The sequence below is a fragment of the Ruegeria sp. D7 genome, from assembly GCF_056534355.1.
Genome location: NZ_JBQFPG010000001.1, coordinates 505,793 through 560,945 on the forward strand (window position 1 = coordinate 505,793; position 55,153 = coordinate 560,945).

Consider the following 55,153-nt stretch of genomic DNA (forward strand, 5'->3'; position numbering starts at 1 on the left):
CTTCGCGCGCGCGTTCCGAACCGCCCACGGCCTCACGGCTCGCGACCTCAGGCAAGACCGTGCGCAACCCACCCATCACTGACGCGATCCAACTTCATCTGGCCTAAAATACCTCGGGGGAGTCGCCAAAAGCGACGGGGGCAGAGCCCCCATCCCTTCAATATGGCATCGGAAACGCCCGGTGCGCCGCACTGATCTCGGCCATCACTTCGGACGACAGCTTCAAATCCTTACCCGCCAGAATATGTTCTAGCTGCGCTACATTTGTCGCGCCAAAGATGGTTGAGGCCATGAAAGGACGGCTGCAACACCACGCCAGTGACATGTGGATCGGGTCCAGCCCATGCCGCGCGGCAACATCCAGATAAGCAGCCACGGCATCAAAAACGCGATCTGTTTTACGCCCGCCCATATTCGGCACCAGCGCCATGCGTGATCCTTCTGGAACAACACCCCCTTGATATTTCCCAGTCAGGAAACCTGCCGCCAACGGTGAGAATGATAGTAACCCGACATCTTCCAGAAGACACAATTCAGCCAGGTCGGTATCGAATAACCGGCAGAGCAAAGAATATTCGTTCTGGATCGACGCGACCCGAGGTCCACTAACCTCATCTGATGCCCGCAACCACTGAGCGGTACCCCAAGCGCTTTCATTCGACAGACCAAAGGCGCGGATATTGCCCTTGTCCACCTGCGCCTGCAGAGCGATCAGGCTTTCGCGCATCTCGTCCATAATCTCGTCCCGGTTGTGACCCGAGGGTGCATAGTCCCAGTTCTGTCGGAACATGTAGCTGCCACGATTTGGCCAGTGGAACTGATAGAGATCTATACAGTCAGTCTGTAGACGACGCAGTGAACCCTCTATCGCCTCAGGTATGGTCTCTTTCGAGATTGGGGCGCCATTGCGCGCATGCACGAACCCTTCACCAGAGTGTTTCGTGGCCAGCACATAGTCACCGCGCCGCGAAGGATTGGCGGCATTCCAATTGCCAAGAATCTCTTCGGTCCGCCCGACCGTCTCTGCCGAGATCGGGTTCACCGGATACATCTCAGCCGCGTCGACAAAGTTGATCCCACCCGCAAGCGCCATGTCCATCTGGCGGTGCGCCTCAGTTTCCGAGGTCTGAGTACCAAAGGTCATTGTCCCAAGACATAAATCCGACACCATGATCCCGGTGCGGCCCAAAGGCTTCATATCCATTTGAAATCTCCTAAAATATATTTGTGGCCGATCAAGCCTCGGCCTTTTTCTCCCATCGCCCGGATTCCTCGGACCAATATTGTGCCGAACATCCCGCCCCGGTCAGAGCCTTCCACTGCCCGCGCGCATGTTGAACCGCCTCCGGATCATTCCCGTCGAACAGAATGCAGACACGCTCCATGGTCGAAACTTCCTCCGCCTCAACCGTTGCCCCATCGACAGCCATCACACAGGTCACGCCATTTGCGGCCCCTTGGCCGGTCGTCAGCAGAACGGGCTGTGCCGCGTCGTGCGGGCCACCTTCGCGGCCATGCGGCAGGAACCCGTCCTCAGGTCCCAGCCACAATTTCTCATCCAGCCAGTCCATCCGCACAGGGTCGATACCCCGCACGGCAATCCGCCACCCGGCCTGTCGTGCCTTGTCGAGCAGCACAGGCAATGTGTGCTCTAACGGCTGGCGGGTCAGGTGATAGAAATAGACGGCACCCATGCGCTTACTCGAAATTGTCCCGCACGAACCGGCTTAGCGCGCGGACGCCCCAGCCCGTGGCCCCTTTCGGCGCATAAGAGGTCTCGGAAGAGACAGAGGCCACACCTGCGATATCCAAGTGAATCCATGGCGTCTCTTCCTTGACGAAACGCTGCAGGAACTGCGCTGCGGTGATCGAACCTGCGGGCCGCCCGCCCACGTTCTTCATATCCGCAATGCGCGATTTAAGTTGTTTGTCATAGCCTTCACCCAAGGGCAGCCGCCATGCGCCCTCGTCCTCGGCCTTGGCCGACTTCAAGAAGGCGTCGCAGAAGGTGTCGTTGTTTGAAAACACACCGGCATTCTCATGCCCAAGACCAATGATGACCGCGCCCGTCAGAGTGGCCAGATCGATCATGCCCACCGGCTGGAACCGATCCTGCGCGTACCACATGACGTCACACAGAACCAAACGACCCTCGGCATCGGTGTTGATGATCTCGACAGTGTCGCCTTTCATCGAAGTGACCACATCGCCCGGCCGAGAGGCATTGCCCGAGGGCATGTTTTCGACCAACCCGACCAGCCCCACGACATTGGCTTTGGCGTTGCGCTTGGCCAACGCTCGCATGGTTCCGGCAACAACTCCCGCGCCGCCCATGTCCATGGTCATGTCTTCCATGCCTCCGGCCGGCTTCAGCGAGATACCGCCGGTATCGAACACGACCCCCTTTCCGACCAAGGCCAGCGGCGCGTCATCCTTGTCGCCGCCGTCCCATTGCATCACCACAACTTTCGAGGGGCTGACCGAGCCCTGCCCGACGCTCAGCAGCGTACGCATGCCCAGTTCGGCCAGCTTGTCCTCTTCCAGAACCTCCACCTTCAGGCCCAGCGATTCCATCTCGACCAACCTGTCCGCGAACTCAGTTGTCGTCAGCACATTCGCGGGTTCATTTGTCAGATCTCGTGTCATGCGCACACCGTCTGCGACGGCATAGAGCGGCGCAAAGTCAGCTTCGGCCTCCTCCGGCTTGGAGTGACCGATGGTGATCTCGCCTGCCGGATCGGCCTCCTTGGTCTTGTGGACATCAAAATCATAGGTCCGCAGCACCATGCCCAAGGCCAGTTCTTCGATACGCGCGTGATTGGCAGCCATGACCAGCACGGGTTTGCCCGCTGCAGCTTTCGCCAGATTGGCCCCGGCCTTGCGTGCCTCGTCCGCGTCGGGACGGCGCGGCAACACCAGAATATCCAGCGCCTCGGCCACCATTCCGGCAGGCCAGGCCAGCGAAATAACATTACCCGATTTGACCTTGCTGAACCGCTCGCTTTCGACCAGTCGCGCAACCGCGCCTTTGGTCAGGCGATTGGCTCGACGCGCGGCGGGGCTCATCTTACCATCGGCGGGAATGAGAATGGCCAGGCGCCCTTCGGTTTGCGCTATCGCATCAAGGTCAAAGGGGGTGAATCGGACGGGCACAAGACTGCTCATATCATTCTCCTGAAAAATGCGTTGCCCAAGACCTAGCCCGCGCAGCCACCGTTGACCAGATAGCAGTTTTCCCCGCCGGGCAATTGCATTATGGTCGCGCGAAAATAACGGCAGGCTCGGGGGAGAGAACGTGACACCAATCGGCAGTTACAGGCCGTCGCGCATGATTCCATGCCCGATTGTGATTCTTGGATGCCGGGGTTTGACGGGGATGCCCAAGTGATCCTCGACCGCTATTTTGCCCGCCGCTTTATTCAAAGCTTTCTTGTAATCGGCGGTATTTTTCTGACCTTGATGATCCTGATCGATCTGATTGAACAGGTGCGGCGGTTCGATGGTGTTGACCTATCCTTTGGCCAATTGCTGCAACTGACGTTGCTGAACACACCAGCCGCGATCAGCGAGATGTTGCCTCTGCTGATGATCCTGGCCACGATCGCGCTGTTTGTCGGCCTCGCCCGCAGCTCCGAACTGGTCGTGACCCGCGCAATCGGGCGATCCGGTATCCGAGCCCTGCTAGCGCCCGTGTTGCTTGCGCTGACCATCGGCGCACTTGCTGTGACTTTGCTGAATCCCATCGCGGCCGCGACATCGGAAGAGTTCCAACGCTTGTCCGATGGCTATCGCAACCAGGGTGGCTCAGCCCTGTCCATCAGCCGCGAGGGGTTGTGGCTGCGCCAGAGCTCAGCCAACGGTCAGTCGGTGATTCACGCAACCGGCACTGTCAACGGCGACCGGTTCGCCCTGCAGAACGTGACCATCACAACGTTCTCATCCGACGGCAAGCCGAACCAGCAAATCTCGGCCCAGCAAGCTGATCTGGAGGATGGTTTCTGGACCTTGCATCAGGCCAAAATCTGGCCCATTCAGGACGATCTCAATCCCGAAGCAAATGCCACCAGCCATGAGATCCTGAACCTACCCACAACGCTGACCAGAGACCGGATTCTGGACACTCTCGGGCAAAAGGATTCAGTTTCGGTCTATGATCTGCCGCAGTTGATTCGTGATCTGGGCGAGGCGGGATTTTCAACCAAGCAATATGAGGTCTGGCTGCAAGTACAACTTGCGCGACCCCTGTTTCTGGTTTCGATGGTTCTGATCGGGGCCGCCTTCACAATGCGCCATGTCCGGTTCGGCGGCACCGGAGTTGCCGTGCTGACCGCTGTATTGCTGGGGTTCGGTATCTACTTCATCCGGAATTTCGCCCAAATTCTTGGCGAAAACGGGCAATTACCTATTCTGGTCTCGGCTTGGGCCCCACCCTTTGCGGGCATTCTACTGTCTCTGGGACTGTTGCTCCATGCGGAGGATGGCTGATGCGCTCCGTCCTGTCTTTGTTGCTGTCGAGCGCACTGATCCTCTCGCTGCCAGCAGCAGTTGCCGCACAGTCCGAACCAGAAGGTGCCGCCAGCGAGGCTGACGCGACTGAACAGAATCAACCCGCGCTACTGGTGGCCGATGAGATATTCATTACCCCGGATCGCAAACTGGTCGCAGAGGGGAATGTCGAGGCCTTCCAAGGCGACGTCAAACTGACAGCGCAAAGCGTCACCTATGATCGCGAAACCGGCGAGCTGACCCTGACCGGCCCAATCCGGATCGATCAAGGCGGGAACAGCACATTGCTGGCCGATTCCGCGCAGTTGGACAGCGGGATACAAAATGGCCTTTTGATGGGCGCGCGCATGGTCTTTGACCAGCAAGTGCAGATCGCCTCAGTCCAGGCCACCCGTGCGGCAGGTCGCTACACGCAATTCAGCAAGGTCGCCGCAACCTCATGTCATGTCTGCGCGAATGGCAGACCCCCGATCTGGCAAATTCGCGCCCGTAAAGTGACCCATGACCAGCTTGAACGGCAGCTCTATTTCGAAGGCGCACAGTTCCGAATACTTGATGTCCCGGTCTTCTACTTTCCCACGCTGCGCCTACCCGACCCGACACTTGAGCGGGCGACCGGCTTTCTCGTGCCGTCGATCCGCACCACTTCGCAACTGGGCACTGGCGTTCAGGTGCCGTATTTCTTCAAGATCGGAGATCACAAGGACCTGACTCTGACGCCGTATCTGTCGTCCAAGACCCGCACACTTGGGTTTCGTTACCGACAGGCATTCAAACGCGGGCGCATTCGGCTGCGGGGCTCTTATACACGCGACGACCTGCAGCCCGGTCAGGATCGGGGGTATTTCTTCGCCGATGGCCGGTTCGGTCTTGGAAATGACTACCGGCTGACATTCGATATCAAAACAACTTCGGATGACTCGTATCTGGCAGATTACGGCTTGCCCGATTTTGACCGCTTGCGTAGCGAAATTGCACTTGAGCGGATCAAGCGTGATACCGCATTCAGAACCAGCTTCATCCACTACAAGTCCCTTCGGGATAGCGAAAATCAGGATGAAATCCCATCGCGTGTCTTCGACATCAACTATCGAAAGCGATTCTTCCCCAGCACCTTAGGGGGTGAAGTTGAACTAAGCCTCGATGGTCACACCCACACGCGAACCAGTGACGAAGATATTATTGGTCGCGACGTCGCCAGGGCAACATTCGATGCGGAATGGTTGCGCAACTGGACCTTTGCGACCGGATTACGTGCAGAAGCATTGGTGGGCGCGTCAGTGGATACCTTCAATATCCGCAATGACAGCGAGTTTCCGAACAATGTAACCCGCTCGACCCCGCGTGCAGCTTTTACCCTGCGCTACCCCATGCTGCGCCGCGAGCAGTCCGGTGCAACACAAATCCTTGAGCCAATCGCGCAAATTGGTTGGACGCATGTTTCGAACAATGACGTTCCCAACGATGAAAGTACCTTTCAGGAACTCGATCAGGGCAATCTTTTGTCCCTTTCGCGCTTTCCGGCCCCCGACCGCCGCGAAGACGGTGCAACAGCCGTTGTGGGCCTGAACTGGTCTCGGTACAACGCTGACGGCTGGCGGGCGCTGGCGACAATCGGACAGGTCTTCCGGTCCGATGCGGATCCGGATTTCACGCTCACATCGGGGCTGCAGGGTACCAAGTCCGACATTCTGCTTGCCGGGCAATTGAATAACGGCAAGGGGCTGACATTGGCCGCGCGTGGGCTTTTAAACAGCGATTTCAGTTTTACCAAAGCTGAAATTCGTGCAGGCTGGTCTAATGGAGATACGGCAATCTCCGGCGGGTACATCTGGCTCGAACCTGATCCTGCTGAAGCAAATAATGATGAAATCTCGGAACTACGGGTCGGTGGCCGCTACCGCGTAGACCAAAATTGGCTAACCCTTGCTAGCGCACGCTATGATTTCAGCGAATCCGAACCACTCCGCCTTGGGTTCGGCGTGACCTACGAAAATGAGTGTGTGCAGGTAAATGTGAACGTCAACAGACGCTTTACCTCCACATCAAGTATTGAGCCTTCGACAGAATTCGGCTTTACCGTTGCCCTGACAGGGTATTCCGTCGAAGGCGATGGACAGAAGTTTAAGAGAAGATGCAGTTGATCTCAGGTTTCACAAAATCTCTCCGCTCTGGCTGCCGTAGATCGGTGCTGCCGGTGCTGGCTGCCGCGCTTGTTGCAATGGCCACACCACAGGTCCAGGCTCAAAGCCTGTTCTCGCCTGCAATCCGGGTCAATCAGGACATTGTCACCTGGTATGAACTTCAACAACGTCAGCAGTTTCTCGAACTGCTCGGTGTTCCGGGCAGTTCCGAGCGCGAAGTCCGCGAAGCCCTGATCGAGGATCGGCTGCGCAAACAGGCGATGCGCGATGCCGGCATCGAAGCCGCACCCGAAGATATCCAGACCGGGATTGATGAATTCGCCTCGCGCGGCAACCTTAGCAGCGAAGAGTTTCTGCAGCTGCTCAACGATGCGGGCGTATCAAAGGAAACCGTCCGGGATTTTGTTGCCGATCAACTGTCCTGGCGCGACTTTGTCAGTACCCGCTTTCTGTCGCAGGCTCGCCCCTCGGAAGATGAGATCAACCGCGCACTGGGTCAGGGTGGCGGCGGCGGCCTGCAGGTTCTGTTGTCCGAAATTATCATTCCGGTAACACCGCAGACCCTGGCGCAGGCTGAAGCCCTGGCCGATGAAATCTCACAACTTCCCGATCAAGACAGCTTTTCTTCGGCTGCTACGCAATACTCTGCCGCTGCCACACGCGAGAATGGCGGGCGACTGGATTGGCTGTCGCTCAACAACCTGCCTCCGGCCCTGCAACCCGTCATTCTGGGCTTGAAAAACGGTGAGATCACCGACCCACTTTCGCTCCCGAACGCCGTGGCTCTGTTCCAGATGCGCGGCATCCGCGAAGTTGCCGCAGGTGCCCCAACCTATTCCGAGATCGACTACGCGATCTACTACCTTCCCGGTGGCCGCAGCGCCGAAACGCTTGCGAAAGCCGAAAAGCTCAAGGAAGAGATCGACACCTGCGATGACCTCTACGGCATCGCCAAAGATCAATCGCCCGACGTGCTGGAACGCCTTACCCAAAGCCCCTCGGCGATTCCACGCGACGTAGCGCTTGAGCTGGCCAAGCTTGATCCAAATGAGGCATCGGCCACGCTGACGCGCAACAACGGGCAGACGCTGATGTTCCTGATGCTGTGCAATCGCACCCGCAACCTGGGCGAAGATACCACCCGTGTGGACGTGGCAAACGCACTGACCCAGCAACGGTTACAGGCCCTTGCAAACAGCCTGCTGGAACAGCTCAGGGCCGACGCTGTCATCATCGAACAATGATCGCCCCAATCGCGCTAAGCTGCGGTGAGCCCGCCGGGATCGGGGCCGAAATCGCAGCCAAAGCTTGGGCAGCCCTGCGCGAAACCTGTCCATTCTTCTATATCGGCGACGCATCGCATCTGCCCGAAGAAACACCCATTGCCCGGATCGCCGACCCGACTGAGGCAATATCGGCCAGCGCCTCGGCCCTCCCGGTTCTGCATTTCGACTTCCCCGCCCCGAACACGCCCGGCTATCCTGATCCGGCAAACGCCCTTTCGGTCATCGACTCGATCGAAAAAGGTGTTGAACTGGTGAAATCCGGCGCGGCGTCTGCACTCTGTACCGCGCCGATCCACAAAAAGGCGCTGATCGACGGTGCGGGCTTTGCCTTCCCCGGCCATACCGAATTTCTTGCTACTTTGGCAGGCCGGTCACGCGTGGTGATGATGCTGGCCAGCGAACAGCTCCGCGTGGTTCCGGCCACCATCCACATCCCGCTCTCCCAGGTCCCAAGCGCACTCACCCCAGAAGTGCTGCAAGAAACCATCGAGATCACCGCCCAAGGCCTGCGCACCCAATTCGGCATCCCCCACCCTCGCATCGCCATCGCGGGGCTGAACCCCCATGCGGGCGAAGGCGGGAAAATGGGTACGGAAGAGCTTGACTGGATCGCGCCACTGATCGCAGACCTCAATCCAGTCGATTGCACCGTGACCGGACCCCACCCGGCAGACACCATGTTCCACGCCGCGGCGCGCACGCGATATGATGCCGCGATTGCAATGTATCACGACCAAGCCCTGATCCCGATCAAGACACTGGATTTCGACCGCGGTGTGAACGTAACCTTGGGCCTGCCCTTCGTCCGGACCTCGCCGGATCACGGCACCGCTCTGGACATCGCGGGCCAAAGCAGCGCGACCCCCAACAGCCTGATCGAGGCCCTGAAGCTCGCCCAGCGAATGGCGCAGTCCCGCTAATGCTTCATCTGGCCCCAAATACCTCCGCCGGAGGCAAAAAATCTCTGGCGCTCCCCCTCCATTCCGAACAACGCTAAAGTCATGAGCGCCATCGACTCCCTCCCCCCGCTGCGCGAGGTTATCGCAACTCACCAGCTTTCGGCCCGCAAGTCGCTGGGCCAGAACTTCCTGCTCGACCTCAACTTGACCGCCAAGATCGCGCGGCAGGCGGGTGATCTGACTCAATGCGATGTCCTTGAAATCGGCCCCGGCCCCGGTGGTCTGACTCGCGGGCTTCTGTCCGAAGGCGCGCGCAAGGTCGTGGCCGTGGAAAAGGACACCCGCTGCATCGCCGCCCTGAACGACATCGCCACCGCCTATCCGGGCCAGCTGGAAGTGATCAACGGCGACGCGCTGGAAATCGACCCGCTGGCCCACCTGACACCTCCGATCCGGGTGGCCGCGAACCTTCCCTACAATGTCGGGACCGAGCTTCTGATCCGCTGGCTCACCCCGCCCGAATGGCCGCCCTTCTGGCAGAGCCTGACCCTTATGTTTCAACGTGAAGTGGCCGAGCGGATCGTCGCCCAACCCGGCAGCAAGGCCTATGGCCGCCTCGCCATCCTTGCCCAATGGCGGGCCGAAGCGCGCATTGCAATGTCCCTGCCACCCGGAGCCTTCACTCCACCGCCCAAGGTCTCAAGCGCCGTGGTTCACCTGACTGCCCTGCCCGAACCCCGCTATCCCGCTGACGCCGCAACCCTGTCGCGCGTGGTTGCCACAGCCTTCAATCAGCGCCGCAAAATGCTGCGGGCCTCACTCAAAGGGGCAGCGCCAGATATCGAGGACCGCCTGATCGCAGCCGGAATCAAACCCACCGACCGGGCCGAGCAGATCCCGCTCGAAGCCTTCTGCGCGCTCGCGCGCGAAATTCGCAAACCCTGAACGAAAAAACCCCAGGCCTTTGCCCGGGGTTTTCATTCAATTCATGATCGAAAAGCGCTTATTCAGCTGCCTCGGGTGCGTCGCCCTTGTCAGCGGGTGCATCCTCAGCCGCAGGGGTGGCAGCCTTTGGCTTCCGGGTGCGCGGGCGGCGCGGCTTTTCCTTACGCTCGGTCGCTTCGGGTTGCTCGGCATCCTTGCTTTCCGGCGTCTCGACCAGCCCTGTATCGGGCGCAGCCGCCTCATTCCCGAAATCCACAACGTCCGGCTGCGGAGCCTCGGCCGGATCGGCCTGACGGGCTGCTTCGCGTTCCTGACGCTCCGCGCGTTCACGATCACGCTCGGCCTGTCGTTCGCGGTTCTGACGCTCTTGCTCTTCGCGGCGCGCTTCGATCTCGCGCTGCGCTTCGCTTAGCATGCGCAGATAGTGCTCGGCGTGTTGCTGAAAGTTCTCAGCTGCCACGCGGTCATTCGACAGCTGAGCGTCGCGCGCCAATTGGTTGTATTTGTCAATGATCTGCTGCGGTGTGCCACGCACCTTGCCTTCGGGGCCCGAGCTGTCAAAAACCCGGTTTACGACGTTTCCGCCAGAAGGACGATTGCGGTTGTTCTTGGCCCGCGAGCGGGATTTGGAAGATCTCATCTTACTTTACGTCAGCCTTATCAATTCACTGTCGATCAACCCGTATCTAACGCTGCTCAGTGGCTTGTGCCGTTACGCGCTATCGACTTTTTGGGCTTGGCGTCAGGGGTGCGCTGAAACAGCGTCAACCTCGCCGACTAATCCTGAGTAAACATGTCCTGAGCGTTCAGACAAGGGGATTCTCGAAAATGTCGCAGCTTTTTTACATCAATCGGCATTTTTCGGCCTCAGTTTCGCTTAGAAGGCGGCATTCTGGCCCCCACAACACGATCACGCCTGTCCAGATCGGGGATCACCTTTACGCCGGTCAAACCAGCGGCATCAAAAAGGGCAGAAACATAAGCGCCCTGTGTCGGGCCAATTTCAACCAGGATACGCCCGCCGGGCATCAGATAATCCGGGGCCGACGCCGCAATACGGCGATAGGCATCCAGACCGTCGCCCTCATCCGTCAGCGCCATGCGCGGCTCATGCTCGCGCACTTCAGGGGAAAGCGCGTGCATCTCGTCCGCTGAAATATAGGGCGGATTCGAAACAATCAGATCGAACTGACCTTCAATGTTTTCGAACCAGTCAGATTGCCGAATCTCGACGCGCGCCTGCACCTGATGCTGTACTGCATTGGCGCTGGCCTGCAGACAGGCAGCTTCGCTGAGGTCGGCGCCGACGCCCGAGGCACTCGCCCGCTCGGCCAGCAAGGTGATCAGGATACAGCCCGAGCCCACACCCAAATCGAGTACATGATCAAACGGCTCGCTCAGCGCCGCCTCGATCAATGCTTCGGTCTCCGGGCGCGGGTCCAGCACATCGCGACTGACCCGAAACCGCCGACCATAGAATTCACGCTCGCCCAGCAGATGCGATACCGGCACTCGGATGGCCCTTAGCGAGATCAATTGATCGTAGCGTTCCGCGATATCCTCCGGCAGTTCCTCGGGCGCGATCAGCGTCACCCGACTGGCCTCGATCCGCGCCGCATGCGCCAGCAGCACCCGCGCATCCCGCGCTGGATCAGGCACACCGGCTGCGCGCAAACGTGCGGTTGCAGCGACCATGGCCTGCGCGGCTGTCAGCGCAGCAATCATTGCGCCATTTCGGCCAGAAGCCGAGCCTGATCATCTGCGGTCAGCGCGTCGATCACCTCATCCAGATCGCCCTGCATCACCTGATCCAGCTTATAAAGCGTCAGGTTAATGCGGTGATCCGTCATGCGGCCTTGCGGGAAGTTATACGTCCTAATCCGTTCCGACCGGTCACCTGAACCGACCTGACTGGCGCGATCCGCCGAGCGTTCGCTGTCGATCCGCTGCCGTTCAAGATCATAAAGGCGCGTTTTCAGCACCTGCATCGCTATCTCACGGTTTCGGTGCTGGGATTTCTCGGAACTGGTCACCACGATTCCGCTGGGCAAGTGAGTAATCCGCACAGCCGAATCCGTCGTGTTCACGTGCTGCCCCCCCGCGCCCGAGCTGCGCATCGTGTCAATTCGGATGTCATTGGCATCGATCTGAATGTCCACATCCTCGGCCTCTGGCAAAACCGCCACCGTCGCCGCCGAGGTATGAATGCGCCCACCGCTTTCGGTTTCGGGCACGCGCTGCACGCGATGCACGCCGGATTCGTACTTCATCCGCGCAAAGACATTGTCGCCCTTGATATGTGCCACCACCTCTTTGATCCCACCAAGATCAGACGCTTGTTCCTCGATGATCTCGAACTGCCAGCCCCGCGCTTCGGCATAGCGTTGATACATGCGCAGCAAGTCTCCGGCAAACAGCGCGGCCTCATCCCCGCCGGTGCCGGGGCGTATTTCCAGCATTGCCGGGCGCGCATCAGCCGCGTCTTTGGGCAACAGCGCCAGCTGCAAGGCATGCTCCGCCTCGGGGATACGCGCCTGCAGTTCTGGAATTTCCTCTTCGGCCAGCTCTTTCATGTCCGGATCGGCCAACATCGCCTCGGCCTCGGCCAGATCAGAAACCAGCTGACGCCACGCCATGATCTGATCGACCACCGGCTTGAGGTCGGAATATTCCTTTGCCAAAGCTGCAATATCCCCGCCCGAGGCACCATCCGCCATGGCCGCTTCGAGGTATTGGAATCGCTGAGTTATCTGTTCAAGGCGTTCTTCGGGGATCATCCGCGCGGTGTCTATCATCCAGAGGCTTTGGTCAAGGCCCTGCCTTGTGCTAGGCTTGGGCCATGAAGCGACTGATCTTAGCCCTGACACTCATTGCGACGCCCGGAATGGCCGATGTTGTTGGCCCCGGAGGCAAAGTGCAAGACTGCTATTGCACCGACAAATCCGGCACCCGCATCGAGTTGGGAGAGATGATATGCCTGCAGGTCGACGGCCGCATGTTCATGGCCCAATGCCAGATGTCGCTGAACGTGCCCATGTGGCGCGAGGTGCAAGAGGGCTGTTTGTCGTCAGGGTTGCAGCAAAGCAAGCCATTGGGTGACCCGGTCCCGATTAACGCCGAAATCTTTCCGGCCAAATCTTAATCTGGCATAGATACGCAGCGTATCGCCGTCTTGCTGCACGGTGGTGTAGTCGGGAAACCCGAACACCTTGGTACGGGTGATATAGGTGATCATGCCCTCTTCTAGAGATCCGGCCAGCACACTGGTGCGTGGTGTTGCGCGCGCAATTTTGTCGAGACGCGCCAGCCCATCAGGACCGGTTTCGACGACCCGAACGACACCACCCTTCAGGTCTCGTTCCGCGTCTTCAGGGGCCACATGCCAGCGCACAGGATCTGAAGGCGCAAGTCTGATATAGGCACCCATTGCAAGGCCCACCGCAATCAACAGCCACAGCACCATTTTCATCTGCCCATTCATTCCCGCTATGCCCTGCTTACTCGGTCAGAGGATGGCGTCGCACCCCTATCGTGACGTCACTCCGGGCAGAATGCACAGCATCTCGAACAGTAGATTGGCTGCGGTCAGTGCCGTATTGCCCGACGGATCATAGGGTGGAGTTACTTCGACCAGATCGCAGCCCACCACGTTCATGTCCGCCAGCGCATGGATTAACTGCAGCGCCTGCGGAGTGGTCAGACCTGCGATCTCGGGCGTGCCCGTTCCGGGTGCATAAGCCGGGTCAAGGCTGTCGATATCGTAGGTGATATAGACCGGGTGATCGTCAACCGTTTTACGGATCAAAGAGCCGATTTCGGTCAGGTTCTGTTGCCACAGCTCCCACGCCGGGTACTGACGGAACCCCCAACCCTGTGCCTCGGTAAAGTCGCTGGCGGCGTAACCCGAACCTCGAATGCCGATCTGAAAGGTCTTGTCAGGGACAATCAGCCCTTCCTCATAGGCGCGGCGGAAGACAGTGCCGTGGGTTTCCTTTTCACCGAACATCTCATCATTCACGTCGGCATGGGCGTCCACGTGCACCAGAGCCACAGGCCCGTGCTTGGCTGCCATCGCCCGCAGGATCGGCAAAGTGATCGAGTGATCCCCACCCATCGCCACCGGGATGACACCTTGCGCCAGAATGCCGTCATAGCTTTCCTTGATGACCCTAAGACTATCGGCAAGCGAGAAAGTGTTGATCGCCAGATCGCCGATATCTGCGATCTGCAAATGGTCGAACGGTGCCGCGCCATTGGCCATGTTATAGGGCCGGATCATCGCACTTTCGCTGCGAATCTGCTTGGGTCCGAACCGTGTGCCCGACCGCCACGAAGTGCCGATATCCATCGGAACCCCCAGGATCGCCACATCCAGCCCGTCCAGCGACGACGCCTGTGGCAACCGCATAAACGTGTTCGGCCCCGAAAACCGTGCCAGATCATTGCCGCCAATCGGTTGGTTGTATTGGGTCATGTAATGTCTCCGATCCGGTGCCTCACCAAGCAGATACCGGGATTATGCCTAACCAAAGGTTAAGGCTTCACCAGCTTGTTCCACCCCAAAAGGCAAATGATCTGTGTTGCCACATGAGCCCCCGCAATCGCCGTCGCACCAGAGGTGTCATACGGCGGAGAAACCTCGACCACGTCGCCACCTTTGAGGTTGATCCCGGCAATGTCGCGCAGGATGATTTGCGCCTGAATCGAACTCAGCCCACCCCAGACCGGCGTACCAGTACCGGGCGCAAAAGCAGGATCCAGACCGTCGATGTCGAAGCTCAGGTACACGGGGCTGTCGCCCAGAATACCCCTGATCTTCTGCGCCACGGCGGCTGGGCCGGATTCGTAAACCTCGCGCGCGTCGATGATGTTGACGCCCAACGTGTCTTCGTTTGTAGTGCGAATGCCCACCTGAACCGAGCGTTTCGGATCAACCAACCCCGATTTCACTGCCTTGTAGAACATCGTCCCGTGATCCACGCGGGACATGTCGTCATCGGCCCAGGTGTCCGTATGCGCATCAAATTGCAGCAGCGACATCGGCCCATATTTCTCGGCATAAGCTTTGAGGATCGGGAAGCTGATATAATGATCCCCGCCCAGCGTGACCGAAGCGACATCGGCCTTCAGAATGGTCCGAATGTGGTCGGTCAGCGTGTCGGGAAAGGCCGGGATATTGGCGTAGTCATAGGCCATGTCGCCATAATCCACGATGGCCAGCTCACTCAGAGCATCAAAAGGCCAGCCATAAGGCGCATCCGGCGATTGCAGCGCGCTCGCCTCACGGATCGCGCGAGGGCCAAGCCGGGTTCCGGGGCGGTTTGTCACCGCCTGATCGAAAGGCACGCCGGTTACAGCAATATCCGCACCAGTCAGGTCTTTGGTATAAAGCCGCCGCAGGAATGAAGTCGCGCCGCCAAAGGTGTTTTCATAGGACAGCCCCTTAAGATCGGGGTTGGTGAATGCCTCATCCACCTGGTTCTTTGCATCTTCCAGTGCCATGTCTTTTCCCTGTCAGCCCAACGGCTGTGCCTTTTCGACGATCCGTGCGAAGAAGGACGCTCCGATCGGCGCGACGTCGTCATTGAAGTTGTATTTCGGATGGTGCAGCCCCGCGCCATCTCCTTGCCCCATGAACAGGTAAGCACCGGGTCGGGCCTGCAGCATGTAGGAAAAATCCTCTGCCCCCATCTCACGCCCAGCATCATCTTTCACGCGTTCCGCGCCGGATACATCCCGCGCCACTTCAGCCGCGAATGCCGCCTTGTCGGCGTCGTTGATAGTGGCGGGATAACCCTCCTGATAGTCCAGTTTGGCTTCAACACCGTACGAGGCCGCCTGCCCCGCCACGATCTGCGCCATTCTCTCTTTGACCATCCTTTGCACGGCCGGATCAAAGGTGCGAACGGTGCCGTTCAGATAAGCGGTATCAGGTATCACGTTATTCACTGTTCCGGTGTGTATCTGCGTCACCGACACCACCAGATCGTCCAGCGCATAGTGGTTGCGGCTGACGATAGTTTGGATCGCCTGCGCCATCCCGCAAGCTGCCATCACTGGGTCGCGCGTCTCATGCGGCATTGCCCCGTGGCCGCCCACGCCCTGAATATGGATCTCAAACGTATCTACTGCGGCCATCAGCGGCCCCGGCGTGGTTTCGAACAGCCCTTCGGGCCGACCCGGAGTGTTATGGATGCCGTAAACCTGAGAGATATTGAACCGATCCATGATGCCTTCTTCAACCATCACGCCCGCGCCGCCGCCCTCTTCCTCGGCAGGCTGAAAGATCAGCGCAACGCGGCCCGCGAAATTCCGCGTTTCGGCCAGATAGCGCGCAGCACCCAGCAGCATGGTTGTGTGCCCGTCATGACCGCAGGCATGCATCTTACCGGGGTTCTTCGAGGCGTAGTCCACGCCCGTTTCCTCGGTAATCGGCAATGCATCCATGTCAGCGCGCAGACCAATAGTCGGTCCCTCGCCCTGCCCGTTGATGATCGCGACCATGCCGGTTTTGGCGATTCCCTCATGCAGTTCATCCACCCCAAACTCGCGCAGACGCTCGGCCACAAAGGCGGCGGTCTCATAGCATTCGAACTCCAATTCGGGGATGGTGTGAAGGTGCTGGCGCCACTTGGCCATATCAGCGGCGTAATCGGCAATTCGGTTGACGACGGGCATCTGGGGTGGACTCCTGATCCTGACTGCGGGATGGATGCATCTGACACCGGAACGAAAGGGTTCGCAATGGCCGAAAATCCTCTGATCCACGACACGGACGCAGGTATCGAGCGTTTGCTGGAAATCATGCGCCGCCTACGCGACCCTCAATCCGGTTGCCCGTGGGATATCGAACAGGATTTTTCGACCATCGCGCCCTATACGATCGAAGAAGCCTATGAAGTCGCCGATGCCATCGAACGCGAGGCTTATGACGAATTGAAGGGAGAGCTGGGCGACCTGCTGTTCCAATCCGTCTTCCACGCGCAAATGGCTGAAGAGGCTGGGCATTTTACCTTTCAGGACGTGGTGCGCACCATGTCGGACAAGATGGTTACCCGTCACCCACATGTCTTCGGTGATGAGTCCCGAGACAAGTCGGCGGATCAACAGACAAAGGACTGGGAAACCATCAAAGCCGCCGAACGTGCGGGCAAAGAACAAAAAGGTGCACTAGACGGTGTCGCCGCCAACCTGCCCGCCCTGCTACGCGCACATAAGCTGCAGAAACGTGCCGCGCGCGTAGGGTTCGACTGGCCTGACGCCAGCCATGTGCTCGCCAAGATCACCGAGGAAGCCGCTGAGCTGGAAGAGGCGCGCGACAGCATGGATGCCGACGCGCTTGAGGATGAATTCGGCGATCTGCTGTTCGTGATTGTCAACCTCGGCCGCCACTTAGGCATCGAACCCGAGGCCGCCCTGCGCCGCACAAACGCCAAGTTTACTCGTCGTTTTGAGAAGGTCGAAGCCCGGCTGGCCGAACGCGGAAAAACGCCCACCCAAAGTGATCTGGCCGAAATGGACGCACTGTGGGACGAGGTGAAAATCGAGGAACACCGCGCCAACGGCAAACTCCCGCCGGTGGATGCTCCGGCAGGCACGTAATTCGGCTAGACAAGTCCCGCGACACTTGCGAGTGTCCGACCTTCACCGCCCCCGGAGACCCCTATGCCCCGCAAGATCATAATCGACACCGATCCCGGACAGGACGACGCCGTCGCCATTCTTCTGGCGCTTGCCAGCCCCGAAGAGATCGAGGTTCTGGGTATCACCGCCGTCGCTGGAAACGTGCCTTTGGAGCTGACCGCCAAAAACGCCCGCGTCGTGTGCGAGTTGGCGGGGCACACCGATATCCCCGTCTACGCCGGATGCGATCGCCCCCTGAAACGCCCGCTCGTCACCGCCGAGCATGTGCATGGTAAAACAGGGCTCGACGGCCCTGTTTTGCCAGATCCTGAAATGCCTCTGGCCGAAGGTCACGCGGTCGATTTTATCATCGATACCCTACGCGCACATGAGCCCGGCACTGTGACGCTCTGCCCTCTGGGGCCGCTGACCAACATCGCAACAGCGTTCAAAAAAGCTCCCGATATTATTGACCGGGTGCAGGAAATCGTGCTGATGGGTGGTGCGTATTTTGAGGTTGGAAACATCACACCAGCAGCCGAATTCAACATTTATGTCGACCCAGAAGCCGCTGATATTGTGTTTAAATCCGGCGTTCATATCGTCGTAATGCCATTGGATGTCACACATGATGCGCTTGTCACGCCCCATCGCAACGATGCATTCCGGGCATTGGACAGCAAGGTTGGTCATGCAGTGGCAGAGATGACCGATTTCTTCGAACGTTTCGACAAGGAAAAATACGGTTCGGAGGGCGCACCGCTGCACGACCCCTGCGTCACCGCCTATCTGATCCGGCCCGATCTGTTCTCGGGCCGCCACATCAATGTTGAGATCGAAACCCAATCAGAATTGACGTTGGGTATGACAGTGGCCGACTGGTGGCGGGTCACTGATCGCGCACCAAACGCCATGTTCATGGGTGACGTGGATGCCCAAGGTTTCTTCGACCTTCTCACAGAAAGACTTGCCCGCCTATGACCGCCGCACTCCGCCTTGCCCGCCCCGACGATCTGGACCGACTGATGGCGCTGGTCGCAGCGTTTCACTCGGAATCCGGCATCGCGCAGGATGACGACAAACGTCGCAATGCGCTGGCCCCTCTGCTGGATGGAATACCCCATGGGTGCATATATCTGATCGGTCCGGGCCGCGCGCCGCTGGGCTATGTCATCCTCACCTTCGGCTGGTCGGTCGAGTTTGGTGGCATGGATGCCTTTGTGGATGAGATTTACATCCGCCCCGCCGTTCGCGGACGCGGTATCGCCACCGAAGTGCTGCATGATCTCCCCAAGGCGCTGGCCGAGGCCGGTCTGACCGCCCTGCATCTTGAGGTCGATCGGACCAACGAATCCGCGCAGAAACTATATCTGCGGTCAGGTTTTAAACCGCGCGATCGCTACATGCTGATGAGCAAATCGCTTTAGCGCGATTCCCCCCGGAAGATTACCGCCGGATTTGCCATTTCCTGCACCGGATCATCCTGCGAAACCTGCATCCCTGTGATCGGATAGGTTCCAGGCTCTGAACATGCGGCCAGCATCCCCGCGCAAAGCATTGAAATTACGAGAAAGACCTTTGAAGCAGACATATCGTCCCCCTTTCTGCAATGTTTGCAGACTATCGGGAGTCACAGCGCCGCAATAGGAACAAGTTCACACATAACGACATTTATGTTTGTTTAGCTTAACGATCAGCGGCAGTTCTTATTGAACGTCTGCTCCATGGTCTTGAACTGCCGGGGCACGCGTTTGGATTTGGGCAGCGCATTCAATTGTTCAGTTATGTTCTCACCAGTGTACCAGGACTCGAACAATAATTCTTTGATGTCATCGTCCAAAACCGTGTTGGCGACGTTATAGGTGCACAGGCATTCCTCCATCGTGACCTGCCCGCTGGGATCGCCTTCCACCATTTTCTGGCACACTGCCTGAGGCGGACGATCAGCCCCTGCAAGCTGAGGCAGGATCAATAGCGCCCCAGCGCCAACGATGCGTTTGATGTTGTCATAAATCGCCCTCTCCCATGTTGGCCTTCGATGCCCAGCTTAGACGGATCGGCAATGACGCAAAGAAAAAAAATGGCCCCGGCGTTCTGCCGGGGCCTGATCTGGTTTTACCAAGTACGCCAAACTCAGCGCTTTAGGATCGACGCGCCGGCGTATTCTGCGACCTCACCCAGCGATTCCTCGATGCGGATCAGCTGGTTGTATTTGGCCAACCGGTCCGACCGCGCCAACGAGCCGGTTTTGATCTGCCCGCAGTTGGTCGCCACTGCCAAATCGGCAATGGTGGCATCTTCGGTCTCGCCCGAGCGATGCGACATCACGTTGGTATACCGTGCACGGTGGGCCATATCGACGGCGCGCAGAGTTTCGGTCAGTGATCCAATCTGGTTCACCTTGACCAGCATCGAGTTGGCACAGCCACGATCGATCCCCTCTGCCAGACGCTCTGGGTTGGTTACGAACAGGTCGTCGCCGACCAGTTGTACTTCGTTGCCGATGGCATCAGTTAGCGCTTTCCAGCCATCCCAATCGTCCTCGGACATGCCGTCTTCGATCGAGATAATTGGGTAATCTTTGACCAAGGTCGCCAGATACTCTGCGTTTTCCTCTGAGGTCAGCGAGATGTTTTCACCCGACAGAACATATTTTCCGTCGCGATAGTATTCGGTCGCGGCGCAGTCCAGCGCCAGATGGATCTCTTCGCCGGGTTTGTAGCCCGCTTTTTCGACCGCCTGCAGGATGAAATCCAGTGCCTCACGGGTCGAAGCGATGTTAGGGGCAAAACCACCTTCGTCCCCCACTCCGGTGGCCAGTCCGGCAGCCGACAGTTCACGCTTGAGCGTATGGAACACCTCCGACCCCATGCGCACGGCTTCGCGGATATTCGCGGCCGAGGTCGGCATGATCATGAATTCCTGAATGTCGATCGGGTTGTCGGCGTGTTCGCCGCCATTGATGATGTTCATCATCGGCACCGGCAGCACGCGCGCCGAGGTACCGCCAACATAGCGGTACAGAGGCTGCGTGGTGAAATCCGCAGCCGCCTTAGCCGTCGCCAGCGAGACACCCAGGATAGCGTTCGCGCCCAGACGGCCCTTGTTCTCGGTCCCGTCGAGTTCAATCATCGCCTGATCGATGGCCACCTGCTCGGTCGCGTCAAAGCCCACCAGTTCTTCGGCGATCTCACCGTTAACGGCAGCAACCGCTTCCAGCACGCCCTTGCCCATGTAACGAGATTTGTCACCATCGCGCTTTTCCACCGCCTCGTAGGCGCCGGTCGACGCCCCTGAAGGCACAGCGGCGCGGCCCATGGTGCCGTCTTCCAGAATCACGTCCACTTCGACCGTCGGGTTGCCCCGGCTGTCCAGTATTTCGCGTGCGTGGATGTCGATGATCGTGCTCATGATACGGGTCCCAATGATGCCAACGGTTGCATGCCTCATACCAGCACGCGGCGAAAAGTAAACCGTTTCCGTTATCGCTAACACTTATATTTTTCGGCCTTTAGGGCTAACAGTTTGCTGTTTGCGCCAACAGGCCACGGGCGCTTAGGCCACTGCTAATGCCCGCGCCAACTGGCGTTCTCGAATGAAAGTATACAGACCTGATCCGATAATCAGACCGGCACCGGCCAACGTCATGCTGTCGGGGCGTTCGCCAAACATCAGCATCCCAGCCGTGATCGAGAACACCAACCGGGTATACCGAAACGGCGTCAGCGCTGAAGCTTCGCCAATCCGCATCGCGGTTACGATGCCGTAATAGCCCAATACGCCGAACCCGATGGCACCCAGATAAGGCCCGATCTGCGCAGCTTGCAGCGGCACAACGGGCTGTGCTGTGAACACCATAAGGGCCGCACCAGCCAGCGCCACTCCGATATAGGCCTGCAATGCGACGACCGACGAGGCCACACGAACATCCAACCTGCGTGTGATCAGATCACGTGCCGCGATCGCAACGACCGAGACCAAAACAAACAATGATTCCGGCTGGAATCCCTCGAACCCGGGGCGGATGATCATCAAGACGCCGACAAAGCCGATGCCGATGGCGCTCCAACGACGCCAACCGACCTGCTCACCCAGAAACAGTGCTGCCCCCATCGTGACAAATAGAGGCATCGCCTGAAAAACCGCCGCCACAGTCGACAGATCAACAAGTGACAGCGCGGTCACGAAGCTGAGCGCACCAAAGGCTTCGGTCCCGGCACGGATCAGCGGCAAAGGTTGCCACGCGACCGGGTCGAAGATGCGTTTGCGTGTTGCCATAGACATAAGCGTAAACACAGCGCCGCAGAACAGACCCAATGCGATCATGATCTGCCCGGTCGAGACACTGACCGAGAGATGCTTGATGAACATGTCCTCAAGCGCGAAGGCTGCCATCGAGCCGATGATCAGCAAAATGCCGTTTACGTTGTTCATGCGCGTTTCCATTGGAACAGGCCGCTGACAGGCGGACCTTTCCGGCAGCAAAACCGCAACCTTTGCGACGTCGCAAGCAGTATAACGACATGTTCGATGAAATCGCGTTCACCGACCGATCGATTTTCGTGATGTGTTAGTCTTTTTCCAACGGTACGCCGTACAATTCAAGGCGATGGCCTTTCAGCCTGTAGCCAAGCTTGGCCGCAATCTTTTCTTGCAGCGCTTCTATCTCAGGGTCGACAAACTCGATCACCTCGCCTGACTGCATGTCGATCAGGTGGTCGTGGTGATCGCGCTCCGCATCTTCGTACCGCGCGCGCCCGTCACCGAACTCCAGCCGCTCAAGTATCCCGGCCTCTTCGAACAACTTCACGGTACGATAGACTGTCGCGATCGAAATTCCCGCATCTTCGGCTGAAGCACGGGCATAAAGCTCTTCTACATCCGGGTGATCTTCGCTTTGCTGCAAGACCTGTGCAATGGTCCGCCGCTGGCCGGTCATGCGCAGGCCCTTGGCTTCGCAACGTGCGATAATCGTGTCGGACATGGTGACCCCCGGGACTGTTCGGTGTTCTGTCTTAATATGTCTACGCGCCCTGCGCCACAGACGATTTTGCGGTCAGGCGATGCGTCGCAGATCGGCCCAGACCGGCAAATGATCCGAGGCGATATGCGCGGGCCGCGCATCATGCACCCCGTGCAGTGCAGCCTCAAGCCCCTGACCCACCGCGATTCTGTCCAGTGCCCCCAACGGCTGCGCGGCAGGAAAACTAGGAACCGGTGGCAGAAACTGCATGTCCGGGGCCAAATGATCAAGAACCGGCTGGCGTGACCATTCGTTGAAATCCCCGGCCCAGACGGTGGGCATGTGTTCCAGATCAGAATCACATCGACGGATATGACTGATCTGTTGGCGTCGCGACGCCGGCAAAAGCCCAAGATGCATCCCCATCACCCGCAAAGGCCCGATCTGCGTATCAAACTCGACCCGCACGGCGCCGCGGGGCTCCAGACCCGGCAAATCATGATGACCTGCCTGACGCACCTGAATGGCGTCCCCACGCCAGATCACCGCGTTGCCATGCCAACCAAGACTACCGGCACCGCCCAGGTCCACGATCTGCCACCCGGCCTCATCCAACATGAAATGTGGCAAAGCGGCAGGACGGGGCGGCAATCGTTTGTCCGCCTCCTGCAGAACAACGATATCGGCCTGCATGCTTTCGATGACCTGCAATATCCGCTGCGGCTGCCGCCGGAAATCGAGTCCCACGCATTTCTGAATGTTGTAACTGGCAAGGCGCAGGGTTGAGCGGTAGGTCATCGGCACACTTAAACTGATTTAACCCAAGATCGCCAACTGGTCGGACAAGTGCAAGCCGAACCCAGCGCTGAATGGCAACGCGCCGCCTGCTCCGCTAACATTTGTGCAAAACGGCCTTGAGCCCGCGCAGCCTCTCGGCCACCTTCACGATCATGTTCATAAGGTTTGTCCACCCGATCAAGATAGAAGATATGGACGCGCGTCAGGGGTTCTTCTGCGCTGCCTACGACCTGCGCGACACCACCGCTCTGGATAAATACACAATCGATCGAATTGAGGCGCTACTGGCTTGGTTCCGGGAAAACCTTGAAATCCCCTATCGTTTCAACAGGACAAAATCTAAAAGCGCCTTTCAGCGCAACACCAAAGGCCTCAGCTGGTTCAAACCCGAAGCCAATGAGGTTTTGGGCAAGTCGTATGAGATGGTCGCACTGCTCAAAGAAAACGGATATCAGATCGATACTCTGCGATCAGACCGGATCGGCTACATTGTCTATGAAGATGCGTGTCAGGTGATCGCCGAGCCCTTTGCAGACACGCCCCGATAGCCTCGAAACCTGAAACTTCAAAAGTTTCAGGCTCGGTTTCTTCATAAGAAACCGTCTCTTTGTTACGTACCGCAGAATGTCGCGTGTACGACCTCGTTCTTCGCCGGAGGGCGCATCAGGTCAGCTGAATCTGGTTGATCCTCATACGGCCGTGACAGCACTTCATTCAGCCGATTGAACGGTGCGTAATCGCCTTGCACCGCAGCCTGAATCATCTGCTCCACCCGATGATTGCGTGGAATGAAGGCCGGATTGGCCGCATCCATCACGTCCAAAGGCGCATCCTCACGCGCCAAGCGTTCCTGCCACCCCTTTGCCCATTCGTCAAAAGCCGCCGGGTCGGCAAACTGGTCTCGCGCGCGGTCGCTGCCCAGCGCGCGGAACGTGTTTGTGAAGTCCGCCTGATTCTGCGCCATCCGCGTCAAAAGATCCGAGATCATTTCAAGATCCCCCTCCTCTGCCCGAACCAATCCGATCTTGGCCCTGAAACGTTCCAGCCAATGTGCCTGCATCAACGCAGGCATGGCATGGACAATTTCGGTGGCCTCTTCGACAGCTGCATCCTTGTCCTCAAACTGCTGAATTAGGGCAGTTGCCAGCTGCGCCAGATTCCAAACCGCAATCTCAGGCTGGTTCGAGTAGGCATACCGCCCCATCCGGTCGATCGAGCTATAGACTGTATTCGGGTGATAGCTGTCCATGAACGCACATGGGCCATAGTCGATCGTCTCACCGGCGATCGAGCTGTTGTCAGTATTCATGACCCCGTGAATGAAACCCACGCTCATCCATCGGGCGATCAACCCGGCCTGCGCATCCCGAACCGCGCGCAACAAACCCATGGCCCCGTCCGCCTCAGGATAGTGGCGCTGAATGGCATATTCAGTTAGCCGTTGCAGGCTCTCTAACTGCCCTCGCGCTGCAAACACCTGAAACGTGCCTACCCGCAAATGGCTCTGCGCCACACGTGTCAGTACCGCCCCGGGCATCGGACCCTCGCGCAGCACGATCTCTCCGGTTTCAACCGTTGCCAAGGCGCGCGTGGTGGGAATGCCCAGCGCATGCATCGCCTCGGAAACCACATATTCGCGCAAAACCGGCCCCAGCCAGGCACGTCCATCTCCCTGGCGCGAGAAAGGTGTCTGCCCTGAGCCCTTCAATTGAATATCCCGCCGAATCCCGTCGGTTCCGACCGTCTCACCTAACAAAACCGCGCGCCCATCTCCTAGTTGAGGGTTATAGGTGCCAAACTGATGCCCGGAATATAACTGCGCCAGCGGCTCGGCCCCTTCGGGCACAGTATTGCCCGCAAAAGCCTGCGCCATCTCTTCTACGTCGCCCGGCGCAATCCGCAACAGTCGCGCCAGATCACTGTTGAAGGCAACAAGCTTCGGTGCACGCACAGGCACAGGCCCCTGCCGCGCAAAGAAGGTGTCCGGCAGGCGAACATAGCTGTTGTCAAACGGGATCGTCAAAGTCATGCGGCAAACATATGCTCTGCATACACAATTGCCATAGCAGATCGTGCGCGTGCGTGCATAATCCCACAAACAGACCCGAGGCTTCCATGACCGCGCAAGACATCATCCAACACCTGAACCTGCAGCAGCACCCCGAAGGCGGCTGGTTCAAAGAGACCTGGCGCGCCGACAATCCCGGACGTGCCACCGGCACTTGCATCTACTTCCTACTGGCAGAGGGTGAGCGCAGCCACTGGCACAAGGTAGATGCGACCGAGATCTGGCTCTACCATTCCGGCGCTCCGCTGATCCTCTCGCTCAGCGCCTCCGATACAGGCCCTGCCAAAGACCACACCCTCACACCTGATCTGACCCAAGGCGCACCGCAGCTTATTGTACCTAAGGGCCATTGGCAGGCGGCGCGCAGCAGTGGAGACTACACGCTGGTCAGTTGCACTGTTTCACCGGGATTTGAATTTGAAGGGTTTGAACTCGCGCCACCCGGCTTTGATATTCCAGGAGTGTAATTCCATGGACCACCGCGCCCTGATCGCCGCGATCCCGCCCGAGACCAAGGACAGGCTGCAACAGCGGTCAGACATGGCAGGTCTCAGACATCTAGCGATCTATTTCGGCGCTTTGACAGCAACCAGCACCAGTATCATCCTACAGGTTCCCCTCTGGCCGCTACTGCTCCTGCCGCAAGGCCTATTGCTGGTTTTCCTCTTTACGCTCAGCCACGAGTGCACCCACAAGACGCCGTTCAAAACCCCTTGGATCAACGAAGCGGTTGGGCACCTTGTCTCAATTCCTATCTGCCTGCCGTTCACATGGTTTCGCTACTTTCACCTTGCCCATCACAAATGGACAAACCACCCAACCAAAGACCCGGAACTTGGCGGCAAACCCCGCCCCGAAAACCGGCGCAGCCTTGCGATCTATCTCAGCGGTTGGCCATATTGGACAGGTATGGCCCGTGTGTTGACCGACAACGCGCGCGGCAGGATTGGCGCCGCTTACCTGCCAACCCGCCAGCACCACGCCATACGAACCGAAGCCCGAATATTGTCCACACTATATGCCCTGGCCGCACTCAGCCTGTTCTTCAGCCCTTTGTTGTTCTGGCTCTGGCTTCTGCCCGCCCTTATCGGCCAGCCTTTCCTGCGCCTATACCTGCTCGCCGAACACGGCCTCTGCCCGCCGGTGGCAAACATGCTCGAAAACTCCCGTACCACCTTTACCAATCGAATGATCCGATTTCTGGCCTGGAACATGCCCTACCACGCGGAGCACCACGCCTTTCCAAACGTGCCTTTCCACCACCTTCCAGCCTTCCACCGCTGGACCCAAGCACACCTGCAATCCACCTCGGACGGCTACACCGAATTCACCCTGGATTACGCCCGCGCCCTAAATCGCTAGATCCGCCTCTTCATCTGGCCAAAAATACCTCGGGGGAGTCGCGCAGCGACGGGGGCAGAGCCCCCTACCCGCTCACCACGACACCCCTCGCCGGAGACGACACGACACCGCCCCCGACCAGCGCACTTACCCCGGTGGTACCCGGGCAAGAGGTCGGCAATCCCCGCGCCACACGCACGGCAAGGTAGGCAAAGGCCTGCGCTTCCAGCATGTCTCCGTCCAGCCCAACCGCCTCAACCGGCTCGACCGGGCAATCCAGCGACACGCGCAGCATTTCCATCAGCACTGGGTTGTGACGTCCGCCACCGGTAACCAGCATGCGCACAGGCGGCTTGGGACAATGCTCCATCCCCTGCAGCACACCCGCAGCGCTCATCCCGGTCAACGTGGCCACCGCATCCGCATCGCTCAGCTCGGTCACAAGACCAATCATTTCCGAGAAATCATTCCGGTCCAGCGATTTGGGCGGCATTCGGTTGAAATAGGGCTCGGCCAGAAACAGCTCCAGTGCGCCGGTCTCGACCGTACCCTCTCGGGCCAGCGCGCCGTCCCGATCCATCGGCAACCCCAACCGCGCCTGCATCAGATCGTCAACCGGCGCGTTGGCAGGTCCGGTGTCGAAAGCCAGCAACGCCCCTGGCGCTTCAGGCCCGTCAAAAGACGGGTCAACATAGGTCAGGTTCCCAACACCGCCCAGATTGAGGAAACACAGCGGCTCTTCCGCCCCGATCCATTTGGCGCAGGCGAAATGAAAGAACGGGGCCAGAGGCGCACCCTCTCCGCCCAGCGCCACATCATCGCTGCGAAAATCCCAGACCACCGGCAGCCCCAAAGCCTGCGACAGACCCAGCCCGTCACCCACCTGCAACGTGCCACGCCCACGCGGCTCATGTGCCAATGTCTGACCGTGGAAGCCGATCAGGTCGACCTCTTCGAACTCTGAAAGAACCTCGGCATGTGCCCGGGTCACCAATTCAGCCGAAACATCAACCTTTGGTCCATGCCAAAGCCCCAGCGCCGCGCGCAGTGTGGCACGCTCTTCTTCGGAATAAGCGCGATACCCGCTGGGACCAAAGCCGAATATCTGCTGCCCATCGGTTTCAACGACCGCAGCGTCCACACCGTCCAGCGATGTGCCCGACATGGCCCCCAACGCTCTGATCGCCCCCGATTTGCTGATGACCCTGCCCACGCCGACCTCGTATTGCGTCTCTCCACCCGTTTCGCCGGGTTCTGAGCACAACCTGCACGGTAATGCAAAGCCAAGGCAAGACACATCATGCGCGAGCTTCATTTTTCTTGGAAAAGGTGCCTTTTCCTTGCCTCTGCCCCCGCCTGTACCGTGCGCCGCTACAGAATTCCGAAAGGTACGAGACCGCGAATGAAGGCGACAAGGCGTTCCCAAACGCAGCGCAGTTCCGAGTGCTCATGAAAGAGCTGTACAAAGTCCATTACCACATGTTCGCAGATCGCTACAGCAGGTGCCAAGCTCTCCCAAGAATGCCCGTCGCCGGTTTCAGTGTTCCACTTGATCTGAAGCACCTACGATCATTCCATATAGCTCAGCTTCGTCAGATTTTCATTGAAACAAAGCGACTGAATAATGGCAGGTATTTTGGGATGTTGAGTGCAATAAAAGCGCAGGCTCAAAACCCCGGATATTCGCAAATGTTGCGCCAATGCGTATAGATGAGATATTAATATGCAGCAAAGCACAGACAACAAATTGAGGACGGGTGAGTAGGTTCATACCGCTTAGTAAAAAGCGGCAGTGAATTGGCCTGAACAGGGTTTATGCCAAACATATACGGTGCATTTCGGACGGACACGACTCTGACCACGAACCAGGCCCAATTCGGCGGCGTTGGAACGACATTTGAGATCTCCGCATATAATACGATCGAAATTACCGATGGCGTTGACCCCGGCACCATCGAAGGAGACGGTGTAACCAACGAATTCCCCGACGACCCCACGCAAACCTATCTGGGGAATGCAATTGCCTGGGACTACAACTACATAGTCACGGATGGCACCAATACCTATACGATTGGCGTTTTCGATTATGATTCCAGCGGCAACGGCGCGTTTGGCGGCGGAGCCGAGCAAGGGTTTTTCATCGGCTTTTTGGGGGATGTCCCCCCGCTCAACACAACACTAACGATCACGGCGCTGGGTGACGGTGCCTTCGCCAGTCCAGTCGTTAATCTGCCCGTTGACGACTTTGTTCCCTGTTTCACCAGTGGCACGAATATTCGGGTAAGGGGTGGTCATAAGGCGGTCGAGGATCTGAAAGCCAGCGATGACGTCGAAGTGTTTGATCCCACAGGTGATGGGCCCGGATTTGCCACCCTGCTGCGGGTGTTTCGCCGTACGATATCTGCCCCGGAACTGGCTGCAAACCCCAAACTGCGCCCGGTTCGTATCAGCGCCGGAGCGTTAGGTCTGGGCTTGCCTCAGCGTGATCTTGTGGTGTCCCGGCAGCACCGGATGCTGGTGTCTTCAAAGATTGTCGAGCGTATGTTCAGGACTTCCGAAGTTCTGGTACCCGCCGTCAATCTGACTTCGCTGCCCGGTATTTTCATCGACCAGGATGCCCAGAGCGTCGAGTATTTTCACCTTCTTTTTGGACAGCACGAGGTAGTCTATGCCGAAGGCGCACCATCGGAAAGCCTGTTTACCGGACCGGAAGTGCTCAAGGCCATCAGTCCAGAAGCACGAACAGAAATCCTGAGCATATTCCCCGAGATAGCAGAACTGGAATTTGCCCCCAAGCCCGCCTGCCCGATCCCATCCGGGAAGCTGCAAAAGCAACTGATTGAACGCCACATCAAGAATGAAAAGCCGCTTCTGTCCAGACACACTGCACGCTAGAACCAGAGGTTATCCGGCAGGACTTGGTACGCTTCAAAAACTGACGCGAAATTCTGTGTTTCGCTATGCGTTATTTCTTCGCGTTTCCCTCATAAAGCTTATCCGCAAGATTTTTTTTGTGCGGACTGCACTTGCTCGCCAATGACTGGACATTCCGCGAGACTTAGGGAATTAGAAAGCCAGTCGCATGAATGTACCTTCCGTCGTGCGACCAAGCGGGTCTGGTTTTGAAACTACTGACCTATGACTTACACCAGCCCTTGCAGAGAGGGCCAGAACACAAGGCCTGTTGAGCGTCATGACCTACCACCCCAAATCGGATTTCATCGCCACGATGATCGAGCGCGGCTTTCTCGCCGACTGCACCGATTATCAGGGCCTTGACGACGCTCTGATTTCTGGGGTGCAGACTGCTTATATCGGCTATGACGCCACGGCGCAGTCTTTACACGTGGGTCACCTGATGAACATCATGGTGCTGCGCTGGCTGCAAAAGACTGGGCACAAACCGATCACCCTGATGGGCGGTGGCACCACCAAGGTGGGCGATCCCTCGTTCCGTTCAGACGAACGTCCGCTACTGGGCCCTGAACAGATCGACGCCAATATCGCAGGCATGAAACAGGTGTTCTCGAAATACCTGTCTTACGATGACAGCGAGACCGGCGCGTTGATGCTGAACAATGCCGAATGGCTGGATAGCCTGAACTACCTCGATTTCCTGCGCGATATTGGGCGGCATTTCTCGGTCAACCGGATGCTCAGCTTTGAATCGGTGAAATCGCGGTTGGATCGTGAACAGTCGCTGAGTTTCCTCGAATTCAATTACATGATCCTGCAGGCCTATGACTTCCTCGAACTGAACCGCCGGTATAACTGCGTTCTGCAGATGGGCGGCTCGGACCAGTGGGGCAACATCATCAACGGCATCGACCTAACCCGCCGGGTGCTGGATCACGAGATCTATGGCCTCACCACCCCCCTGTTGACCACCAGCGATGGCCGCAAGATGGGCAAATCACAGGGCGGTGCGGTTTGGTTGAACGGCGACATGCTGAGCGCCTATGAGTTCTGGCAGTTCTGGCGCAACACCACCGACGCCGATGTGGGCCGGTTCCTGAAAATCTTCACCGAGCTTCCGGTGGACGAATGCGACCGCATGGCCGCGCTGCAAGGGTCCGAAATCAACGAGGCCAAAATCCGCCTCGCCAACGAAGTCACAACTCTGCTGCACGGTGCAGAAGCCGCTGCAACCGCCGAGGCGACCGCGCGCGAGGTGTTCGAAAAGGGCGGCGTTGGCGGAGACCTCCCGACCCTGACCCTCAGCGCATCAGAGCTGGGTGACGGCATGTCCATCGTCCAGCTGATCGTCAAATCCGGCCTCGCCAAATCCGGCAAAGAGGCCAAGCGCCTGATCGCCGAAAACGGCGCCAAACTGGACGATGCCCCGCTGACAGATGCGGGCTTGATGATCGACGCAGGCGCGTTGTCATCGCCGATCAAGCTGAGCGCGGGCAAGAAGCGTCACGCACTGGTTCAATTGGGTTGATACAATCGGACGGCCACCTGCGGGCACCAGCGATAAATGGCAGATGTTGCACGTCGAGTAACTCGAACTGCAACAACTTTGGCCTACATCCTGCGAGATTCCGCTTCGAGCCTATAATGATCCATGTCGCGATAGCCCGGGATGTCATCTCATCGCCGCAATGCCAACTTTGCAAAGTGTATACAGGCAGACGATGGGCATTCGCCAATCCAAACGGTGCTGAGTCGCAATTTCTCTAAAGCTTCCTTTCTCGATGTTGAGCACAACAATCTAGGAGATGGCTTATGGAGTTATCGTTAGACCAACTTCTTCAGACAAACTCCTAAGTGTACCATCGTGACAATGCCAAGAGCGGAATATCCCCACAAACGGAAAATTGATGTTATATAGAGAAATAGGAATATTAATTCTTGAGTTGTAGGTCATCGGCACCACCGCGCTATCTTGATTTAGGAGTTCCATATGCTTCGAGCTTTTGTTTGTTCTATCTCACTAGGGCTGGCATCATCGACTGTCCTTGCAGATGCTGTTCCAAGTGAAGAAGCCGCGGCAGGCTTGTTCTCAGATCAACCGTATTCCCCGTATGCCGAACGCACTTTCCCCGAGCGACCGCTGTGGGGAGACACGCATCTTCACACCGGGCTTTCGCTGGACGCAGGTGCTTTTGGGAACACTCTGTTGCCTGATGAAGCATGGCGTTTTGCAAAAGGTGAACAGGTTACTTCTTCAACGGGTCAACCAGTAAGACTGGCCCGGCCCCTGGACTGGATGGTTCTTACGGATCACACTGACCTAATGGGATTCGCCCCTGACCTTCAGGCTGGCAAGCCAGGCGTTCTTGCCGATCCGAAAGGTTTGGAATGGTACGAAGGTTACAAGGCAGGCGGCGAAGAGGCCGGCAAAGCGGCGTTCGATATCATTACCAATTTCTCGCAAATGACCCTGCCAGAAGTCCTTCTGGACTCCTACAGCCCGGGTGCTGACGCTTTTGCTTTTACATGGGAGCAAATCGTTCTGGCTGCGGAAGAACACAACGACCCCGGCAATTTCACGGCGTTCATAGGGTTCGAGTGGACTTCTGTACCCAAGGGCTTCAACCTGCACCGGAATGTTATGCTGCGCGATGGGCCCATCAGGGCGCTTCAGATGGTGCCGCCAGTCACGCAACCGCCATTTGGTGATACCGACCCAAGAACGCTGTATGCATGGCTAGATGACTATCAAGAAAAAACGGGTGGTCGCGCGGTAGCTTTCGCCCATAACGGCAACCTTTCGAACGGATGGATGTTCCCGACCGAAGACACCTATCACGGTGGCAAGGTCGACGAGGAATATGTGGCTGCCCGCGCAAAATGGGAGCCCCATTACGAAGTCACTCAGATCAAGGGCGACGGCGAAGCGCACCCCTATCTGAGCCCCGACGACGAATTCGCGGATTACGAAAACTGGGACGTTGGCAATCTCGACATAACCGAGCTGAAAACCGATGACATGCTGGCCGGCGAGTACGCCCGAGAAGCCTTGAAGCGCGGTTTGTTGTTGGAAGAGAAGTTCGGCGTGAACCCATATAAGTTTGGCATGGGTGGCGCGACGGACAGCCATACGTCTCTAGCAACTGCTGAGGAAGATAACTTCTTCGGAAAATCCGTCAGCGTTGAACCTTCGGCCACGAGAATAAAGCATCCTTTCATCGCCAACGATCTTGGCGAAATTCCTGGCGACCTCCTTGTAGCTTCTGGATACACGGCCGTTTGGGCGACCGACAATACTCGCGCTGCGATCTTCGATGCGTTCAAGCGGCGCGAAACCTACGCGAGCACTGGACCGCGGATTGGTCTACGGTTCTTTGGCGGATGGGATTTCCTCGACGCTGATGTTGAAACTCGCTTTCTTGCAGATGTGGGCTACACAAAAGGTGTTCCAATGGGTTCGGATTTGCGACCTCGCGAGGGTGAAGGTCCGCCCACATTCCTGATCGCTGCTCTGCGCGACCCGGTCGGGGCCAACCTGGATCGCGTACAGGTGATAAAGGGATGGCTCGATTCCGAAGGTGCTTTGCAGGAAAGCGTTTATGACGTGGCATGGTCGGACAACCGTGTTGCCGATCAAAACGGCAAGATCCCTGCGGTTGGGAATACCGTGGATCTGGAAACCGCCAGCTGGACCAATACAATTGGAACCGCCGAACTGGTAACCGTTTGGTCTGATCCTGATTTCGATCCAAATGCGCGGGCATTCTATTACGTACGTGCGCTCGAAATCCCAACCCCACGCTGGGTGTTGTACGACAAACTGAGGTTTGGTGCGGAGCTGCCAGAAGATGCGGTACTTACGCATCAGGAGCGCGCGTATTCCTCGCCGATTTGGTACACGCCGGCAGAGTGACCTTACTTCGTGCAGATTTGGGGACCCAGGTCGCAATCACTAACTCGGGACGCTCTTATGATAAGCGGCGCGCCTTGAGTTGCAATTCCTTGTGTTATTCAACTGCCTGATGCCAGCATAAAACATAATGCCGTATCGCGTTTCACGCAGGAGCCTTCATGCGAATAGTGAAAGAACCTCTGTTCCATTTCTTCTTGATCGGAGCTGCCATATTCATTTGGTTCCACATAATATCACCAGATAACGACGCCGCTGCAGATCCGGAGACGATAGCTATAAGCGAAAGTGATGCCGCGCTGTTAGCTTCACAGTTCGAAGCAAGGTGGAAACGCCAGCCTAGCGGTTCCGAGCTACAAGCGTTGGTCGACGCTTCAATTCGCGAAGAAGTTTTAGTTAGGGAAGCAAGAAAGCTTGGCTTGGAACGCGGAGATAGCGTGATCAGGTCGCGGCTGAGCCAAAAGATGGATTTTCTGACCGAAGCCATCGCCGCTTCAGTTATTCCAGAAGACGAAGATCTAGAGGCTTTTCTCCAACAAAACACGGACCGCTACGCGACACCCAATAAGGTCGCGTTCACTCAAGTTTTTCTTGGTGAAGGACCAAGTGAGACCGAGATTGAAGGGGCACTGGCCGCCTTGCGTGCGGAACAGGAGACTTCCGGCTTGGAAAGCGCGACACTACTGCCTGCATCAATGCCCCTAACCGCGACACGGGTAATCGACTCGGTCTTTGGAACCGGATTTTCCAATGGTCTCTCCAATCTCGAAAAAGGTCAGTGGATGGGGCCGGTCCAATCAGGTTACGGCATCCATCTGGTGAAAGTGCTTGCCATTGAACCAAGCCGGATACCTCGCTTGCAAGAGATCCACAGTGTGGTGCTTCGTGATTGGCGTCGCGCCATGAGCGAAGATTTGGCGCAGGCGCAATACGAGGCTCTTGCCGACAATTATGAGATCACAGCACCCGATCTCACAGGTCAGGTCAAATGAACTTCATCTTCGGCTTGATGTTTGCTCTGTTGTTCACGTGGCCCACGGGATACGCCAACGCGCATGCGCTTGATCCGGGATACTTGGAAATTCGACAAATCACTACGGACACTTGGAGTGTTCATTGGCGAAAACCAGATGTTTATGGTCAACCAATGGCGATTGATGCGGTGTTACCGGATGGCTGTACACCCTCACACGGCCCTGACCCAATCTCCGATGGGCGAGCGTGGGTTTCTTCCTGGGTTGTCGAATGCCGTGCTGAGATCGCGGGCCAATCCATCGAGGTCGACGGACTGGCGGCACAAAAGAACGACGTTTTGGTCCGTGTGCATCCTCTGCACTCCGAGCCTGCCACGCTTCGTTTCACCCCGGATGCTGCCATCCAAAACATACCTTTTGAACAGACAACATGGTCTGTTTTCATAGCCTATTTTCAGTTGGGTTATGAACACATACTAGAAGGCTGGGATCACCTGCTGTTTGTCTTTGCACTGTTTGTTTTGGTCCCTGATCCGTGGAGACTGGCGGGAGCAATCACGGCATTCACCTTGGCACATTCAATAACACTGGCACTGGCAACGCTGGGATTTCTGAATGTCCCCGGCCCGCCGGTCGAGGCCGTCATTGCGCTTTCTATCGTTTTTTTGGCAATGGAAATTGTTAAGGGCGGTGACGGGCGTTTTCGACTTTCAAAACAAAAGCCCTGGATCGTTTGTTTCGGATTTGGGCTTTTGCACGGCCTTGGTTTTGCAGGCGCTTTGTCCGAGATAGGACTTCCCTCCAACGATATTCCTGCAGCCTTGTTTGCCTTCAACCTAGGCGTCGAAGCTGGTCAGTTGAGCTTTGTCGGAGCTTTGGCGCTTCCTGTCGCGATCTGGCGATTGATGGCATGTCCAGTTAGCCAAAGGGCGACTGTGATTGCCGCTTATGGCATCGGGTCGGTATCGATGTACTGGCTCATAGAACGCATAAGTGGGTTCTAAAGCGCTAAACCTCGGTATCGTTGAGGTGGTAGATCGGCTCAGGGCACTAGTCAATTGCGAAGCGCGCAAATTGACCGGATGCAGGTGCAACCGCGTAGAATAGGCTGCGAACAAAAGCCCACTTCATCGCATGCCCAACGTTTGTTTACCTAAGCGGCCATAGTTGCTCCCTGTACAAACTGCGGATCGGGTATGTCCGCATTTGGTTGCGAGTGTTCATTGAAACCAAACAAGTGAAGGGTAGCTTTGTCCGCTGAGCAGACATTGAGCAATGTCATACACGAATGTCCTGACAAAGGCATTTTCGGAATCGTTTTTGTCTGATGGTACTGAAACCCAAATGGGCATAAGACTATCAATACTACTCTATGGGCTGACTTCGAGTGGTTATTTACACTTGTGATATTTCGGCGTCGCATTTCGCAACAGTCTTTCGCATTCCTGCATGTGGACCTCACCCTTTCCGTTCCACTCTGAACCGGAAGGAGGCACCATATGACCAGAACTGCCACAGCCACACGTACCGGAGGGCGCTCTGCCCGGCGCGCCATGCGCACCGCTCCAAACTTCGAGATGTTGCCGGGCCTGACCCGCGGCATTCCGTTATGCGAGGTTATGGACGGCGCACAGGTAGAACGCATTGATGCGGCCTCGATGGATATTCTGGAAAACGTAGGCGTTCAGTTCCGTGATCCCATCGCGCTGGAAGACTGGAAGAAGGCTGGTGCCAAGGTCGAAGGTGAGCTCGTCTATCTGGATCGCGGTCTGGTGCGTGAGCTGATCGCGACCATTCCGTCAGATTTCACCTACCACGCGCGCGATCCGAAAAAGAACGTGCGGCTGGGCGGTAAACACTCGATCTTCGTGCCGATGACCGGAGCGCCCTTCCTGCGCGATCTGGAAGATGTGCGCCGCAACCCGACGCTGGACGATCTGGCGATGTTCCACAAGCTCAGCCATATGTTGCCCGCGCTGCATTCCTCGGCCCATCACATCGTGGAGCCCTATGATCACCCGATCAGTCAGCGGCATCTGCGGATTACCTATTCGTCAATGAAGCACTCTGACAAAACCTTCATGGGCATGACCACCAGCCCCAAGAATGCCGAAGATGTCATGGAGATGTGTGCCATCCTGTTCGGCGAGGATTTCCTTGAAGATCACCCGGTCACCACTGGCAATTGCAACGGCAATTCGCCGCTGGTCTGGGATGAAACCATGTTGGGCGCGATGCGCGCCTTCTGTCGCCGGAAGCAGCCCGTGCTGTGCTCGCCCTTCGTTCTGGGCGGGGCCAATACGCCCGCCAGCGTCCCCGCCACGGTGGCGCAACTGAATGCCGAGGCGCTCAGCGCGCTGGCCTATACGCAGGTGATCCGCAAGGGCGCGCCCGCGATCTACGGGCACTACCTGTCGACCGTCTCGATGAAATCCGGCGCACCGATGGCAGGCACGCCCGAGATCAGTCTGATGAACTTCATGATCGGCCAGATGGCGCGGCACTACGAAGTGCCTTGGCGTACCTCAAACACTCTGGGCGGAGCCAAGACGTTCGACGCGCAGGCAGGCTATGAATCTGCCACCACCTTGCAGGCGGTCATCCATGCTGGTGCGAACTACATCTGGCACTCGGCAGGCTGGAACGAGGCCGGGATGCACTGCTCGACCGCCAAGTTCATCGTTGACGCGGAACAATGCGCCATGGCCTATCGCATGGCCGAGGGCCCGAAATGGGGCGATTTCGATCAGGCCGTTTCGGCAGTCGGTGATATCGGTCCGGGCGGGCATTACCTTGGGCATCCGCATACGCAGGACAATTTCCAGAGCGCATTTTTCATGCCGGATATGTTCGACAACAACTCGATCGAACAATGGCAGGCTGAGGGTTGTGTTGAAATCACCGAACGCGCGCTCAAACACGCCCGCAAGCTGTTGGCCGAGTATCAGGAACCAACGCTCGATATCGCCAAGAACGAAGAGCTGCTGGATTACATCGCCCGGCGCGAGCGTGAAATACCGGCTGCGGATGAGCTGAACCAGTCCTACTAAATCCCGGGGAGGTACACGAATGAGGTTCGCTGAAAAAACCGCACTCGTCACGGGGGCGTCGGGCGGGATCGGGGGCGCCATCGTCAGCCAGTTGCGGGCCGAAGGCGCGCGTGTAGCTGTTGCTGACCGCGATGTGGGCAGCCTTGAAGCCGAGGCGCATCTGCCCGGCGATCTGCGCGATCCCGACTATTGCGACGGGCTGGCCTTGGCCGCGCATCAGGCGCTGTATGGTCTTGATATCGTGATCAACAATGCAGGCGTGATCACCCGCGGCCCGGTGACTGAAACATCCGATGAGGATTGGGCCCTGTCCGTCGGAGTGAATGTCGAGGCCCCTTTCCGTATCTGCCGCGCTGCGATTCCAATCATGGCGGCGGCGGGTGGCGGTGCTATTGTGAACACTGCCTCGTGCTGGGGCCTTCGACCTGGCCCGGATCATGCGGTGTACTGCATGACCAAAGCGGCCATTGCCAGCCTCACCCAATGCATGGGGCACGATCACGCCCATCAGGGCATCCGCATCAACGCCGTCTGCCCGAACGAGGTGAACACACCGATGCTGCGTTCGGGCTTTGCCAAACGTGGGTTCGATCCTGATACGGCGATTGCCGAGCTTGGGAAGTCGGTGCCTTTAGGGCGTATCGCCGAACCCGAAGATATAGCCGAAGTGATCCTTTTTCTCGCCTCGGATTCGGCGCGCTACATGTGTGGTGCTCTGGTCGAAGTGAATGGGGGCAAGCCGGTGCAATGAAAAGATTCGCAGGAAAAACAGCGCTCGTGACCGGTGGCCGCAGTGGCATCGGACAAGCCATCGCCCGGCGGCTGCGCGAAGAAGGGGCTAATGTCTACACTGCGCAGCGCGGTAAAGATGATGAGTTCCCCTCTATCCCGGCGGATTTTGCAAACCCGGAAAGCCCGGTGCAGATCATCAAGCAGGTTGTGGACAGCGCGGGCCAGCTGGACGTACTGATCAACAACGCAGGCATGATGCAGGAGGCCTCTGTCAACGACATGCCGCTTGAAGATTGGCAACGCAACCTCATGGTCAACCTGACCGCCCCGTTCCTGCTGATCCAGGCTGCACTGCCACATCTGCGCAAAACCAAGGGCAGCATCGTCAATATCGGCTCGGTCGAGGGGTTGGGCAGCAACCCCGGCCACGCCGCCTACTGCGCCTCTAAGGCCGGGCTGCATGGGCTGACCCGCGCGGTTGCCGTGGATCACGGAGCAGAAGGCATTCGCTGCAATGCGGTGGCACCGGGCTGGATCGACACAGACCTCAACATCGATTTCATCGAGAGCATGAACGACCCCGGCGCATTCCGCCGGGATATCGCCCGCATTCATCCCGTTGGCCGCACCGGCGACCCGAAAGAAGTCGCCGCACTGGTCGCTTTCTTGGCAGCCGAGGAAGCGGGTTTTGTCACCGGTCAAATTTACACGATCGATGGCGGACGGATGGCAAAGCTCAGCCTGCCCTGACCAGCCTGCAAGCTATTCCGCCCCTGATCGCCACTCTTTCCAGCGCAGATACGCATTGGCCCCAACCGATGCGAAGGGCTCGGGTGGCAAACGCGGTGGCATCGGTTGCGCCAGAAAATGATCTGCAATCTGGGAGTCTTTCCCCAGTACAAGCTCTGCCACGCCCATTCCCTGCAGTGTTCCTCGCGCTATACCCAATCCGTTTTGACAGCAGGCGGCATATACACCCTGCTCGATCTCACCGAACGCGGCCGAACCATTGCGGCTGAGGCACAGCATCCCAGCCCAACGGTGCTGCATCTGTACATTTGGCAAGTTGGGAAATCGCTCCTGAAACTTACGATCGTGCACCGCGCCTGCCCGATTCAAATGGCTATCGCTGCTGTGGATTTCAGGATGAAAGCTTGAACAGGTCCGGATCAGAATGCGATCCCCATAACTGCCCGAAACCCGCCGGACCGAAGTGCCCATCGGATCCGCTGGCGTTACTGACCAGCGTGGCTGTCCGCCCAGCGTGGCGATCTGATCTGGCGTCAGCGGTTCCGTTATCGACGCGTAGAGGCAGATGTGCATCAGACGCCGCTGGTAAAACCCAAAGCTCTCCAGGTGACCATTTGTTGCCATCACGATCCGCCCCGTCGAAACCCGCGCCTGTTCGGTCTCGACCGCCCAGCCACCGCCTTGTTTGCGAAACCCGGTCACGGCAGAGTTTTCATAAACACCGATCCGCCCAGCCAGATGCGTTGAGAGAGCCCGCACATAGGCTGCAGGCTGGATCATCACCGTCCCGGGCGCAAACAGACCAGATGTGTAATGCGGGCTGCCCGTCAGCGCCTGCATCTGCTGTGCATCATAAAGCTCGTGGGGCTCTCCCAATCGTGCCAAATGCACTGCGTAGTCTGCGTTGTGCCGATCACCCGCTGCGGTCGCAGCAGCGTTGATCTTGCCGCACGGGTCGAACATCTCCGGCGACAGGTCGCACTCAGCGGCCACCCGGGTCGCAAAGGAAATCGCCTGGCGATTCAGCGCGATTGTGGCCCGATCTGCCTCCAGCCCATCGCTGGCGTAATTGTCCGAGGCCAAGTCATGCGGCAGATCGATCATGAACCCCGAGTTGCGCCCGGCAGAGCCTTCCGCAAAGCGCCCAGCCTCAAGCACCACAACCTTCAGCGCCGGATCAAGCTGATGCAGCCTCAGCGCTGCGGACAGCCCGGCAAAACCACCGCCGATGATGGTCACATCTGCGGTCTGGTCTTGCTCAAGCCGAGGCAGGTCCTGCTGCAGAGGCAGGATGGCATTCCATCCTGCCACGCCGGTTTGCCGGGGTAAACGTTTGGCGGTGTAGATCGTCAATCTACCGCCTCATCTTCGTCATCGGCCAGATCAATCCAGATGGTTTTCAGTTGGGTATACTGATCATGGGCGTGAATCGAGTTGTCCCGGCCACCAAACCCGGACTGCTTGTAGCCACCAAAGGGTGTGGTGATATCCCCTTCACCAAAGCTGTTGATCGTGACGGTACCCGCCCGGATCGCCCGCGCGCCTCGGATGGCGCGTTTGGCGTTGGCTGTGAAGATCGAAGCACACAGGCCATATTCAGTGTCGTTGGCAATGCTGATCGCCTCGTCAAAGCCAGAGACTTCGATCACCGACAGAACCGGGCCAAAGATTTCCTCGCGCGCCAGCGTGGCATCGTTTCCGGGCACTTCGACCACCGTGGCCTCGATGAATCCATTCTCGGCCTTTCCGCCAATCAGCACGTTTTCGGCCTTGTCCAGATATCCGCAAACCTTGGAATAATGCCCTTCACTAACAAGCGCGCCCATACGAGTTTCCGGGTCCAGCGGTTCGCCGACATTCCATTGCTTCGCATGATGCGCGATCCGTTCCAACAACTCTGCCTTCACGTCCTTATGCACAATCAACCGCGACGAGGCCGAGCAATTCTCGCCCATGTTCCAGAACGCACCATTGACGACATGCGCCGCCACGCGGTCCAGATTTTCCGCATCCTCCATCACGATGGCCGGGTTCTTGCCGCCCATCTCAAGCACCACCTCCTTGGCATTGCTTTCAGCGGAATAGTTCAGGAACTTCTTGCCCGTCACGGTCGAGCCAGTGAAGGACACCATGTCGATATCCATATGCCGCCCGATGGGTTCGCCCACCTCGGCGCCACCACCTGGTAACACGTTCAGCACACCGCGCGGCAACCCGGCCTCAGACGCCAGCTCCGCCACCTTTAAAGCGGTCAGAGAAGTCTCGGCCGCCGGCTTCAGCACCACTGAACACCCCGCCGCCAGCGCCGGCCCGATCTTCCACGCCAGCATCAGCAAGGGGAAGTTCCACGGCAGGACCAGCCCAACCACGCCAATGGGCTCACGCACGACCATGGCGATGTGGTCATCACTGGCCGGGCTGACCTGATCATAGATCTTGTCGATCGCCTCGGCATGCCATTTCAGGCAGTGGATCGTCTCGGGAACATCAACAGTTTCGCAATCAAAGATCGTCTTGCCGCTGTCGATGCTCTCCATCACCGCCAGTTCCCGCGCGTTGCGGGTAAGCAGCTTGCACAAGCGGATCAGAATGTCCTTGCGATCCGAGGGGTGCATCTTTGACCAACGCCCGTCGTCAAAGGCTTCTCGCGCCTTTTCGACCGCAAAATCCACATCCTCCGATCCGCAGGCAGCAATGCTGGTCAGCACAGCCCCAGTGGCTGGATTGATAGTCTCGAACACCTGCCCTGAGGTCGCCGGGCGGTAGCCGCCATCGATGAAAGCGCCCGTCGGCAGATCCAGATGCGCAGCGATGGATTCGTATTCGTCTTTCGTCAACAAGCCCATGCCTTAACCCTCCGCCAAAATATCTGCGATTTTGCGTTTCAGAACGCGCGTCACCTGTTCCAGCGCGCGTTTGTCATCTTTGTTCAAACCTTTCAGAGGCGGCCTCACCACGCCTGCATCGATCCCGTTCATGGTGACGCCATGCTTGATCGTCTGGATGAATTTGCCGCCCTGCTCCAGCACCCGCATCAGCGGCATCAGCGCGCTCATGATGCGACGGCCCTTGGCAAAGTTGCCCTCGATCACACAAGCCTGATACAGCGCCACGTGTTCGGCAGGCAGAAAGTTCGACCCGCCACAGACCCAGAACGGCGCTCCCCAGGCGAAGAACTCCAGCGCCTGATCATCCATGCCGCAGCCCAGCTGAATATGCGGATAATCCCGCGCCAGCAGATGAACCCGGTTGATATCGCCCGAGCTTTCCTTGATGCCACAGAAGTTCCGGCTGCGGCCTACGCGGTCCAGGAACTCTTCCCCCATCATCGTGCCGGTCCGGTGCGGATAGTTGTACAGCATCACCGGCAGGTCAGCCGCCTTGTCGATTGCCAGCGCGTTCAGCGCATTCTCGCGGTCGGTGGGCACCGAATAGGGCGGGCTGGCCAACAAGATCGCATCTGCGCCTAGGTCTCGCGCACCTGAGGCCAAAGCGACGGAGTCCCCGGTCAGCATCGCCCCCGTTCCCACAACCAGAGGCACACGCCCCTTCAGTTGTTCATGCGTAAAGCGCGCCAGTTCCAGCCGCTCATCGACGGTCTGCGCATAGTTTTCGCCGGTGGACCCGCCCGAGATCAGCCCGTGCACACCATTCTCGATCAGGTACTCGATCACCTCGGCCAACGCGTCCCAGTTCACGCCACCATCCGCCGCGTAGGGTGTCACCACCGGCGTATAAATACCCTCAAATCTGAAGATCGGAGTCATGTGTCCCTCATGCAGATGTCATGCCGGGGACCTGCCCCAGCGGAAAATCCAACCCCTCGGGCATCACGAACAGCTCGATCTGATCGCGTGACAGGGTCCAGTGGTCGTCGGCCAGCTGCGCAGCAGCCGCCTCATCGCCCGCCTCGATGGCGGCGATGATGGCGTCATGCTGGTCGCTCGCCTCTGAAAGGTTCTCAGCCATTCGTGCGGTCTGCGGGCGATAAAATGTCATCCCGATCCGCGCGTGATCGATCAGCAACCGGTTGAACGAAGGGGATAAATAGACATTCCCCGCCATCTCTCCGGTCACCTCGTGAAACCGGGTATTGGCCAGCGTCCGCTCCTCAGCCGAGCCTGTACGCAAGGCTTGCCGAAACGTCTCTTGCGCCTCTTTCAACTGATCGATCTGATCGTGCGTCGCATTCGCCGCGGCCAGACGCAGCACCGCGCCATAGACCATCGGCGCAACCAGAAAGAAATCGCGTAGCGTGGTATGAGACATCTCTGACACCCGCGCCCCGCGATGGGTGCGCAGGTCCAGATACCCCTCACCGGCCAACTGCCGGAACACTTCGCGCAAAGGCGTGCGCGACAGGCCAAAGGCCTGCGACAGCTGCGCCTCGTCCAAATCTTCTCCGGGACGCAAACGCAGGGTCAGAACCGACATCTTCAGATGCTCAGCCAACGCCTCTTTCGGTGATTTCCCTTCGTCCCTCATCCGATCCCCTTAATCACGATCCCGCGAATCGATAGCTTGCCCTCTGGTATCGTATAAAAATACATGTTGTATACAGTTAGTTTTCGTGCAGCATGCAGAAAACTGTCAGAACGCCCTGATTCCGGACTATCGATGAGCCAAACACAGCACTACGCCTTCATACTGGTCGAGGAATTCTCGCATCTCGCCTTCTCCTGCGCGGTCGAGCCATTGCGGATCGCAAATTTGCTGGCCGAGGAAGATCTTTATCGATGGTCCTTCCTGTCCGAACACGCAGAGCATGCGGTCTGTTCAAACGGATCGGTCACTTTGGTGCATGGCGGATTGGGATCTATCCCAAAATGTGACCAACTGTTTGTTCTGTCAGGAATAAACATGCGCAATCACGTCTCGCGTCCGCTGCTCGCAACCCTGCGCCGAGAGAGGGCACGGGGCACCAATATCAGCGCCTTGTGTTCCGGTGCATGGCTGCTGGCCGAGGCCGGATTTTTGGATGGGATGCAGGCGGCGATCCATTGGGAATACCATGATGCTTTCATGGAGGCCTTCCCCGAGATCAACCTCGTCCGCAGCGTCTTTGTCGCCGACGAAAAACACATGACCGCCTCGGGCGGCACCGCGACCGCCGATCTGATGCTGCACCTGATCGAACGCGACCACGGCCACGACCTGTCGGTCGCAGTGGCCGATCAGATGGTCTATAACGCCGTGCGCAACGCCACTGCCGATCAGCGCGTCTCGTTGCAATCGCGCAACGGGATGCGGAACGCGCATCTGGCCAAGGCGATCCACATCATGACCGACAATATTCAAAGTCCACTGTCGCCCTCGGTCATTGCCAGCGATATCGGTATCTCAACCCGACAACTGGAGCGTCTGTTTGGGAAATTCCTGAACACCTCGCCTAAGAAATACTTCATGGAATTGCGGCTGGACCGCGCCCGCAATCTGCTGTTGCAGACCGAATCTTCGGTGACCGAGGTCGCCTTTGCCTGCGGTTTCGAAAGCGCCGGCCATTTCTCGCGTGTGTACCGGGCTGCGTTTGGCGTCACGCCGATGCAGCAGCGCAGCAGGCTTGATTGATCAAAGCTGTGACTGGACAGAGGGCCATGGTTGGGATTATCTGAACAAGTGTTCAGATCAGGAAGGAACCCGCCATGCAACTCTCAACCACAGCTGCGGTGATCACCGGCGGTGCCTCCGGCCTGGGTGAGGCCACAGCCCGTCACTTTGCCGAGAACGGCGCGCAGGTCACCATCCTTGACCGCGACGCCGAGCGTGGCCCGCAGGTCGCGGCTGAAATCGGCGGACATTTCGCACAAACCGATGTGACGGATGAGGCCTCGGTCGCTTCAGCGATTGCACATGCGATGGACAAGATGGGTCGCATCACCGCCGCAGTGAACTGCGCCGGAATCGCGATTGGAGCTAAGACTGTGGGCAAAGACGGCCCCCACCCTCTGGAGGCGTTCCAGCGTACCATCGACATCAATCTGGTCGGTTCCTTCAACGTCTCGCGTCTTGCTGCCGCAGAGATGGCAAAGAATGACCCCGAACCGGATGGCGCACGCGGCGTGATTATCAACACGGCCTCCATCGCCGCCTTTGACGGACAAAAGGGTCAGGCGGCCTATGCAGCCTCGAAAGGCGGCGTGGTCGGTATGACGCTACCCATGGCGCGCGATCTGGCCTCGACTGGTGTCCGCGTGATGGCCATCGCACCGGGCATCTTCATGACCCCGATGCTGGCCGGCCTGCCTGAAGAGGTGCAGCAACAGCTTGCGGCGGACGTCCCCAACCCTGCTCGCCTCGGCGACCCGCGCGAATACGGTCGTCTGGCCGGGTTCATCGTCGAGATGGGCTACCTGAACGGAGAGGTCATCCGCATCGACGGTGCCCTGCGGATGCGCTAAGACGGGTTTCATGACCGAGCGGCAGAAAATGGCGGCAGGCGAGTGGTATTGCTGCCTCGACCCCGAACTGGAAGTGCTTCGTATGAAAGCACGCCGCGCGGTCCATGCCCACAACACCTGCCCGCCCGATGACCGAGGGGCTATAGCTCCCGAATTGGCGGCGCTCTTTGCGGGGATCGGGCAAGATTGCTATTTTGAGGCTCCGTTCCACTGCGCTTATGGAATGAACCTGTCGCTGGGCGACCGGGTGTATCTGAATGCGGGCTGTGTCATTCTCGACACCGCGCCTGTTCGCATCGGCAGTGACTCGATGCTCGGCCCCACGGTGCAGATCTATTGCGCCCAACACGCCAAAGACCCAGTCCTGCGCGCACAGGGTCTGGAAATCGACCACCCGGTGACAATCGGCGAAAACGTCTGGATCGGCGGCGGCGCGATCATCATGCCCGGCGTCACTATCGGAGACCGCGCCATCGTCGGCGCGGGCAGTGTCGTCACGAAGGACGTCCCCGCCGGAGCAACTGTTGCCGGTAACCCCGCCCGCCCCATTTGAGCACGCGCAAACCGGTGCATAGGTTTGTACAACTCAGACAATCTAGTCGATTGAGGTTGTACAACTCGGACTCAACCGGCTTCGGCCTTCTCTTCCAGCATCAGCCACTCTTCCTCAGCCGCTGACAGTTTTACCTGCCGTTCGACCAGGGCATCGGTTGCCTTCTGGAACTTGATCGGTTCGCGTGTGAACAGCTCAGGATCAGACATCAGATCTTCGAGCTTGGCGATCTCGGCTTCAAGGCGCGCGATCTCTGCTGGTAGCTTCTCAAGTCGGTGTTTCTCCGAAAATGAAAGCCCCGCCTTCTGCTTCGCCTCTTGCTTCACTTTCGGCTTTGAAGGCCTTGGTTTTTCTTCCTTTTTCGCAATCACATCACCTCGCTGAGCGATGTAATCGGACCAACCACCAGCATAGACGGTCGCGCGCCCGTTGCCCTCCATGGCGATGGTTGTGGTCGCAACACGATCCAGAAAATCCCGATCGTGGCTAACGAGCAGCACCGTGCCATCATAGTCGTCCAGCAATTCCTGCAGCAGATCCAGCGTTTCGACATCCAGATCGTTGGTCGGTTCGTCCAGCACCAGCAGGTTAGAGGTTTTTGCCATCAGTTTCGCCAACAGCAACCGGGCTTTTTCCCCTCCGGACAATGACTTAACAGCCGCTCTTGCCTGCGCATCATCAAACAGAAACTCTTTGAGATAGCCCACCACATGCTTGGGCTGCCCGCCGACCATCACCTGATCGGCCTTGCCCGAGACCCGCATCTCGGGATCGCCGGTCAAGCTGTCCCACAGGCTCATTTCCGGGTCCAGCTGTGCCCTCGCCTGATCGAACACGGCGATCTCAAGGTTAGTGCCCAGCACCACCGAACCCTCGTCTGGTTCAACCTGACCTAGCAGCATTTTCAGCAACGTCGTTTTGCCCACACCGTTAGGCCCAACAAAGGCCACACGGTCGCCGCGCTGAACCAGAAGATCGAAATTGCGCACGATCTGCTGAGAGTCAAATGCCTTTGAAACGCCAGTAGCCTCGATGACCTTGCGGCCTGATTTCGGACCGGATTCCAACGTCATGGCAGCCGATCCCTGACGTTTGATCTGCGCTGCACGCTCGGCGCGCAAGGCTTGTAGCGCCCGAACACGACCCTGATTGCGCTTGCGGCGGGCGCTGATACCCTCGACGGCCCATCGCGCCTCGGACTTGATCAAGCGGTTCAGCTTGTGGCGCTGCTGATCCTCCTCTTCCCAGACCTTGTCCCTCCAGCTTTCAAAGGCCGCAAAGCCCTGTTCTTGCCGCCGCACAACTCCGCGATCGATCCACAGCGTCGCACGGGTCAACGCACGCAGGAATGCGCGATCATGCGAGATCAGAACATAGGCTGCACGGGTCGAGCCCAACTCACGCTCCAACCACGCAATCGCCTCGATATCCAGGTGGTTCGTCGGTTCGTCCAGCAACATCAGGTCCGGCGCTTCGGCCATCAGCTTGGCCAAGGCGGCGCGTCGCCTTTCCCCACCCGAAGCGGTTTCGACCGCACGCTCAGGGTCGAATTTCAGCCCTTCGCCCGCGCGTTCGACCTTATACAGCTCACCCGGTTCCAACCCGCTTGAGGCATAGTCTCCAAGCGTCGCGAATCCCTGCATTCCGGGATCCTGCTCCATATAACCGACTGATTTACCAGGAGGGATGACGATTTCACCCTGATCGGCCTCGACCAGCCCGGCCATCACTTTCATCAAAGTGGATTTGCCAGACCCGTTCCGCCCGACCAGCGCGACGCGATCACCGGGTTGAACCACAAGGTCCAGATCGGAAAACACCGGATCACCCCCGAACGTCAGAGAGATACCGGACATCTGCAATAAAGGAATTCTCGCCATACCCGCCAGCTAAACCGGCCAAAGCAAGGCGTCAACGCCCCAACTTCACCTTTTCCCAGATACTCAAATCACCCTGCCACCGCGCGCAGCAACCGTTTACGAGCTGGGGGAATTGCTCCGATTTCAAGGCCGGTGAACACATGCAGGGTGTTCATGTGCCTGTCTACCACCGCATGATCGCTGACCCACCCCCCCATCATCAGATAGGTACGCAACAAGGGCGGCATCCGAAGCATCGCCTGTTTTACATCAGGGCGTCTGCGCAAGCGCGCCGCAAAGCGAAACACATCCGGCGCCTTGACTCGCGGCAACCATCGCCTTGGTGCCAGATGTCGGTGTTTGAGCATCGCAAAAGCGTCAAGATATTCGGCAGTTTCTGTTCCAGCGAATGACGAACAACCAAACAGCATTTCGATCCCGTTCTGATCGACATACGCCGTCATTGCGCCCCACGCGACACGCAAGATATCCGGATCATTGTAGTCCGGGTGAATACAGAACCGGCCCATCTCGACCATCGGTCCGGTAAAATCGCGTAGCGCCGACAGGTCATAGAACTGTGCCGAGTAGCTGAGTCCGATTTCAAAGCCGCCCTGCATTGTCAGCATACGGAAACAGCACACCAACGCCCCACCGGCCTGCAGATCTTCGACCAGAACATGGGCGCAGCGTTCGTCAAAAGCATCACAATCCTGACCATCAGTAGCAAAGGTCAGCATCCTCAGCGTCTGCGCCGCCGCCACATCTTGCTCGGTTTGCGCCAAGCGGGCGCGATATCGGCCCTTGTCCAACAAAACCGCCATGGTCGCATCCTCCTGCGGTTGCTGACCGGTCACATCTGTCTGGTCTCTACTACAGAATGTGTGACTGTCCTGTGACCACTGCAAGAGGATTGGACGCTTTAGTTGCTTGCGCCAGGAATATTCGCCGGGTTGAAGTTGCCGATATTGCCCAGAAGCTGACGTAGGAAGCCTTTGTCTTCGACGTTGGAATCGGTCACGCGACGATCCAGCACGATGACATAACCGTCTTCCAGACCGAACCGCTCGATATTGCGAACCACACCGCGCTGATCAAAGCTGATCGCGACCAGTTCACGCGAAACAACCTCGGGCCGTTTGGGCCCATAATGACGGACGCGCGAGGCGACGTAGTAATAGCCCGAATCCCGTACCACGCCCGCCGAGCTGGGTGCGCCGATGGTTTCTTCAACGCTGTCGCGGGTATCGACGCCGACCTTGATCTTGGCCAGATCCTCGGGCGGAGGCACGTAGCCGTGATTCTTGAAGATCGGTGAACATGCGCCCGCGATCGCCAGACAGGCCGCAAAGACAAGCGTTTTCGACGCTGGTTTCAACCTGTTCAAACCCTTCAACATGCACATCCTCTTGCCATGGCCCCTTACGGACCCTATCCGATTACAGAAACCAAGGCTCCGGTTCAACACAGGAAAACCTCACGAATGAGCAACCAGACATCTTTACGCGTCGCAGACCTGCCGCAAAACGCTCCGACCCCGTTTGAGCTGCGCCCGACCGGCGACGCACTGGAGGCCATAAAACAAGAGCTCGGCCTGCTTGGCCTGCGCAAGCTCAGCTTTGTCGGCGAATTGCGGGCGCAGGGCAAACGCGACTGGACTCTTTCGGGCAAGCTGGGCGCGACGGTGATCCAACCTTGTGTCGTGACGCTTGAACCTGTGACCACACGCATCGATACCCCTGTGAGTCGTGTCTTTCTGGCCGATTGGACCGATCCGGACGAGCCCGAGTTCGAAATCCCCGAGGATGACGAAACCGAACCGCTTGGACCCGAGATCGATCCGGCGCTGATCATGGTTGAGGCGCTATCGCTGGCCCTGCCCCAATACCCCCGCAAGGATGGGGCTGAGCTGGGTCAGGCGGACTATACCGAACCGGGCAAACAGGCCCTGACGGATGAGGATGTGAAACCCTTCGCCGGTCTGGCCGAGCTGCGAGATGCGATGAAAAAAGACGAGTGACAGGCAAGGTATTTCCTGTCATAGCAGACCGTCAGAAAAACCGCTTGAACATGACGAGAATCGCAGTATTTTCGCGCGCTCATTGGATTTTGGGTTGGACATTGCGGGGCAAGCCCCTTAAACGCGCGTCAAACCACGAGAAAACAAAGTACGTAACCCGGCTGACAGCGAATCTGTAAGCCCTTATCAGACAAAGGTTGAGACCATGGCCGTCCAACAGAACAAAGTTTCCAAGTCGCGCCGCAACAATCGCCGCGCACATGACGCTCTGGTTGCTGCAAACCCGAACGAATGCCCGAACTGCGGCGAGCTGAAGCGCCCGCACCATGTTTGTGCCTCTTGCGGCCACTATGATGACCGTGAAGTCGTCGCTCAGGCCGACGAAATCGACCTGGACGAAGACGCGGCCTAAGCCTGATTGGACGCAGGCCAAGGCATGACGGATCAGCCCACGCAAACCGGACGGATCATCATCTCGGTTGACGCTATGGGCGGAGATTCGGGCCCTGCCGTCGTTGTGGCGGGCATTGCAAAATCTGCGGACAAGAATCCGAAGATCGGGTTCATCCTGCACGGTCAGGAACAGGAACTACGCAAGCTGGTTGCCAAACGGCGTGTCCTTGATGGGCGCGTCGTTTTTCGTGATTGCCCGGACGTGGTCACGATGGAAGACAAACCAAGCCAGGTTGTCCGCAGCGGCAAGAGCACATCGATGTGGTCCGCTCTGGAAGCGGTGCGTGCAGGTGAAGCGCACGGCGCGGTGTCCTGCGGCAATACGGGCGCGCTGATGGCCATGTCCATGTTGCGGCTGCGCAAGCTGCCCGGCGTGAACCGCCCTGCCATCGCGATCCTGTGGCCCTCGCGCAATCCGCATGGGTTCAACGTGATGCTGGACGTCGGCGCAGATGTGCGCGCTGATGCCAAGGACCTTTTGCAATACGCGCTGATGGGGGCTTCATACGCGCGCAACGGTATGGCGCTCAGCCGCCCTCGGATCGGGTTGCTGAATGTCGGTACCGAAGAACACAAGGGCCGCGCCGAACTGAAAGAAGCCCACGCGATGATCTCGGACTTTGCCGATCAGGCGAATTTCGAATTCGTGGGATTTGTCGAAGGCAGCGATATCCCCGGCGACAAAGCTGACGTGATCGTGACCGACGGCTTCACTGGAAATGTCGCCATTAAAACCGGCGAAGGCACCGCGAACCTTATCGGTGATTTGCTGCGTGAAGCGTTCAAATACTCGCCCCTATCCCGGTTAGCCTCGATCCTGGCAATCACCTCGTTGAATCGTCTGAAAAAGCGGATAGACCCGCGCCGCGTCAATGGCGGCGTGTTCCTGGGACTCAACGGAACCGTGGTGAAATCCCACGGCGGAGCGGACGCAACCGGCGTTTCCGCAGCGGTTAAGCTGGCCTTCACTCTGGCTGAATCCGGTTTCGCCGAAAAATTGGCGGCACGGGTTGCATCAACAGCCGCACTTGCACAAGATGCGGCCCATTCCGTGTCTCAATCGGAATAATAACAAAAAAGGCAGTACCCCAGCATGGCAGGCCGCTCAGTTGTTGTAGGTGTCGGGCATTATTTGCCAGAGCGCGTTGTACCGAACTCTGAGTTCGAGAAAACGCTGGATACGACGGACGAATGGATTCGCACCCGGTCCGGGATCGAGCGGCGACATTTCGCGGCCGAGGACGAAACAACATCCGATCTGGCCACCAAAGCGGCCGAAGCTGCACTGGCTGATGCCGGACTGACGGCGGATGATATCGACGCGATTGTGCTGGCAACCTCCACAGCTGATTTGACCTTTCCTTCGGCGGCAACCATGGTACAGGCCCGGTTGGGCATGACCAAAGGTTTTGCCTTCGATGTACAGGCGGTCTGCGCTGGGTTTGTCTTTGCGCTCAGCAACGCCAACGCCCTGATCCTGTCCGGTCAGGCCAAGCGCGTACTGGTGATCGGCGCCGAGACCTTTTCACGAATCATGGACTGGACCGACCGGTCGACCTGCGTGCTGTTTGGCGATGGCGCGGGCGCATTGGTTCTGGAAGAGCAAGAGGGTCAGGGCACTTCTGATGATCGCGGTATTCTTGCGACCGACTTGAATTCGGACGGACGCTACAAAGACCTTCTCTATGTTGATGGCGGGGTTTCGACCCAATCCACCGGCCACTTGCGGATGCAGGGCAATCAGGTCTTCCGTCATGCGGTCGAAAAACTGGCCCGAACCGCAGAAGTCGCGCTGGAGCGTGCAGGTCTGTCCAGCGACGATGTTGACTGGATCGTGCCGCATCAGGCCAATATCCGCATTATTCAGGGCACCGCCAAGAAGATGGGCCTGCCGATGGATAACGTTGTGGTCACCGTTCAGGACCATGGCAACACATCGGCAGCCTCCATCCCTCTGGCCCTGTCGGTGGGCAAGCAAAACGGCCAGATCAAAACCGGCGATCTGATCGTTACAGAGGCGATTGGTGGCGGTCTGGCCTGGGGTGCGGTCGCACTGCGTTGGTGACCGGCACAATCCGGCTTACAGAGCCTCCTGCAATTCATTGATATTGACAGCGAATTTTGCATAGCCATATGCTCAGACATCAACAGGGGAAAAAGCATGGGCGACAAAACACTGACCCGAATGGATCTGAGCGAGGCCGTCTTTCGTGAGGTTGGCCTGTCACGCAATGAAAGCGCACAGCTGGTCGAAAGCGTTCTGAACCACATGTCTGACGCGCTGGTGCGTGGCGAACAGGTCAAGATTTCGTCCTTCGGCACCTTCAGCGTTCGGGACAAAACTGCCCGTATCGGTCGCAACCCTAAAACCGGTGAAGAGGTTCCGATCCAGCCCCGTCGTGTGCTGACATTCCGTCCGTCGCACCTGATGAAGGATCGCGTCGCCGCAGGGAACCGCAAGTAAGTTCAGGACATCCAGGTTATGAGTAAGTCCCCCGATGCCTTTCGCACCATAAGTGAAGTTGCGGACTGGCTCGGAGTTCAGGCTCATGTGCTGCGTTTCTGGGAAAGCCGGTTTGCCCAAGTCAAACCCGTCAAACGCGCCGGTGGACGGCGATATTATCGCCCCAATGATATGCGTCTGCTGGGCGGTATTAAGAAACTGCTGCACGAGGACGGGATTACCATCAAAGGTGTTCAGCGTATCCTTCGGGAACAGGGCGTTGCGCATGTTGCTTCGCTGTCACCTAGCCTGGATGAAAACGCGCCCGTACCCAGCATCGACGATACTGTGGTTCCGTTTGCTTCAGCGCCGGAACCATCCGCAAACCAGATCGACATGGATTTGGGCGAACCCGCCCATTCCCCTGCCCCGAGGGCTCCGAAACCCGTCGCAACCCCCGAACCCAACCCGATACCGGCTGAGCTGGATGCAGCGCCGCTGATGGGTGGTATTGCCTCGCTGGCATGGAATCGTGACGAGTATGACGATGAGCTGTTGCACCAGATTGCACCCATCGCCAAGGACCTGCGCAGGTGGCTGGATCGCGTCGAACACCACACGGCGGGATAGCAAAAAAGGCGATGATTTCCTCTTGCCCCCGCCGGGAAAGTCTTTATGAACACCTCAACGTCGGGCTATGGCGCAGCCTGGTAGCGCGTCCGTCTGGGGGACGGAAGGTCGCAGGTTCGAGTCCTGCTAGCCCGACCAAATCACACCGACGTTTATGGCACATAGGCCAGATCCCGCTCTGGCAGCAGAGGGGATCGAGATGACAGGTGTTTGCCCAAACCAACAGCTTGAGGCGATGATTGCACGCGCTGAGATCGCCGCAAGCCCGGATATCATCCCTGCACAAGTGCAGCCGGCAAGCCTTGATCTACGTTTGGGCACAGTGGCTTACCGGGTGCGCGCGTCCTTTCTGGCGGGCGAAGGGCGTTCTGTCGCAGACCGGCTGGCCGAGTTTGAGATGCACCGCATCGACATCACTGAAGGCGCTGTTCTGGAAAAGGGCTGTGTCTATCTGGTGCCGCTGATGGAATCACTCGCCCTGCCCGATGACGTCAGTGCGGTGGCCAATGCCAAAAGCTCGACCGGGCGGCTCGACTTGCTCACGCGCACGATCACCGATGGCGGAACCGAGTTTGATCGGGTTCCCGCAGGCTACACAGGTCCGCTTTATGCCGAGATCTGCCCGCGATCGTTCTCGGTTCTGGTGCGCCCCGGAATGCGTCTGAATCAGATCCGTTTCCGCAAAGGTCAGGCGGTACTCAGCGACGCCGAGCTGACCGCGTTGCATGGTCAAACGCCGTTGGTTGATGGGCCAGCCGTCATTCAGGACGGGTTGGGGTTTTCGGTCGATCTGCAACTGCCCGATACCGATCTGGTCGGCTATCGCGCCAAGCCCCATACCGGGGTGATCGATCTGGATCGGATCGGCGAATACGACCCGCAGGAATACTGGGAAGAGGTGCATACCAAGGACGGTCGCATCATCCTCGACCCCGGCGCGTTCTACATTCTCGTCAGCCGCGAAGCGGTGCATATCCCGCCAATGTATGCTGCTGAAATGGCCCCATATCTCGCTATGGTCGGCGAGTTCCGGGTACATTACGCCGGATTCTTTGACCCGGGCTTTGGACATGCCGAAGCAGGCGGTGCCGGATCACGCGGGGTGCTGGAAGTGCGCTGCCACGAAGCGCCATTTGTGTTGGAACACGGACAAGTCGTCGGGCGCCTGGTTTATGAGAAGATGGCCGAAATGCCGACACAGCTATATGGAGCTGGGATTGCCTCGAACTATCAGGGTCAAGGCCTGAAACTGTCCAAGCATTTCAAAGCCGTGGGCTGAGTTTCAGAACTTCATGAACCGACGCATCTGACGCGACACCTGCCGCATCTGCTTTGCGCTTTGATTTTGGCGCTTGGTCGCATCGCGCATCTGGCGATCCGCCTCGGGGCCATTCTCAACATCAGACTGACCCGGTTTGCGGCCCACCTTGCTGGCCATATCAATACCCTTGTCCACACCGTGGTTCACCAGGCGACGCATCACCCGGCGCACGATCATATCGATGATCCGATTGGCATTCATTGGCTCAACTCCGTTATGTGCACCCTAGGATAGGTGCGATCTGCGGCAGTAAAAGGGCCGTCCGATCACTCTTCTTCGAACAGCTCGGTTTGATCTTCGTCCCCGTCATCACCCTGCCCTTCGCCCAGCGGCACAGCACCAGGGGGTGGGCGATTTTCCAACAGTCCGGCTGCGCGCAACTCCTTCAGGCCCGGCAGGTCACGGGCGTTTTCCAGCCCGAAATGATCCAGAAACTCAGGCGTTACGACGAATGTCACCGGACGGCCTGGTGTCATGCGACGGCGGCCCAGTCGGATCCACTCCATCTCAAGCAGTTGATCAATGGTGCCGCGCGAAACGGACACGCCCCGGATTTCCTCAATCTCGGCGC

The 55,153-nt window shown here is 58.2% G+C and carries 58 protein-coding genes and 1 tRNA gene (2 of these 59 cut by a window edge); 32 read left to right on the forward strand and 27 right to left on the reverse strand.

The window, feature by feature from the left end; genetic code table 11:
- A protein-coding gene (locus tag ACRZ9U_RS02530; RefSeq protein ID WP_170406219.1) for a GlxA family transcriptional regulator crosses the window boundary here: on the forward strand, positions 1-82 show its end. Its footprint begins 905 nt before the window's first position; only the last 82 of its 987 coding nucleotides appear in the window; the start codon falls outside the window, past its left edge; it ends in the stop codon at positions 80-82.
- A 75-nt stretch (positions 83-157) separates the two neighbouring features.
- Here the strand turns inward: ACRZ9U_RS02530 and ACRZ9U_RS02535 are convergent, their stop codons facing one another.
- From ACRZ9U_RS02535 to ACRZ9U_RS02545, 3 genes are read right to left on the reverse strand one after another with little or no spacing between them, the layout of a single operon-like run.
- On the reverse strand, positions 158-1,204 hold the full coding sequence (locus ACRZ9U_RS02535) for an aldo/keto reductase (RefSeq protein WP_170406224.1): 1,047 nt from the start codon (positions 1,202-1,204) through the stop codon (positions 158-160).
- A 31-nt stretch (positions 1,205-1,235) separates the two neighbouring features.
- Complete coding sequence (locus tag ACRZ9U_RS02540) at positions 1,236-1,694, reverse strand: DNA polymerase III subunit chi (protein ID WP_170406227.1); 459 nt, start codon at positions 1,692-1,694, stop codon at positions 1,236-1,238.
- Between the two features lie 4 nt (positions 1,695-1,698).
- Positions 1,699-3,165, reverse strand: coding sequence for a leucyl aminopeptidase (locus tag ACRZ9U_RS02545; RefSeq protein ID WP_170406230.1), 1,467 nt, complete (start codon positions 3,163-3,165; stop codon positions 1,699-1,701).
- Between the two features lie 219 nt (positions 3,166-3,384).
- Between ACRZ9U_RS02545 and lptG the strand changes: the two genes are divergently transcribed.
- From lptG to rsmA, 5 genes are all read left to right on the forward strand, one after another.
- The gene (lptG, locus tag ACRZ9U_RS02550) at positions 3,385-4,485 is read left to right on the forward strand and encodes an LPS export ABC transporter permease LptG (protein WP_170406461.1); all 1,101 of its coding nucleotides are present in this window, start codon (positions 3,385-3,387) and stop codon (positions 4,483-4,485) included.
- Positions 4,485-6,650 carry an LPS assembly protein LptD gene (locus ACRZ9U_RS02555; protein ID WP_170406233.1) on the forward strand — a complete coding sequence of 722 codons (2,166 nt, stop codon included), beginning with the start codon at positions 4,485-4,487 and terminating at the stop codon, positions 6,648-6,650. The genes lptG and ACRZ9U_RS02555 overlap by 1 nt, the downstream gene beginning before the upstream one ends.
- Positions 6,641-7,894 (forward strand): peptidylprolyl isomerase, encoded by a 1,254-nt coding sequence (locus tag ACRZ9U_RS02560; RefSeq protein ID WP_170406236.1) that lies wholly within the window; start codon positions 6,641-6,643, stop codon positions 7,892-7,894. Before ACRZ9U_RS02555 ends, ACRZ9U_RS02560 begins: the two co-directional genes overlap by 10 nt.
- Entirely contained in the window at positions 7,891-8,856 is a 966-nt protein-coding gene (gene pdxA, locus ACRZ9U_RS02565) for a 4-hydroxythreonine-4-phosphate dehydrogenase PdxA (protein WP_170406239.1), read from the forward strand. Before ACRZ9U_RS02560 ends, pdxA begins: the two co-directional genes overlap by 4 nt.
- Positions 8,857-8,937: 81 nt before the next feature.
- Entirely contained in the window at positions 8,938-9,780 is an 843-nt protein-coding gene (rsmA, locus tag ACRZ9U_RS02570) for a 16S rRNA (adenine(1518)-N(6)/adenine(1519)-N(6))-dimethyltransferase RsmA (protein WP_170406242.1), read from the forward strand.
- 58 nt (positions 9,781-9,838) lie between these two features.
- On the opposite strand, the gene ACRZ9U_RS02575 is transcribed toward rsmA, so the two are convergent.
- The 3 genes from ACRZ9U_RS02575 to prfA form a co-directional block, all read right to left on the reverse strand.
- On the reverse strand, positions 9,839-10,420 hold the full coding sequence (locus tag ACRZ9U_RS02575) for a DUF4167 domain-containing protein (protein ID WP_170396747.1): 582 nt from the start codon (positions 10,418-10,420) through the stop codon (positions 9,839-9,841).
- A gap of 227 nt (positions 10,421-10,647) precedes the next feature.
- Positions 10,648-11,505: a peptide chain release factor N(5)-glutamine methyltransferase gene (gene prmC, locus ACRZ9U_RS02580; RefSeq protein WP_170406245.1), complete on the reverse strand. Its 858-nt coding sequence runs from the start codon at positions 11,503-11,505 to the stop codon at positions 10,648-10,650.
- Positions 11,502-12,557 (reverse strand): peptide chain release factor 1, encoded by a 1,056-nt coding sequence (prfA, locus tag ACRZ9U_RS02585; protein ID WP_170406464.1) that lies wholly within the window; start codon positions 12,555-12,557, stop codon positions 11,502-11,504. Before prfA ends, prmC begins: the two co-directional genes overlap by 4 nt.
- Before the next feature lie 62 nt (positions 12,558-12,619).
- Here prfA and ACRZ9U_RS02590 point away from each other — a divergent pair, with 62 nt between their 5' ends.
- Positions 12,620-12,922, forward strand: a complete 303-nt coding sequence (locus ACRZ9U_RS02590; protein ID WP_170406248.1) for a hypothetical protein — start codon at positions 12,620-12,622, stop codon at positions 12,920-12,922.
- Here ACRZ9U_RS02590 and ACRZ9U_RS02595 read toward each other — a convergent pair.
- The 4 genes from ACRZ9U_RS02595 to ACRZ9U_RS02610 are packed head-to-tail and all read right to left on the reverse strand — an operon-like array spanning position 12,848 to position 16,458.
- Entirely contained in the window at positions 12,848-13,261 is a 414-nt protein-coding gene (locus tag ACRZ9U_RS02595) for a DUF1499 domain-containing protein (protein ID WP_480438606.1), read from the reverse strand. The two genes, ACRZ9U_RS02590 and ACRZ9U_RS02595, sit on opposite strands and share 75 nt — an antisense overlap.
- Positions 13,262-13,306: 45 nt before the next feature.
- Positions 13,307-14,254, reverse strand: a complete 948-nt coding sequence (gene speB, locus ACRZ9U_RS02600; protein ID WP_170406251.1) for an agmatinase — start codon at positions 14,252-14,254, stop codon at positions 13,307-13,309.
- A gap of 59 nt (positions 14,255-14,313) precedes the next feature.
- Positions 14,314-15,282, reverse strand: coding sequence for an agmatinase (gene speB / locus ACRZ9U_RS02605; protein WP_170406255.1), 969 nt, complete (start codon positions 15,280-15,282; stop codon positions 14,314-14,316).
- Positions 15,283-15,294: 12 nt separating this feature from the next.
- The gene (locus ACRZ9U_RS02610) at positions 15,295-16,458 is read right to left on the reverse strand and encodes a M20 aminoacylase family protein (RefSeq protein ID WP_170406258.1); all 1,164 of its coding nucleotides are present in this window, start codon (positions 16,456-16,458) and stop codon (positions 15,295-15,297) included.
- A 66-nt stretch (positions 16,459-16,524) separates the two neighbouring features.
- Here ACRZ9U_RS02610 and mazG point away from each other — a divergent pair, with 66 nt between their 5' ends.
- From mazG to ACRZ9U_RS02625, 3 genes are all read left to right on the forward strand, one after another.
- Positions 16,525-17,382: a nucleoside triphosphate pyrophosphohydrolase gene (mazG, locus tag ACRZ9U_RS02615; RefSeq protein ID WP_170406260.1), complete on the forward strand. Its 858-nt coding sequence runs from the start codon at positions 16,525-16,527 to the stop codon at positions 17,380-17,382.
- Positions 17,383-17,445: 63 nt separating this feature from the next.
- A complete protein-coding gene (locus tag ACRZ9U_RS02620; protein WP_170406263.1) occupies positions 17,446-18,384 on the forward strand; it encodes a nucleoside hydrolase in 939 nt (312 codons plus the stop codon).
- Positions 18,381-18,830 (forward strand): GNAT family N-acetyltransferase, encoded by a 450-nt coding sequence (locus ACRZ9U_RS02625; protein ID WP_170406268.1) that lies wholly within the window; start codon positions 18,381-18,383, stop codon positions 18,828-18,830. Before ACRZ9U_RS02620 ends, ACRZ9U_RS02625 begins: the two co-directional genes overlap by 4 nt.
- Here ACRZ9U_RS02625 and ACRZ9U_RS02630 read toward each other — a convergent pair.
- The 6 genes from ACRZ9U_RS02630 to ACRZ9U_RS02655 all read right to left on the reverse strand — a co-directional run bounded on the left by ACRZ9U_RS02630 (position 18,827) and on the right by ACRZ9U_RS02655 (position 23,164).
- Positions 18,827-18,994 carry a hypothetical protein gene (locus tag ACRZ9U_RS02630; RefSeq protein ID WP_170396730.1) on the reverse strand — a complete coding sequence of 56 codons (168 nt, stop codon included), beginning with the start codon at positions 18,992-18,994 and terminating at the stop codon, positions 18,827-18,829. The genes ACRZ9U_RS02625 and ACRZ9U_RS02630 overlap by 4 nt on opposite strands.
- Before the next feature lie 102 nt (positions 18,995-19,096).
- Positions 19,097-19,330 carry a hypothetical protein gene (locus ACRZ9U_RS02635; protein ID WP_170746922.1) on the reverse strand — a complete coding sequence of 78 codons (234 nt, stop codon included), beginning with the start codon at positions 19,328-19,330 and terminating at the stop codon, positions 19,097-19,099.
- Positions 19,331-19,536: 206 nt separating this feature from the next.
- Positions 19,537-20,814, reverse strand: a complete 1,278-nt coding sequence (eno, locus tag ACRZ9U_RS02640) for a phosphopyruvate hydratase (protein ID WP_170406273.1) — start codon at positions 20,812-20,814, stop codon at positions 19,537-19,539.
- A gap of 144 nt (positions 20,815-20,958) precedes the next feature.
- Positions 20,959-21,837 carry a DMT family transporter gene (locus tag ACRZ9U_RS02645; RefSeq protein WP_170406276.1) on the reverse strand — a complete coding sequence of 293 codons (879 nt, stop codon included), beginning with the start codon at positions 21,835-21,837 and terminating at the stop codon, positions 20,959-20,961.
- 136 nt (positions 21,838-21,973) lie between these two features.
- Entirely contained in the window at positions 21,974-22,387 is a 414-nt protein-coding gene (locus tag ACRZ9U_RS02650; RefSeq protein ID WP_170396723.1) for a Fur family transcriptional regulator, read from the reverse strand.
- Between the two features lie 72 nt (positions 22,388-22,459).
- Positions 22,460-23,164 carry an endonuclease/exonuclease/phosphatase family protein gene (locus ACRZ9U_RS02655; protein ID WP_170406281.1) on the reverse strand — a complete coding sequence of 235 codons (705 nt, stop codon included), beginning with the start codon at positions 23,162-23,164 and terminating at the stop codon, positions 22,460-22,462.
- A 152-nt stretch (positions 23,165-23,316) separates the two neighbouring features.
- Here ACRZ9U_RS02655 and ACRZ9U_RS02660 point away from each other — a divergent pair, with 152 nt between their 5' ends.
- A complete protein-coding gene (locus ACRZ9U_RS02660) occupies positions 23,317-23,712 on the forward strand; it encodes a hypothetical protein (RefSeq protein ID WP_170406469.1) in 396 nt (131 codons plus the stop codon).
- Positions 23,713-23,774: 62 nt separating this feature from the next.
- Here ACRZ9U_RS02660 and ACRZ9U_RS02665 read toward each other — a convergent pair whose 3' ends face one another.
- Entirely contained in the window at positions 23,775-25,193 is a 1,419-nt protein-coding gene (locus tag ACRZ9U_RS02665; protein ID WP_170406284.1) for a protein adenylyltransferase SelO, read from the reverse strand.
- An 86-nt stretch (positions 25,194-25,279) separates the two neighbouring features.
- On the opposite strand from ACRZ9U_RS02665, the gene ACRZ9U_RS02670 reads away from it, so the two are divergent.
- Both ACRZ9U_RS02670 and ACRZ9U_RS02675 read left to right on the forward strand, forming a co-directional pair.
- Positions 25,280-25,699 carry a cupin domain-containing protein gene (locus ACRZ9U_RS02670; protein ID WP_170406287.1) on the forward strand — a complete coding sequence of 140 codons (420 nt, stop codon included), beginning with the start codon at positions 25,280-25,282 and terminating at the stop codon, positions 25,697-25,699.
- A 4-nt stretch (positions 25,700-25,703) separates the two neighbouring features.
- On the forward strand, positions 25,704-26,594 hold the full coding sequence (locus ACRZ9U_RS02675) for a fatty acid desaturase (protein WP_170406290.1): 891 nt from the start codon (positions 25,704-25,706) through the stop codon (positions 26,592-26,594).
- 64 nt (positions 26,595-26,658) lie between these two features.
- Here the strand turns inward: ACRZ9U_RS02675 and ACRZ9U_RS02680 are convergent, their stop codons facing one another.
- On the reverse strand, positions 26,659-27,738 hold the full coding sequence (locus ACRZ9U_RS02680; RefSeq protein WP_480571101.1) for an anhydro-N-acetylmuramic acid kinase: 1,080 nt from the start codon (positions 27,736-27,738) through the stop codon (positions 26,659-26,661).
- A 650-nt stretch (positions 27,739-28,388) separates the two neighbouring features.
- On the opposite strand from ACRZ9U_RS02680, the gene ACRZ9U_RS02685 reads away from it, so the two are divergent.
- The 8 genes from ACRZ9U_RS02685 to ACRZ9U_RS02720 all read left to right on the forward strand — a co-directional run bounded on the left by ACRZ9U_RS02685 (position 28,389) and on the right by ACRZ9U_RS02720 (position 38,905).
- Positions 28,389-29,468 (forward strand): Hint domain-containing protein, encoded by a 1,080-nt coding sequence (locus ACRZ9U_RS02685; RefSeq protein ID WP_170406297.1) that lies wholly within the window; start codon positions 28,389-28,391, stop codon positions 29,466-29,468.
- Between the two features lie 298 nt (positions 29,469-29,766).
- Positions 29,767-31,017 (forward strand): tyrosine--tRNA ligase, encoded by a 1,251-nt coding sequence (tyrS, locus tag ACRZ9U_RS02690; protein WP_170406300.1) that lies wholly within the window; start codon positions 29,767-29,769, stop codon positions 31,015-31,017.
- Between the two features lie 462 nt (positions 31,018-31,479).
- Positions 31,480-33,402 (forward strand): DUF3604 domain-containing protein, encoded by a 1,923-nt coding sequence (locus ACRZ9U_RS02695; protein ID WP_170406303.1) that lies wholly within the window; start codon positions 31,480-31,482, stop codon positions 33,400-33,402.
- Between the two features lie 158 nt (positions 33,403-33,560).
- Positions 33,561-34,391 (forward strand): peptidyl-prolyl cis-trans isomerase, encoded by an 831-nt coding sequence (locus ACRZ9U_RS02700; protein ID WP_170406305.1) that lies wholly within the window; start codon positions 33,561-33,563, stop codon positions 34,389-34,391.
- Between the two features lie 155 nt (positions 34,392-34,546).
- Complete coding sequence (locus tag ACRZ9U_RS02705) at positions 34,547-35,377, forward strand: HupE/UreJ family protein (protein WP_480886936.1); 831 nt, start codon at positions 34,547-34,549, stop codon at positions 35,375-35,377.
- A 495-nt stretch (positions 35,378-35,872) separates the two neighbouring features.
- A complete protein-coding gene (locus ACRZ9U_RS02710) occupies positions 35,873-37,423 on the forward strand; it encodes a trimethylamine methyltransferase family protein (RefSeq protein WP_170406312.1) in 1,551 nt (516 codons plus the stop codon).
- Between the two features lie 19 nt (positions 37,424-37,442).
- Entirely contained in the window at positions 37,443-38,174 is a 732-nt protein-coding gene (locus ACRZ9U_RS02715; RefSeq protein WP_170406315.1) for an SDR family oxidoreductase, read from the forward strand.
- Complete coding sequence (locus ACRZ9U_RS02720) at positions 38,171-38,905, forward strand: SDR family oxidoreductase (RefSeq protein WP_170406318.1); 735 nt, start codon at positions 38,171-38,173, stop codon at positions 38,903-38,905. The genes ACRZ9U_RS02715 and ACRZ9U_RS02720 overlap by 4 nt, the downstream gene beginning before the upstream one ends.
- A gap of 12 nt (positions 38,906-38,917) precedes the next feature.
- On the opposite strand, the gene ACRZ9U_RS02725 is transcribed toward ACRZ9U_RS02720, so the two are convergent.
- From ACRZ9U_RS02725 to ACRZ9U_RS02740, 4 genes are read right to left on the reverse strand one after another with little or no spacing between them, the layout of a single operon-like run.
- Positions 38,918-40,258: an NAD(P)/FAD-dependent oxidoreductase gene (locus ACRZ9U_RS02725; RefSeq protein ID WP_170406320.1), complete on the reverse strand. Its 1,341-nt coding sequence runs from the start codon at positions 40,256-40,258 to the stop codon at positions 38,918-38,920.
- Positions 40,255-41,751 (reverse strand): aldehyde dehydrogenase, encoded by a 1,497-nt coding sequence (locus tag ACRZ9U_RS02730; protein WP_480901268.1) that lies wholly within the window; start codon positions 41,749-41,751, stop codon positions 40,255-40,257. Before ACRZ9U_RS02730 ends, ACRZ9U_RS02725 begins: the two co-directional genes overlap by 4 nt.
- Positions 41,752-41,754: 3 nt before the next feature.
- On the reverse strand, positions 41,755-42,672 hold the full coding sequence (locus ACRZ9U_RS02735; RefSeq protein ID WP_170406326.1) for a dihydrodipicolinate synthase family protein: 918 nt from the start codon (positions 42,670-42,672) through the stop codon (positions 41,755-41,757).
- A 7-nt stretch (positions 42,673-42,679) separates the two neighbouring features.
- Positions 42,680-43,390, reverse strand: coding sequence for a GntR family transcriptional regulator (locus ACRZ9U_RS02740; protein ID WP_170406329.1), 711 nt, complete (start codon positions 43,388-43,390; stop codon positions 42,680-42,682).
- A gap of 132 nt (positions 43,391-43,522) precedes the next feature.
- Between ACRZ9U_RS02740 and ACRZ9U_RS02745 the strand changes: the two genes are divergently transcribed.
- From ACRZ9U_RS02745 to ACRZ9U_RS02755, 3 genes are all read left to right on the forward strand, one after another.
- Positions 43,523-44,473: a GlxA family transcriptional regulator gene (locus ACRZ9U_RS02745; RefSeq protein ID WP_170396693.1), complete on the forward strand. Its 951-nt coding sequence runs from the start codon at positions 43,523-43,525 to the stop codon at positions 44,471-44,473.
- Between the two features lie 74 nt (positions 44,474-44,547).
- Complete coding sequence (locus ACRZ9U_RS02750; protein ID WP_170406332.1) at positions 44,548-45,303, forward strand: 3-hydroxyacyl-CoA dehydrogenase; 756 nt, start codon at positions 44,548-44,550, stop codon at positions 45,301-45,303.
- A 10-nt stretch (positions 45,304-45,313) separates the two neighbouring features.
- Positions 45,314-45,856: a sugar O-acetyltransferase gene (locus tag ACRZ9U_RS02755; RefSeq protein WP_480901271.1), complete on the forward strand. Its 543-nt coding sequence runs from the start codon at positions 45,314-45,316 to the stop codon at positions 45,854-45,856.
- A 71-nt stretch (positions 45,857-45,927) separates the two neighbouring features.
- Here the strand turns inward: ACRZ9U_RS02755 and ACRZ9U_RS02760 are convergent, their stop codons facing one another.
- From ACRZ9U_RS02760 to ACRZ9U_RS02770, 3 genes are all read right to left on the reverse strand, one after another.
- A complete protein-coding gene (locus ACRZ9U_RS02760; protein WP_480901273.1) occupies positions 45,928-47,736 on the reverse strand; it encodes an ABC-F family ATP-binding cassette domain-containing protein in 1,809 nt (602 codons plus the stop codon).
- 68 nt (positions 47,737-47,804) lie between these two features.
- Positions 47,805-48,539, reverse strand: a complete 735-nt coding sequence (locus tag ACRZ9U_RS02765; RefSeq protein ID WP_170406340.1) for a GNAT family N-acyltransferase — start codon at positions 48,537-48,539, stop codon at positions 47,805-47,807.
- Positions 48,540-48,637: 98 nt separating this feature from the next.
- Positions 48,638-49,114, reverse strand: coding sequence for an outer membrane protein assembly factor BamE (locus ACRZ9U_RS02770; protein WP_170406343.1), 477 nt, complete (start codon positions 49,112-49,114; stop codon positions 48,638-48,640).
- Positions 49,115-49,198: 84 nt separating this feature from the next.
- Between ACRZ9U_RS02770 and ACRZ9U_RS02775 the strand changes: the two genes are divergently transcribed.
- From ACRZ9U_RS02775 to ACRZ9U_RS02810, 8 genes are all read left to right on the forward strand, one after another.
- Entirely contained in the window at positions 49,199-49,735 is a 537-nt protein-coding gene (locus ACRZ9U_RS02775) for a DUF177 domain-containing protein (RefSeq protein WP_170406346.1), read from the forward strand.
- Positions 49,736-49,940: 205 nt separating this feature from the next.
- Positions 49,941-50,147, forward strand: coding sequence for a 50S ribosomal protein L32 (gene rpmF, locus ACRZ9U_RS02780; RefSeq protein WP_008756996.1), 207 nt, complete (start codon positions 49,941-49,943; stop codon positions 50,145-50,147).
- 24 nt (positions 50,148-50,171) lie between these two features.
- Positions 50,172-51,257 carry a phosphate acyltransferase PlsX gene (gene plsX, locus ACRZ9U_RS02785; protein ID WP_170396680.1) on the forward strand — a complete coding sequence of 362 codons (1,086 nt, stop codon included), beginning with the start codon at positions 50,172-50,174 and terminating at the stop codon, positions 51,255-51,257.
- Positions 51,258-51,281: 24 nt separating this feature from the next.
- Positions 51,282-52,253: a beta-ketoacyl-ACP synthase III gene (locus ACRZ9U_RS02790; protein WP_170406350.1), complete on the forward strand. Its 972-nt coding sequence runs from the start codon at positions 51,282-51,284 to the stop codon at positions 52,251-52,253.
- 96 nt (positions 52,254-52,349) lie between these two features.
- Positions 52,350-52,652, forward strand: coding sequence for an integration host factor subunit alpha (ihfA, locus tag ACRZ9U_RS02795; protein ID WP_008755922.1), 303 nt, complete (start codon positions 52,350-52,352; stop codon positions 52,650-52,652).
- Positions 52,653-52,670: 18 nt separating this feature from the next.
- Positions 52,671-53,261, forward strand: a complete 591-nt coding sequence (locus ACRZ9U_RS02800; protein WP_170406352.1) for a MerR family transcriptional regulator — start codon at positions 52,671-52,673, stop codon at positions 53,259-53,261.
- 61 nt (positions 53,262-53,322) lie between these two features.
- Positions 53,323-53,399, forward strand: a tRNA-Pro gene (locus ACRZ9U_RS02805).
- A gap of 61 nt (positions 53,400-53,460) precedes the next feature.
- Positions 53,461-54,540, forward strand: coding sequence for a 2'-deoxycytidine 5'-triphosphate deaminase (locus ACRZ9U_RS02810; protein ID WP_170406356.1), 1,080 nt, complete (start codon positions 53,461-53,463; stop codon positions 54,538-54,540).
- A gap of 3 nt (positions 54,541-54,543) precedes the next feature.
- Here ACRZ9U_RS02810 and ACRZ9U_RS02815 read toward each other — a convergent pair whose 3' ends face one another.
- On the reverse strand, positions 54,544-54,783 hold the full coding sequence (locus ACRZ9U_RS02815; RefSeq protein WP_170396673.1) for a hypothetical protein: 240 nt from the start codon (positions 54,781-54,783) through the stop codon (positions 54,544-54,546).
- A gap of 65 nt (positions 54,784-54,848) precedes the next feature.
- Positions 54,849-55,153, reverse strand: partial view of an SMC-Scp complex subunit ScpB gene (scpB, locus tag ACRZ9U_RS02820; protein WP_170406359.1) — the 3' end only. Its footprint extends 346 nt past the window's final position; 305 of the gene's 651 nt are visible here — the last part of the coding sequence; its start codon lies off the right edge, out of view; its stop codon occupies positions 54,849-54,851.

What these genes read in the sequence shown, in the direction of transcription:
- ACRZ9U_RS02535 (WP_170406224.1), bottom strand. Translation starts at nt 1,204, where the DNA reads ATGGATATGAAGCCTTTGGGCCGCACCGGGATCATGGTGTCGGATTTA.
- ACRZ9U_RS02540 (WP_170406227.1), bottom strand. Translation starts at nt 1,694, where the DNA reads ATGGGTGCCGTCTATTTCTATCACCTGACCCGCCAGCCGTTAGAGCAC.
- ACRZ9U_RS02545 (WP_170406230.1), bottom strand. Translation starts at nt 3,165, where the DNA reads ATGAGCAGTCTTGTGCCCGTCCGATTCACCCCCTTTGACCTTGATGCG.
- ACRZ9U_RS02555 (WP_170406233.1), top strand. Translation starts at nt 4,485, where the DNA reads ATGCGCTCCGTCCTGTCTTTGTTGCTGTCGAGCGCACTGATCCTCTCG.
- ACRZ9U_RS02560 (WP_170406236.1), top strand. Translation starts at nt 6,641, where the DNA reads ATGCAGTTGATCTCAGGTTTCACAAAATCTCTCCGCTCTGGCTGCCGT.
- pdxA (WP_170406239.1), top strand. Translation starts at nt 7,891, where the DNA reads ATGATCGCCCCAATCGCGCTAAGCTGCGGTGAGCCCGCCGGGATCGGG.
- rsmA (WP_170406242.1), top strand. Translation starts at nt 8,938, where the DNA reads ATGAGCGCCATCGACTCCCTCCCCCCGCTGCGCGAGGTTATCGCAACT.
- ACRZ9U_RS02575 (WP_170396747.1), bottom strand. Translation starts at nt 10,420, where the DNA reads ATGAGATCTTCCAAATCCCGCTCGCGGGCCAAGAACAACCGCAATCGT.
- prmC (WP_170406245.1), bottom strand. Translation starts at nt 11,505, where the DNA reads ATGATTGCTGCGCTGACAGCCGCGCAGGCCATGGTCGCTGCAACCGCA.
- prfA (WP_170406464.1), bottom strand. Translation starts at nt 12,557, where the DNA reads ATGATCCCCGAAGAACGCCTTGAACAGATAACTCAGCGATTCCAATAC.
- ACRZ9U_RS02590 (WP_170406248.1), top strand. Translation starts at nt 12,620, where the DNA reads ATGAAGCGACTGATCTTAGCCCTGACACTCATTGCGACGCCCGGAATG.
- ACRZ9U_RS02595 (WP_480438606.1), bottom strand. Translation starts at nt 13,261, where the DNA reads ATGAATGGGCAGATGAAAATGGTGCTGTGGCTGTTGATTGCGGTGGGC.
- speB (WP_170406251.1), bottom strand. Translation starts at nt 14,254, where the DNA reads ATGACCCAATACAACCAACCGATTGGCGGCAATGATCTGGCACGGTTT.
- speB (WP_170406255.1), bottom strand. Translation starts at nt 15,282, where the DNA reads ATGGCACTGGAAGATGCAAAGAACCAGGTGGATGAGGCATTCACCAAC.
- ACRZ9U_RS02610 (WP_170406258.1), bottom strand. Translation starts at nt 16,458, where the DNA reads ATGCCCGTCGTCAACCGAATTGCCGATTACGCCGCTGATATGGCCAAG.
- mazG (WP_170406260.1), top strand. Translation starts at nt 16,525, where the DNA reads ATGGCCGAAAATCCTCTGATCCACGACACGGACGCAGGTATCGAGCGT.
- ACRZ9U_RS02620 (WP_170406263.1), top strand. Translation starts at nt 17,446, where the DNA reads ATGCCCCGCAAGATCATAATCGACACCGATCCCGGACAGGACGACGCC.
- ACRZ9U_RS02625 (WP_170406268.1), top strand. Translation starts at nt 18,381, where the DNA reads ATGACCGCCGCACTCCGCCTTGCCCGCCCCGACGATCTGGACCGACTG.
- ACRZ9U_RS02630 (WP_170396730.1), bottom strand. Translation starts at nt 18,994, where the DNA reads ATGTCTGCTTCAAAGGTCTTTCTCGTAATTTCAATGCTTTGCGCGGGG.
- eno (WP_170406273.1), bottom strand. Translation starts at nt 20,814, where the DNA reads ATGAGCACGATCATCGACATCCACGCACGCGAAATACTGGACAGCCGG.
- ACRZ9U_RS02645 (WP_170406276.1), bottom strand. Translation starts at nt 21,837, where the DNA reads ATGAACAACGTAAACGGCATTTTGCTGATCATCGGCTCGATGGCAGCC.
- ACRZ9U_RS02650 (WP_170396723.1), bottom strand. Translation starts at nt 22,387, where the DNA reads ATGTCCGACACGATTATCGCACGTTGCGAAGCCAAGGGCCTGCGCATG.
- ACRZ9U_RS02655 (WP_170406281.1), bottom strand. Translation starts at nt 23,164, where the DNA reads ATGACCTACCGCTCAACCCTGCGCCTTGCCAGTTACAACATTCAGAAA.
- ACRZ9U_RS02660 (WP_170406469.1), top strand. Translation starts at nt 23,317, where the DNA reads ATGTTCATAAGGTTTGTCCACCCGATCAAGATAGAAGATATGGACGCG.
- ACRZ9U_RS02665 (WP_170406284.1), bottom strand. Translation starts at nt 25,193, where the DNA reads ATGACTTTGACGATCCCGTTTGACAACAGCTATGTTCGCCTGCCGGAC.
- ACRZ9U_RS02670 (WP_170406287.1), top strand. Translation starts at nt 25,280, where the DNA reads ATGACCGCGCAAGACATCATCCAACACCTGAACCTGCAGCAGCACCCC.
- ACRZ9U_RS02675 (WP_170406290.1), top strand. Translation starts at nt 25,704, where the DNA reads ATGGACCACCGCGCCCTGATCGCCGCGATCCCGCCCGAGACCAAGGAC.
- ACRZ9U_RS02680 (WP_480571101.1), bottom strand. Translation starts at nt 27,738, where the DNA reads ATGTCGGGCACATCGCTGGACGGTGTGGACGCTGCGGTCGTTGAAACC.
- ACRZ9U_RS02685 (WP_170406297.1), top strand. Translation starts at nt 28,389, where the DNA reads ATGCCAAACATATACGGTGCATTTCGGACGGACACGACTCTGACCACG.
- tyrS (WP_170406300.1), top strand. Translation starts at nt 29,767, where the DNA reads ATGACCTACCACCCCAAATCGGATTTCATCGCCACGATGATCGAGCGC.
- ACRZ9U_RS02695 (WP_170406303.1), top strand. Translation starts at nt 31,480, where the DNA reads ATGCTTCGAGCTTTTGTTTGTTCTATCTCACTAGGGCTGGCATCATCG.
- ACRZ9U_RS02700 (WP_170406305.1), top strand. Translation starts at nt 33,561, where the DNA reads ATGCGAATAGTGAAAGAACCTCTGTTCCATTTCTTCTTGATCGGAGCT.
- ACRZ9U_RS02705 (WP_480886936.1), top strand. Translation starts at nt 34,547, where the DNA reads ATGGCGATTGATGCGGTGTTACCGGATGGCTGTACACCCTCACACGGC.
- ACRZ9U_RS02710 (WP_170406312.1), top strand. Translation starts at nt 35,873, where the DNA reads ATGACCAGAACTGCCACAGCCACACGTACCGGAGGGCGCTCTGCCCGG.
- ACRZ9U_RS02715 (WP_170406315.1), top strand. Translation starts at nt 37,443, where the DNA reads ATGAGGTTCGCTGAAAAAACCGCACTCGTCACGGGGGCGTCGGGCGGG.
- ACRZ9U_RS02720 (WP_170406318.1), top strand. Translation starts at nt 38,171, where the DNA reads ATGAAAAGATTCGCAGGAAAAACAGCGCTCGTGACCGGTGGCCGCAGT.
- ACRZ9U_RS02730 (WP_480901268.1), bottom strand. Translation starts at nt 41,751, where the DNA reads ATGGGCTTGTTGACGAAAGACGAATACGAATCCATCGCTGCGCATCTG.
- ACRZ9U_RS02735 (WP_170406326.1), bottom strand. Translation starts at nt 42,672, where the DNA reads ATGACTCCGATCTTCAGATTTGAGGGTATTTATACGCCGGTGGTGACA.
- ACRZ9U_RS02740 (WP_170406329.1), bottom strand. Translation starts at nt 43,390, where the DNA reads ATGAGGGACGAAGGGAAATCACCGAAAGAGGCGTTGGCTGAGCATCTG.
- ACRZ9U_RS02745 (WP_170396693.1), top strand. Translation starts at nt 43,523, where the DNA reads ATGAGCCAAACACAGCACTACGCCTTCATACTGGTCGAGGAATTCTCG.
- ACRZ9U_RS02750 (WP_170406332.1), top strand. Translation starts at nt 44,548, where the DNA reads ATGCAACTCTCAACCACAGCTGCGGTGATCACCGGCGGTGCCTCCGGC.
- ACRZ9U_RS02755 (WP_480901271.1), top strand. Translation starts at nt 45,314, where the DNA reads ATGACCGAGCGGCAGAAAATGGCGGCAGGCGAGTGGTATTGCTGCCTC.
- ACRZ9U_RS02760 (WP_480901273.1), bottom strand. Translation starts at nt 47,736, where the DNA reads ATGGCGAGAATTCCTTTATTGCAGATGTCCGGTATCTCTCTGACGTTC.
- ACRZ9U_RS02765 (WP_170406340.1), bottom strand. Translation starts at nt 48,539, where the DNA reads ATGGCGGTTTTGTTGGACAAGGGCCGATATCGCGCCCGCTTGGCGCAA.
- ACRZ9U_RS02770 (WP_170406343.1), bottom strand. Translation starts at nt 49,114, where the DNA reads ATGTTGAAGGGTTTGAACAGGTTGAAACCAGCGTCGAAAACGCTTGTC.
- ACRZ9U_RS02775 (WP_170406346.1), top strand. Translation starts at nt 49,199, where the DNA reads ATGAGCAACCAGACATCTTTACGCGTCGCAGACCTGCCGCAAAACGCT.
- rpmF (WP_008756996.1), top strand. Translation starts at nt 49,941, where the DNA reads ATGGCCGTCCAACAGAACAAAGTTTCCAAGTCGCGCCGCAACAATCGC.
- plsX (WP_170396680.1), top strand. Translation starts at nt 50,172, where the DNA reads ATGACGGATCAGCCCACGCAAACCGGACGGATCATCATCTCGGTTGAC.
- ACRZ9U_RS02790 (WP_170406350.1), top strand. Translation starts at nt 51,282, where the DNA reads ATGGCAGGCCGCTCAGTTGTTGTAGGTGTCGGGCATTATTTGCCAGAG.
- ihfA (WP_008755922.1), top strand. Translation starts at nt 52,350, where the DNA reads ATGGGCGACAAAACACTGACCCGAATGGATCTGAGCGAGGCCGTCTTT.
- ACRZ9U_RS02800 (WP_170406352.1), top strand. Translation starts at nt 52,671, where the DNA reads ATGAGTAAGTCCCCCGATGCCTTTCGCACCATAAGTGAAGTTGCGGAC.
- ACRZ9U_RS02810 (WP_170406356.1), top strand. Translation starts at nt 53,461, where the DNA reads ATGACAGGTGTTTGCCCAAACCAACAGCTTGAGGCGATGATTGCACGC.
- ACRZ9U_RS02815 (WP_170396673.1), bottom strand. Translation starts at nt 54,783, where the DNA reads ATGAATGCCAATCGGATCATCGATATGATCGTGCGCCGGGTGATGCGT.